44 protein-coding genes (1 of these 44 running past the window's edge) are annotated in these 57671 nt (G+C 73.3%); 31 read left to right on the top strand and 13 right to left on the bottom strand.

What is annotated here, in order from left to right:
* On the top strand, positions 1–287 hold the 3' portion of the coding sequence (locus AB0H83_RS17880) for a VOC family protein (protein WP_360094446.1). The gene continues 88 nt to the left of window position 1, outside the view; only the last 287 of its 375 coding nucleotides appear in the window; its start codon lies beyond the left edge, outside the window; its stop codon occupies positions 285–287.
* A 283-nt stretch (positions 288–570) separates the two neighbouring features.
* Positions 571–1026: a carboxymuconolactone decarboxylase family protein gene (locus AB0H83_RS17875; RefSeq protein ID WP_360094443.1), complete on the top strand. Its 456-nt coding sequence runs from the start codon at positions 571–573 to the stop codon at positions 1024–1026.
* A 50-nt stretch (positions 1027–1076) separates the two neighbouring features.
* Here AB0H83_RS17875 and AB0H83_RS17870 read toward each other — a convergent pair whose 3' ends face one another.
* The 7 genes from AB0H83_RS17870 to AB0H83_RS17840 all read right to left on the bottom strand — a co-directional run bounded on the left by AB0H83_RS17870 (position 1077) and on the right by AB0H83_RS17840 (position 9159).
* Positions 1077–2204, bottom strand: coding sequence for a ScyD/ScyE family protein (locus AB0H83_RS17870; RefSeq protein WP_360094441.1), 1128 nt, complete (start codon positions 2202–2204; stop codon positions 1077–1079).
* An 85-nt stretch (positions 2205–2289) separates the two neighbouring features.
* The gene (locus tag AB0H83_RS17865; protein ID WP_360094438.1) at positions 2290–4245 is read right to left on the bottom strand and encodes an FAD-dependent monooxygenase; all 1956 of its coding nucleotides are present in this window, start codon (positions 4243–4245) and stop codon (positions 2290–2292) included.
* Positions 4246–4264: 19 nt separating this feature from the next.
* On the bottom strand, positions 4265–4627 hold the full coding sequence (locus AB0H83_RS17860; protein WP_360094435.1) for a 4Fe-4S dicluster-binding protein: 363 nt from the start codon (positions 4625–4627) through the stop codon (positions 4265–4267).
* Between the two features lie 345 nt (positions 4628–4972).
* Positions 4973–5578: a response regulator transcription factor gene (locus AB0H83_RS17855; RefSeq protein WP_279327169.1), complete on the bottom strand. Its 606-nt coding sequence runs from the start codon at positions 5576–5578 to the stop codon at positions 4973–4975.
* A gap of 421 nt (positions 5579–5999) precedes the next feature.
* Complete coding sequence (locus AB0H83_RS17850; RefSeq protein ID WP_360094432.1) at positions 6000–6761, bottom strand: gamma-glutamyl-gamma-aminobutyrate hydrolase family protein; 762 nt, start codon at positions 6759–6761, stop codon at positions 6000–6002.
* A 152-nt stretch (positions 6762–6913) separates the two neighbouring features.
* Positions 6914–7609 carry an antibiotic biosynthesis monooxygenase family protein gene (locus AB0H83_RS17845; protein ID WP_360094429.1) on the bottom strand — a complete coding sequence of 232 codons (696 nt, stop codon included), beginning with the start codon at positions 7607–7609 and terminating at the stop codon, positions 6914–6916.
* Between the two features lie 35 nt (positions 7610–7644).
* Positions 7645–9159, bottom strand: coding sequence for an FAD-dependent monooxygenase (locus AB0H83_RS17840; RefSeq protein ID WP_360094426.1), 1515 nt, complete (start codon positions 9157–9159; stop codon positions 7645–7647).
* Between the two features lie 122 nt (positions 9160–9281).
* Here AB0H83_RS17840 and AB0H83_RS17835 point away from each other — a divergent pair, with 122 nt between their 5' ends.
* The gene (locus tag AB0H83_RS17835; RefSeq protein ID WP_360094423.1) at positions 9282–9722 is read left to right on the top strand and encodes a nuclear transport factor 2 family protein; all 441 of its coding nucleotides are present in this window, start codon (positions 9282–9284) and stop codon (positions 9720–9722) included.
* Positions 9723–9788: 66 nt separating this feature from the next.
* Here the strand turns inward: AB0H83_RS17835 and AB0H83_RS17830 are convergent, their stop codons facing one another.
* Entirely contained in the window at positions 9789–10682 is an 894-nt protein-coding gene (locus tag AB0H83_RS17830) for a ParB/RepB/Spo0J family partition protein (RefSeq protein ID WP_360094420.1), read from the bottom strand.
* Positions 10683–11069: 387 nt separating this feature from the next.
* On the opposite strand from AB0H83_RS17830, the gene AB0H83_RS17825 reads away from it, so the two are divergent.
* The 12 genes from AB0H83_RS17825 (at position 11070) to AB0H83_RS17770 (ending at position 24073) form a co-directional block, all read left to right on the top strand.
* Positions 11070–12188 carry a methyltransferase gene (locus AB0H83_RS17825; RefSeq protein ID WP_360094417.1) on the top strand — a complete coding sequence of 373 codons (1119 nt, stop codon included), beginning with the start codon at positions 11070–11072 and terminating at the stop codon, positions 12186–12188.
* On the top strand, positions 12185–13720 hold the full coding sequence (locus AB0H83_RS17820) for an FAD-dependent monooxygenase (RefSeq protein ID WP_360094414.1): 1536 nt from the start codon (positions 12185–12187) through the stop codon (positions 13718–13720). Before AB0H83_RS17825 ends, AB0H83_RS17820 begins: the two co-directional genes overlap by 4 nt.
* Positions 13721–13735: 15 nt before the next feature.
* Positions 13736–14086 carry a TcmI family type II polyketide cyclase gene (locus AB0H83_RS17815; protein ID WP_360094411.1) on the top strand — a complete coding sequence of 117 codons (351 nt, stop codon included), beginning with the start codon at positions 13736–13738 and terminating at the stop codon, positions 14084–14086.
* Positions 14083–15372 carry a beta-ketoacyl-[acyl-carrier-protein] synthase family protein gene (locus tag AB0H83_RS17810; protein WP_360094408.1) on the top strand — a complete coding sequence of 430 codons (1290 nt, stop codon included), beginning with the start codon at positions 14083–14085 and terminating at the stop codon, positions 15370–15372. The genes AB0H83_RS17815 and AB0H83_RS17810 overlap by 4 nt, the downstream gene beginning before the upstream one ends.
* A gap of 296 nt (positions 15373–15668) precedes the next feature.
* Entirely contained in the window at positions 15669–16880 is a 1212-nt protein-coding gene (locus AB0H83_RS17805; protein ID WP_360094405.1) for a ketosynthase chain-length factor, read from the top strand.
* Positions 16881–16920: 40 nt separating this feature from the next.
* Positions 16921–17181, top strand: a complete 261-nt coding sequence (locus AB0H83_RS17800) for an acyl carrier protein (RefSeq protein WP_360094402.1) — start codon at positions 16921–16923, stop codon at positions 17179–17181.
* A 50-nt stretch (positions 17182–17231) separates the two neighbouring features.
* Positions 17232–18863, top strand: a complete 1632-nt coding sequence (locus AB0H83_RS17795; RefSeq protein WP_360094767.1) for an acetyl-CoA carboxylase carboxyltransferase subunit alpha/beta — start codon at positions 17232–17234, stop codon at positions 18861–18863.
* The gene (locus AB0H83_RS17790; RefSeq protein ID WP_360094399.1) at positions 18863–19369 is read left to right on the top strand and encodes a biotin/lipoyl-containing protein; all 507 of its coding nucleotides are present in this window, start codon (positions 18863–18865) and stop codon (positions 19367–19369) included. The genes AB0H83_RS17795 and AB0H83_RS17790 overlap by 1 nt, the downstream gene beginning before the upstream one ends.
* Positions 19370–19378: 9 nt before the next feature.
* Positions 19379–20815, top strand: a complete 1437-nt coding sequence (locus AB0H83_RS17785) for an acetyl-CoA carboxylase biotin carboxylase subunit (RefSeq protein ID WP_360094396.1) — start codon at positions 19379–19381, stop codon at positions 20813–20815.
* Entirely contained in the window at positions 20782–21567 is a 786-nt protein-coding gene (fabG, locus tag AB0H83_RS17780) for a 3-oxoacyl-ACP reductase FabG (protein WP_360094393.1), read from the top strand. The genes AB0H83_RS17785 and fabG overlap by 34 nt, the downstream gene beginning before the upstream one ends.
* Positions 21568–21575: 8 nt before the next feature.
* A complete protein-coding gene (locus AB0H83_RS17775) occupies positions 21576–22517 on the top strand; it encodes an aromatase/cyclase (protein WP_360094390.1) in 942 nt (313 codons plus the stop codon).
* The gene (locus tag AB0H83_RS17770; protein ID WP_360094387.1) at positions 22514–24073 is read left to right on the top strand and encodes an FAD-dependent monooxygenase; all 1560 of its coding nucleotides are present in this window, start codon (positions 22514–22516) and stop codon (positions 24071–24073) included. Before AB0H83_RS17775 ends, AB0H83_RS17770 begins: the two co-directional genes overlap by 4 nt.
* A gap of 129 nt (positions 24074–24202) precedes the next feature.
* On the opposite strand, the gene AB0H83_RS17765 is transcribed toward AB0H83_RS17770, so the two are convergent.
* A complete protein-coding gene (locus AB0H83_RS17765) occupies positions 24203–25240 on the bottom strand; it encodes a sigma-70 family RNA polymerase sigma factor (RefSeq protein ID WP_360094384.1) in 1038 nt (345 codons plus the stop codon).
* A gap of 381 nt (positions 25241–25621) precedes the next feature.
* Here AB0H83_RS17765 and AB0H83_RS17760 point away from each other — a divergent pair, with 381 nt between their 5' ends.
* From AB0H83_RS17760 to AB0H83_RS17735, 6 genes are read left to right on the top strand one after another with little or no spacing between them, the layout of a single operon-like run.
* On the top strand, positions 25622–27514 hold the full coding sequence (locus tag AB0H83_RS17760) for a hypothetical protein (RefSeq protein ID WP_360094381.1): 1893 nt from the start codon (positions 25622–25624) through the stop codon (positions 27512–27514).
* Positions 27511–28938, top strand: coding sequence for an amidase (locus tag AB0H83_RS17755; RefSeq protein ID WP_360094378.1), 1428 nt, complete (start codon positions 27511–27513; stop codon positions 28936–28938). Before AB0H83_RS17760 ends, AB0H83_RS17755 begins: the two co-directional genes overlap by 4 nt.
* A gap of 10 nt (positions 28939–28948) precedes the next feature.
* On the top strand, positions 28949–30433 hold the full coding sequence (locus AB0H83_RS17750; RefSeq protein ID WP_360094375.1) for a glutamine synthetase family protein: 1485 nt from the start codon (positions 28949–28951) through the stop codon (positions 30431–30433).
* Between the two features lie 16 nt (positions 30434–30449).
* A complete protein-coding gene (gene purB / locus AB0H83_RS17745) occupies positions 30450–31742 on the top strand; it encodes an adenylosuccinate lyase (protein WP_360094372.1) in 1293 nt (430 codons plus the stop codon).
* The gene (locus tag AB0H83_RS17740; protein ID WP_360094369.1) at positions 31717–32142 is read left to right on the top strand and encodes a GNAT family N-acetyltransferase; all 426 of its coding nucleotides are present in this window, start codon (positions 31717–31719) and stop codon (positions 32140–32142) included. The genes purB and AB0H83_RS17740 overlap by 26 nt, the downstream gene beginning before the upstream one ends.
* Before the next feature lie 33 nt (positions 32143–32175).
* Complete coding sequence (locus AB0H83_RS17735; RefSeq protein WP_360094366.1) at positions 32176–32967, top strand: DUF3050 domain-containing protein; 792 nt, start codon at positions 32176–32178, stop codon at positions 32965–32967.
* Positions 32968–33041: 74 nt separating this feature from the next.
* Here AB0H83_RS17735 and AB0H83_RS17730 read toward each other — a convergent pair whose 3' ends face one another.
* The 3 genes from AB0H83_RS17730 to AB0H83_RS17720 form a co-directional block, all read right to left on the bottom strand.
* Positions 33042–33560 (bottom strand): zeta toxin family protein, encoded by a 519-nt coding sequence (locus AB0H83_RS17730; RefSeq protein ID WP_360094363.1) that lies wholly within the window; start codon positions 33558–33560, stop codon positions 33042–33044.
* Between the two features lie 243 nt (positions 33561–33803).
* Complete coding sequence (locus AB0H83_RS17725; protein WP_360094360.1) at positions 33804–35069, bottom strand: hypothetical protein; 1266 nt, start codon at positions 35067–35069, stop codon at positions 33804–33806.
* A 321-nt stretch (positions 35070–35390) separates the two neighbouring features.
* Entirely contained in the window at positions 35391–36188 is a 798-nt protein-coding gene (locus AB0H83_RS17720) for an NAD(P)H-binding protein (RefSeq protein ID WP_360094357.1), read from the bottom strand.
* 218 nt (positions 36189–36406) lie between these two features.
* Between AB0H83_RS17720 and AB0H83_RS17715 the strand changes: the two genes are divergently transcribed.
* From AB0H83_RS17715 to AB0H83_RS17675, 9 genes are all read left to right on the top strand, one after another.
* A complete protein-coding gene (locus AB0H83_RS17715; RefSeq protein ID WP_360094354.1) occupies positions 36407–38020 on the top strand; it encodes a hypothetical protein in 1614 nt (537 codons plus the stop codon).
* 10 nt (positions 38021–38030) lie between these two features.
* Positions 38031–38465, top strand: a complete 435-nt coding sequence (locus AB0H83_RS17710) for a hypothetical protein (protein WP_360094351.1) — start codon at positions 38031–38033, stop codon at positions 38463–38465.
* Positions 38462–40633, top strand: a complete 2172-nt coding sequence (locus AB0H83_RS17705) for an FHA domain-containing protein (RefSeq protein ID WP_360094348.1) — start codon at positions 38462–38464, stop codon at positions 40631–40633. Before AB0H83_RS17710 ends, AB0H83_RS17705 begins: the two co-directional genes overlap by 4 nt.
* 31 nt (positions 40634–40664) lie before the next feature.
* Positions 40665–41930: a cation:proton antiporter gene (locus AB0H83_RS17700; protein ID WP_360094345.1), complete on the top strand. Its 1266-nt coding sequence runs from the start codon at positions 40665–40667 to the stop codon at positions 41928–41930.
* Between the two features lie 231 nt (positions 41931–42161).
* On the top strand, positions 42162–43529 hold the full coding sequence (locus AB0H83_RS17695; RefSeq protein WP_360094342.1) for a hypothetical protein: 1368 nt from the start codon (positions 42162–42164) through the stop codon (positions 43527–43529).
* A 181-nt stretch (positions 43530–43710) separates the two neighbouring features.
* Positions 43711–45663, top strand: a complete 1953-nt coding sequence (locus tag AB0H83_RS17690) for an MFS transporter (RefSeq protein ID WP_360094339.1) — start codon at positions 43711–43713, stop codon at positions 45661–45663.
* A 241-nt stretch (positions 45664–45904) separates the two neighbouring features.
* The gene (locus AB0H83_RS17685; RefSeq protein WP_360094336.1) at positions 45905–48532 is read left to right on the top strand and encodes a glucosidase; all 2628 of its coding nucleotides are present in this window, start codon (positions 45905–45907) and stop codon (positions 48530–48532) included.
* Positions 48529–50445: an amylo-alpha-1,6-glucosidase gene (locus AB0H83_RS17680; RefSeq protein WP_360094333.1), complete on the top strand. Its 1917-nt coding sequence runs from the start codon at positions 48529–48531 to the stop codon at positions 50443–50445. The genes AB0H83_RS17685 and AB0H83_RS17680 overlap by 4 nt, the downstream gene beginning before the upstream one ends.
* Before the next feature lie 489 nt (positions 50446–50934).
* The gene (locus AB0H83_RS17675) at positions 50935–54804 is read left to right on the top strand and encodes a ThuA domain-containing protein (RefSeq protein WP_360094330.1); all 3870 of its coding nucleotides are present in this window, start codon (positions 50935–50937) and stop codon (positions 54802–54804) included.
* 176 nt (positions 54805–54980) lie between these two features.
* Here AB0H83_RS17675 and AB0H83_RS17670 read toward each other — a convergent pair whose 3' ends face one another.
* On the bottom strand, positions 54981–56279 hold the full coding sequence (locus AB0H83_RS17670; protein ID WP_360094327.1) for an MFS transporter: 1299 nt from the start codon (positions 56277–56279) through the stop codon (positions 54981–54983).
* A 517-nt stretch (positions 56280–56796) separates the two neighbouring features.
* Here AB0H83_RS17670 and AB0H83_RS17665 point away from each other — a divergent pair.
* A complete protein-coding gene (locus AB0H83_RS17665; RefSeq protein WP_360094324.1) occupies positions 56797–57504 on the top strand; it encodes a DUF2795 domain-containing protein in 708 nt (235 codons plus the stop codon).
* Positions 57505–57671 lie beyond the last annotated feature (167 nt).

Raw genomic sequence — 57671 nt, 5'->3', positions numbered from 1 at the left:
TCAAGCGCGAGGCGAACCAGCTCACGGCCTACGTCAACTGGTTCTGGATCATCTTCCGGGAGCAGGACGCGGAGGAGCGGCCCGGCGGCGAGTCCGAGGCGTACCGCGCCAACCGCGGCTCCGGCACCTACCTGTACATCAAGGTCGAGGACATCCAGGAGTTCTACGAGGGCGTGCAGGCGTTGGGCCTGAAGCCCACCACCGAGCCGACGAAGAAGTCCGGCATGCTGGAGTTCGAGCTGCCGGACCCGGACGGGTACAACCTCGTCTTCTTCTGGAAGAAGTAGCCCTCGTGCCGTGTGGACGCCGCCGGTCCGCCGCGACGACAGTCGTGGCCGGCGGCGTCTCGCGTACCCGGCACCCTGCTGCGGGTCACGCCGCCGGCGACGGCGTCGCCGACCGTGATCCGCCGGGGTGCCGGGCAGCCACCCGGAGCCCCGTGCCGCACACACGGGCCCGGGCCGGGCGCGGCACCGCACAGACCTGGCACCGGGGCGACCGCCGTGCGGCCCGCGTGCCCGGCGGCCGGCGCAGCCGGCCCGCCAACGCAGGACATGGAGGCGACGGTTCATGAATCCCCGTATGCAGCATCCGGCCGCCCTGGTGCCGGGTGCGCTCGACGCGCTGTACGCCCTCGGCGTGGCGACCCGCAACTGCGGCCTGCCCCCGCGGCTGATCGGGCTCGTCCAGCTGCGCGCGAGCCAGATCAACGGCTGCGTCGTGACCATGGACAGCCATCCGAAGCTGCTGCAGGCCAGCGGTGAGGCGCAGGAGCGGCTCGACGCGGTGGCCGGCTGGCGCTCCACGGGGCTGTTCACCCCGGCCGAGCGTTCGGCGCTGGCGCTGACCGAGGCGGTCACCCGGCTCGCCGACACGGACGACCCGGTGCCCGACGAGATCTGGGCCGAGGCGACCCGCCACTACGACCAGGTCAACCTCGCCGGTCTGCTGCTGGCCATCTCCACCATCACGCTGTGGAACCAGCTGAACGTGGCGACCCGGCAGGTCGCCGGCGTCTGGGAGTGAAACCGGCGGTGCCCCGGCCGGCAGGCCGGGGCACCGCGGGTCATCGGTCGTCAGATCCGGAAGCGCCAGACCTGGCCGCTGCTGTCCACGTCGGGCAGGCCGAGGCCGGTCTCCGGCGCGGTGGAGTACGCCGCGACGTAGAGCGTGTCACCGCTGATCGCCAGGCCCGCCGGGAACGGCACGCTGAGGTCGGTGCGGGTGCCGTCGCGGCCGATCTTCGTCACCTTGCCGGCGAAGAGCTGGCTGGCGTAGAGGGCGCCGTGCCGGTCGATCGCGACGCTGGTGACGCCGGTGAGGTCGCCCCAGACCTGCAGGACCTTCCCGGTGCGGCCGTCGAGCTTGTAGATCCGGCCGCTGTTGGGGCTGAAGTTGCCCAGGGCGCTGACGTAGATCGCGCCGGCGCGGTCCACGGTCAGGCCGGTCGGCACCGGGTCGCAGCCGGTGGTGCCGTTGTCGTTGGGCTTGCCGGCGCACAGCCCGTCCTGGATGTTCGGCAGCACCGCGAACGTGCTGAGCCGGCCGTTGCGCCACTGCAGCACATCGTTGGCGGCGGCGTCGGCGATGAGCGTGCGGCCCGGCAGCTCCAGCAGCGCGTACGGGTTGGACTCCGGCAGCTGGCCGTCGGGGTCCTGGGCGTACTCGTAGGCGGCGATGTCGGCGACGATGCGGGGCTTGCCCAGCAGCCGCGACTGCAGCAGGGTGCCGTAGGTCGACTTGTCGATCGACTCGGGCACGGCCACGTGCGGCTCGTCGACGACCGCGACCTGGATGTCGAGCAGGTTGCCGGCGACGGCCTGCGAGCCGGTGGCCGAGGCGCCCTTCGGGTTGGCGCCGGACAGCAGGCCCGTCAGCACGCGGATCGGCGTGCTGCCCTGCTGCACCGCCGGGAACGGCACCCAGCTGACCGAGCCGGTGTAGCCGATGCAGGTCTCGTTGGCGGTCTCGCCGCCGGGCGCGGCCACGCACTGGGCGCCGCCGCGGCCGGCCTCGGCGACGAGCAGGCCGCCGGTGTCGGTGACGGAGATCTGCCGCGGGTTGTTGAGCCCCTTCACCACGACCGTCGGGCCGGCGGTGCCGGTCGTGGTGCCGGTCGCGGCGGCGGGGGCGGCCGGCAGCAGCGCGGCGGCGAGGGCGGTGACGCCGAGGCCGGCGAGGGTGAGCTTGGTGCGTCGTTGCATGTCGTCTCCAAAGGCGTGTCGGGCCGGTCCCGGCGCTGTCCGCCGGGACCGGATGTGCTCGATGTGACGGTCGGACGGGCGGTGGTCAGCGCAGGGCGGGTTCGCGGGACAGGTTCAGCCGCCACGAGACGCCGAAGCGGTCGGTCACCCAGGCGAAGCGGGCGCTGAAGCCGTACGTGCCGGGCGGCATGAGGACCTCGCCGCCCTCGGCCAGGGCGGTGAAGAGCCGGTCGATCTCCGCCTCGCTCTGGCACTGCACGTACATGGCCATCGCCGGGTTGAACGTGAGCTCCGCCCAGTTGGCGTGGTCGTGGCCGCGGGCGCCGGCGGGCGGCATGTTGATGCACATGACCTGCTGGCCGCCGAGGGAGAACAGCGCGTGCTGCAGGGTGCCCTCGGTCCAGCCGGGCTCGCCTTCGCGGGCGCGGATCACCTTGACGACGTGGGAGTCGTCGAACGCGGACAGGTACAGGTTCATGGCCTCCTCGGCGTCGTGCCGGTACGCCAGGAAGGTGGTGATCTTCTGCGGCGGCACGGCGACGGCGGCCGGCTGCGCGGCCTCGGCCGCGGCGGGCGTCTCGACGGCCGTGGCGGCGGATTCGCCGAACCAGCGGCCCAGTGCCGCCTGGACGGGCTGCGTGCTGCGCGAGGTCCACACCACGTGGCCGTCGGGGCGCAGCAGCACCGCGGCGGGCAGGTCGGCGCCGGTGGCGCCCCAGCGGCCGGTGACGACGTCGACCCGGTCGCCCCAGGCGGCGGCGGCCGTGGCCGGCGTCAGGTCGGCGCCGGTGACGACGAGCACGCCCCGGCCGCGGCGCAGCAGCTCGAACACCCGGGTCGGCTGCCCGTCGGCGGTGACCACGGGACTGTCGGCCAGGCGCAGGCCGGCGAGCGGGTCGTCGTCGCCGACGTCGTAGCGCACGTCCAGGCCGCTGACCATGCCGGCGAGCAGCCGCGCCGGCTCGGGCAGGGCGACGATCTCGCCGAGCACCTGGCGCAGCGGGTCCATCTCGGTGGCGGCCAGATAGAGCAGGCCCTGGGCGCGGGTGTTGCGCAGCAGCCGCTGCCCGACCGGGTGCCGCTCGGTGTGGTAGGTGTCCAGCAGCTGCGGCGGCGCCCAGCCGGCGACCGTGGCGGCCAGCTTCCAGCCCAGGTTCACGGCGTCCTGGACGCCGACGCTGAGGCCCTGGGCGCCCGCGGGCAGGTGGATGTGCGCGCTGTCGCCGACGAGCAGCACGCGGCCCTTGCGGTACTGCGCCGCCTGCCGGGCCGAGTCGGTGAAGGAGCTGATCCAGCGGGCCCGGCCGGCGTGGATGGACTCGCCGGTCAGCTTCAGCCAGGTGTCGGCGAGCTCCTCGAACGTCGGGGTGGGGCCATCCGGCGGCGGTGCGATGTCCTCGTGGATGGTGATGCGGTCGACGCCGTCGTCGAGCCGTGCGGCCATCACCATGCCGTTGGTGACCCGCTCGCCGATGTATCGGGGGCGCACGTCGGCGCCGATGATGTCGGCCAGGTACATGCCGCGGGTCGGCGCGGTGCCGGGGAAGTCGATGCCGGCCAGGCGCCGGATGAGGCTCCGGCCGCCGTCGCAGCCGACCAGGTACCGGCTGCGGTGCTGGAACCGGCCGAGCGGGCCGTCGACGGTCACCGTGACGCCCTCGTCGTCCTCGGTGTAGCCCAGCACGCTGTACCCGCGGCGGATCCGGGCGCCGAGCTCGGTCGCCCACTCCTCGAGGCCGCGCTCGACGCGGTACTGGGGCACCGCCCGCACGCCGAAGTGGTTGTCGGCGAGCTTGGTGAAGTCGATGCGCACGCCGCCGAAGTGGCCCTGCTCGCCCGGCTCGATCTTGCCGAAGCGGGTCAGCACGCCGCGCGTGTCGAAGACCTCGGCGGCGCGGGCGGTGAAGCCGATGCCGCGCGACTCGACGGCCGGCGCGGGCCGCTGCTCGAAGATGACCACATCGATGCCGTGCAGCCGCAGCTCCGCGCCGAGCATGAGCCCGACCGGGCCGGCGCCCGCGATGACAATGGCACTGTCCACTGTGTACTCCTGTCGTGGGTCAGGGAACTCGGGGGGTCGGCGCTGACGCGGCGCCGGCGCGGTCGGTCAGCTCGACCAGCGACCACACGTCGTCGGTGGACGGCCGCCAGTCCTCGTCGACGTAGATGCAGTCGACCGGGCAGACCACGACGCACGCCGGGCAGCCCGAGCACAGCTCCGGGACGATGACGACGTCGAGGCCGCGGTCGAAGATGGCGCCGAACTCCGGCGGGCAGTGCCGCAGGCAGGTGTCGCAGGTGATGCACTCGGTCGTCTCGATCCGGCGGGGCGGTTTCCGCCAGGAGGCGAGGCGTGACTGCTGGGCGATGCGCTCGGATCTCGGCGCCTGGTTCCTGGGTGGGATCTCGCTCGGCCAGGGCATGTTCACTCCCGCTCTCACAGCCGGGGCCGGCTGTGGCGTCGTGGTGGCGCCGATGAGTCTGGCAGCGCCCAGGACATGCGGGAAAGCGTTCAAATAGCGGCTATCGAACGCTCAAAAGTCCACTATGGACACAAAAAAATCGGCCGCCGTCACGGTTTTGGCCGGACGGCGGCGCGAAGGGTGGGAGGGGGACCGGGCCGGGCGGCGGGACAGCCTCGACGCCGGGAGCTGCCACGCGTCGGGGCGTGGCGGGCCGTGGCGGAGGGGTGCCGTCGCCGGGACGGGATCCGCATCGACTGCAGCGGTGGGTGGGGGGAGGTGGTGCGCCGCGGGGCAGTGCCCGGGTCAGGGAATCCAGCCTTGCGAGTGGGCGATGCGGGCCGCATCGACGCGGTTGCGGGCGTTGAGCTTGATGACGATGGTGGTGAGGTAGTTGCGCACGGTGCCGACTGACAGGCGCAGCTTCTCGGCGATCTCGTCGGCGCCGGCGCCGTCGGCGATCTGGCGCAGCACCTGGGTCTCCCGCGCCGAGAGCGGGTTCTCGCCCACCTCGTAGGCGGAGATGGCCAGGTGGGGGTCCATGACCCGCACGCCGGCGGCCACTTCGCGGATGGCCTCGGCGAGCCGGGTCGACGGCGCCGCCTTGAGCAGGAAACCCGACACCGCCACTGTGAGCGCCCGCCGCACGGTGGCGGGGCGGTCGTCGGTGGTGAGGATGAGGGTTTTGCACGAAGGCAGTTCCTGGCGCAGCCGCGCGGCGGCGGTTAGTCCGTCCAGGCCGGGCAGGTCGATGTCAATGATGGCGACGTCCGGCCGGCAGATCCTGGCTCGTGGAAGAATGTAATCTCCACGGTCGACTTCGGCCACCACGCACAGATCGGATTCTTGTTCGATCAGCGCCACGAATGCTCCGCGTACCATATGGAGATCCCCGGCGACAAGTACCCTCACGATGTCCACGGGGTGATCCAAGGGGTTGCGGGCCGGACACCGAGGGTCGCCCGTAACCGGCTGAGGGACGCCGGTCGCGGCCGCGCCGCAGGCGCGGTCCCCGGCCGATGGAAGCCCTCACGCGATCGACGGTGATACGTACCCAATCCCTCCATCATTGACCCCTCCATTGAAGATTGACAATGAATCCGCCCATCTGGGCGTCTTATCTGGTTCCGCGGCAACCGCTTCGCGGGGGCCCGTGCCATGAGGAAAGTACCGACCGGTTCGGGATGTCGAACGTGACGAATACTAGTTGATGCCTGTCACTATGGCGAGCACCTGCAATGTGGCTGGCCCGGCAGTTGAGTGCTCCGGGACGGCGCCGCGGGACCGCCCGAATCCGGCTGGATGCGGACCAGTCATGTGCAATTTATCTCGGTCAAAAACGCCCATTAACCCTGCATACGTCGACAAATGCGCCGAACAGTTCCTTACCGGCACCGCCGCGCTCCGCGTGCCACTGCACGCCGACCGCGAAGTCCTGGCCGGCCACCTCGATGGCCTCGATGACGCCGTCCGCGGCCCACGCCGACGGCTCGATGCCGAACCCGACCTTGTCGATGCCCTGGTGGTGGTGGCACGGCACGGTGAGCTCGTCGACGCCCAGCAGCTCGCCCAGCCGGCTGGACGGGTCCAGGACGACCGGCTCGTCGCCGTAGCCGTTGCCGGGCGGCAGGTGCCGGTCGTGGCCGACCAGCTCCGGCAGGTGCTGGTGCAGGGTGCCGCCACGCAGCACGTTGAGCAGCTGGGCGCCCCGGCAGATGCCCAGCACCGGCGTGCCGGCGTTCAGCGCGGCCTCCAGCAGCGCCAGCTCCGCCAGGTCCCGCTCGGGATTGATCCCGCGGGACCTTGGGTGCGGGTCGGCCGCGTAGAGCGCCGGGTCGACGTCCGGGCCGGGCAGCAGGAGCAGCCCGTCGAGGCGCCGTACCACCGACTCGATCCCCGGCAGCGGCGGCAGCAGGACCGGCCGCCCGCCGGCCGCGGCCACGCCGTCGACGAACTGGCTCGCGGCGAACGTGGCGGTGATGTCGAACACCGCGACGTGGATCGGCCCGCTGTGCGCGCTGATGCCGATCACCGGGGCCGATTCGGCGGTGCGGGCCGATGCCGGGCCGGTGCCCGGCTGGTTCAGGACTGCCATGGGAATCCTCTCGGAGGCGCCGCCCGGCGGCGCCGGACGGGACAGGGCGGTGGGACGGGCCGATCCCGGCAGGGTCCGGCCCCGCCACCGCGACCGGCCGGGTGGCCGGACGGGGTGGCGGGGCGGGTGGGATGCGCCGGACGCGGTCCGGTTCAGGCGGCGGCAGACCGGGTGTGGATGACCCGGTAGCCGTTCCAGTCGCTGGCCGTGACCAGCTTCGCCAGGGTGGCGTGGCTGTCGCGGCGGCGCGGGGACTGGTGCTCGGGGTCGGTCCCGCGGAACGTCAGGTACGCCGCGCGGCTGGCCCACTGCGAGTAGCTCAGCACGAACGAGCCGTCCATGCCCTGCGCGCGGTCGCCCTGCAGCGCCGTCTGCGAGCGGAAGCCGGGCGTCTCGACGAGCCAGTCCTGCGCCTCGGCGAGGAGCGCGACGACCTCGTCGCGGTGCTCGGGGGCGACCCGCATGATCTCGATGACGGTGTAGTCGTCGCGGTCGGGCGAGATCTCGGTGACCTCACCCTGCTCCGGGTGGCGCAGCGAGAAGGCGACCTCCGTCTGCAGCAGCCGGATCGAGGTCGTCATCTCGCCGAACAGCGGCAGCGTGCGGTGCTTGAACTCGTCACCGGCGTAGCGGGCCTGCAGGTCGACGCCGCTGCGCCACTGGATGAAGTTCGCCGTGCCGGGCTTCTCGATGCCGGCGTGCACGGTGCTGGAGATCCAGCCCGGGAACGCGGCGGTGTCGACGATCTCGCGCATCGCGCCGATGAGGCGCTCCTGCTTCTCCTCGGTGTCGGTGCCGAACAGGTTGACCACGGTGAGGTAGCCGTTGTCGGGGTTGATCACGGGCATGACAGCTCCTGTCTCGCAACGGGTGACGGGTTGGTTCAGGCGGTACGGGCGGGGATGCGGGCGGCACCGAACCAGCGGCCCAGGACGGCCTTGAGCGACTCGGCGCCGGCGTTGTGCGCGCCGACCCAGCAGACGTAGCCGTCGGGGCGCACCAGGACCGCCGGCAGGCCGGCGAGGCCGCCGTCGGCGTCGGGGTCGGCCGCGGCGGTGACCACGTCGACCCGGTCGGACCAGCCGGCGGCGGCGTCGCGCAGCCAGACGCTGTCGGCGAGGTCGAGCAGGACCGCGCGGGCGCCGTGCAGGTGCTCGAACGTCGTGCTCGAGGTCCCCGCCCGGTGGTGCAGCGGCACGTTCGGCAGGCGGCGGCCCAGCAGCGGGTGCCCGCCCGGGCCGGTGTCGTGGCCGACGTCGTGGCGGATGTCCAGGCCGGTGACCATGCCGGCGAGCGTGCGCTGGGCCTGCTCACTGGTCATCAGCTCGGCGAACACCTCCCGCAGCGGGTCCATCTCCGGGCCGGACAGGTAGAGGGTGCGCTGCGCCAGGGTGTTGGCGATGACCCGCGCCGCGACGGGCCGCCGCTCGGTCTCGTACGTGTCGAGCAGGTCCGCCGGCGCGTGGCCGTGCACGGCGGCGGCGAGCTTCCAGCCGAGGTTCACCGCGTCCTGGATGCCGGCGCTCATGCCCTGCCCGCCGATCGGCAGGTGGATGTGCGCGGCGTCGCCGGCCAGGAAGACCCGGCCCTTGCGGTACTGCGCGGCGAGCCGGCTCGCGTCGGTGAACCAGCTGACCCACGCCGGCCGGCCACCGTGGATGTCCTCGCCGGTGAGGCGCTGCCAGGCGTCGGCGACCTCGGCGAAGGTCGGCGGCTCCGAGCTGCGGCGCAGCCCGGTGGCGCGCTCGTGGACCACGACCCGCTGCAGCTGCGGGCCCAGCGGCAGCACCATGACCATGCCGCCGGGAACCCGCTCGCCGGAGAAGCGGGGGCGCAGCCCGACGCCGGCGACGTCGGCGAGCCACATCTCCAGCGTCGCCTCGTTGCCGGGGAAGTCGATGCCGGCCAGGCGCCGCACCGTGCTGCGGGCGCCGTCGCAGCCGACCACGTACTTCGCCCGGAACTGCACCTGCCGCTCCGGGGTGTCGGCGGTGACGGTCACGCCGTCGTCGTCCTGCTCCACGGCGACCACGGTGTGCTGGCGGCGCAGGTCCGCGCCGAGCCCGGTGGCGTGCCCGGCGAGGATCGTCTCGGTGCGCGACTGCGGGATGCCCCGGGCGCCGTACGAGCCGCCCGGCAGGACCCGGAAGTCCAGCGGCAGGCCGCCGAAGTGGCCGACCGGGATCGTGTCCACCCCGCCGAAACGGGGCAGCAGGCCGCGCTGGTCGAACTCCTCGATGGTGCGGGCGGAGAAGCCGAGCGCGCGTGACTGGCGGGTCGGCTCCGTGTGCTGTTCCAGGACGGTCACCTCGACGTTCGCCAGCCGCAGTTCCGCGGCCAGCATGAGGCCGCTCGGGCCGCCGCCAACAATGACGACCTCCGATTCTGTTGCTTTCATCCCGTGCTCTCCCATCGTTGAGTGGCCACAAATGTAGCGACCGGAAAGTGGTGCACAACGGCGGTCGGCGCTGCAGTTGAACGGGCTGTACGGGCGCCTCGGCCGACGGCGATAGTGGCGGCATGAATCGACGCGAAGCGCAGGCCGCCGTGGCCGAATTGTTCGGCCGTTATCTGATGACACTGGACACCGTCAAACTGGATCCAGAATGGGCGTCGTGGATGTTCACGCCGGATGTCGTCATCGAATTTCCGATGAGCCGGCACGAGGGAATCGAAGGGGTCGCGGAGTATCACGCGCAGTCGCTGGCGCCGTTCGCGGCCACCCAGCACCTGAGCTCGCCGCCGGTCGTCGACCCGGTGGGGGACACCGGCGCGGACTTCTCCGCGCACGTGGTGTCGATCCACGTGCACCGCACCGCCGGGACCTCGGCGCCGGCCAGGTTCAGCGCCGGGACGATCGCCACCGGCGAGGCCCGGCTCACCCCGGCCGGCTGGCGGCTGCGGCGGCTGTCGCTGCAGGTCGTCTGGACCGAGGGGCACCCGCGGAGCGCGGACGCGTAGCCGGTGCCCGGCATGACGGCCGGTGTTCGACTGCGTATCCAGCGTGGTCGAACACGGCCGGGCGGGTCATCCCGCCTCGTCGAGCCGGGTCCGCATCCGCTCCGCCGCGTCGGTGAGCCCCTCGGCGTAGCACTGCGCGAACTCGATCAGGGTGTACCAGCTGTGCGTCGGCGCCTGCGCGATGAGCTGGTCGCGCGTCTCGGTCTCCTGCACCCGGGCCAGGCACCAGCGCAGCAGCGCCCGCCCCGACTCGTTGAACCGCAGCGCAGGGTCGCGGGTCAGTTGCTCCAGCAGCTCCCGCAGCCGGGCCTGGGCCGCCCCGCGCGGGCGCTCCCGCCGCGGTTCGGGCACCACAGTGCGGCGCCGCTGCCGCTCGGGCACCGGGTCGAGCCCGAGCCGCATCCGCTCGCGCACGTCGCGGGCCGTGCCCAGGGAGATGCCCGCGTCCCGGGCGATGGTGCGCAGCGACGCGTCGGGGTTGGCGGCGATGAACACGCTGGCCGAGCGGCGGCCCTCCGCCCCGCTGACCGGGCGCACCCGCCCGTCGCGGCCCAGCCGGCGGGCCGGCTGCATGGTGCCGTCGTCGATGCGCCGCCGGATCGCCGCGACCGCCTTCGCCGACAGCCCGGCCGCCTTCGCGATGGCCCGGTCCGACCAGCCCGGGTGCTCCACCAGGATGCGGGCCGCGGCGTGGTCGCGGTCCGAGCGCGACAGCGGCAGGCCGTGGCGGATGTTCGTCTCCACCGCGAGCACGAAGACCTGCTCGGCCGGGCCGTCGAAGAAGCGCACCGCGATGCGGTCCTCGCCGCGCAGGCTGGCCGCGCGCAGCCGGTGCATGCCGTCGATGACCCGCATGGTGGCCCGGTGCACGAGGATCGGCGGCAGGTTGGCCTCCGACTCCGCCAGCACCTGGGCGTGCGCCTCGCTCTCGCCCGCAAGCCGCGGCGAATCCGCCGGCAACAATTCCTCCAGCCGCACCAGAACCGGCGCAGAACCGTGGTCCACGTCGATGGATTTCGGTGCTGTTACGGGACGCTCACCGGTCGGCAGTGCCGGGACCGCAAATAGTGTTCTGCTTGCTGGCATGAGGACCGGTCTCCTTAGGGAATGGGTCTCGTCAGAATGCGAGGGGCGTCATCGCATTCGCCGCAATGAGTGCAGATGAAGTTTGCTGGACCGCACCTGGTTTGCCAATCGAAGATGTCACCGCTTGGGCGTGAGAATCTCATGAGGATTGCGTGGCGGGATAACTACTGCACTTCCATGAATGCATCGACACTGGGGGCAGCCGCCGCCGTGGCGCGACATCCGCGCCGCTGCGGCGCACACCTTGACGAAGGAGCCCGCATGTCCGTCGAAACGTTGCCGCCCGCCCAGCTCGCCCGCCTCGCCGACGGCGCCAGGACCGACCTGCGCCGCCTGCAGCAGCGGCTGTCGCCCCCGTCGGCGATGCTGCTGGAGCTCATCCACGGCTCCGTGATCACCCAGTCCCTGTACGTCGCCGCCCAGCTGGGCGTGGCCGACGCGCTGCGCGACGGGCCGCTGTCCGCGCAGGAGCTCGCCTCCCGCGTCCAGTGCGACGCCGACGCGCTGCGCCGCGTGCTGCGGCTGCTCGCCAGCAACGAGGTCTTCATCGAGTACCCCGACGGGTCGTTCGGCCTGACCCCGATGGCCCAGGCGCTGCGCTCCGACGTGGCCGACTCGATGCGCGGCATGGCTGTGCTCATGGGCCACCCGATCCACTGGGAGGACTGGTCGCACCTCATCGACACGGTGCGCACCGGCCAGCCCTGCGTGCCCGCCCTGCGCGGCATGGACGCCTTCTCCTACCTGGCGTCCGAGCCCGAGTACGGCGCGGTCTTCTTCCAGGGCATGGCCAACATGTCGGTGGTCGAGACCCAGCCGATCGTGGAGGGCTGCGACTTCAGCGCGTTCCGCACCATCGTCGACGTCGGCGGCGGTGGCGGCGCCCTGCTGGCCGCGGTGCTGCAGCGGGCCACCGGCTCGCGCGGCGTGCTCTTCGACGCCCGGGCCGAGGCGTTCGGCGCCCACGACATCCTGGCCGCGCACGGCGTCGCCGAGCGCTGCACCATCGCCGCCGGCGACCTGTTCGACCCGGTCACCCCGGGCGCCGACGCGTACGTGCTCAAGCACATCATCCACGACTGGCCGGAGGAGCAGGCGCTGACGATCCTGCGCAACGTCCGCGACGCGATCGCCGACGACGGCCGGATCCTGCTCATGGAGTTCGTGCCGGAGGAGGGCAACGCCCCGCACCCCGGCCGGCTCACCGACCTGATGCTGATGCTGCTGGTCGGCGGCCGTGAGCGCACCGCCCGCCAGTACGCGGAGCTGCTGGACAAGGCCGGCTTCGAGCTGGAGGAAGTGGTCGGCACGACCTCCGCGGTCTCCGTCGTGGTGGGCCGCCCCAAGCCGCGGCACCGCGCCACCGGCGCCGCCGCGTGAGCGCCGTGCGGGCCCGCGGCGGCGTCGTCGACTACGACGTGATCGTGGTCGGCGCCGGGCCGGTCGGGCTGATGCTCGCCGCGGAGCTGCGGCTGGGCGGCGCCACCGTCGCCGTCCTGGAGCGGCTGGAGCAGCCCTCCGGCGAGTCGCGCGGCCTCGGGTTCACCGCCCGCGCCGCCGAGATCTTCGACCAGCGTGGCGTGCTGGACCGGCTCGGCGCGGTCGAGACCAGCCCGATGGGGCACTTCGGCGGCGTGCCGATGGACTACACCCTCATCGAGGGCGGCCACTTCGGCGTGCGGGGCGTGCCCCAGCACCGCATCGAGCGGGCCCTCGCCGAGTGGGCCGTCGAGCTCGGCGTCGCGCTGCTGCGCGGCCGCGACGTCGTGGACATCGAACCCGACGACGCCGGCGTCACGGTCGTCACCGACGCCCGCGACCTGGAGGTCTTCACCGCCGGCTATCTGGTCTGCTGCGACGGCGGGCGCAGCACGCTGCGGCGGATGGCCGGGTTCGACTTCCCCGGCACCGACGCCACCCGCGAGATGTACCTCGCCGACGTCGCCGGCGCGAACATCCGCCCCCGCTTCATCGGCGAGCGCACGGACGCCGGCATGGTCATGTCGGCGCCACTCGGTGAGGGCCTGGACCGGATCATCGTCTGCGAGGACGGCCGGCGGCCGACCGGCCGGTCCACGCCGAGCTGGACCGAGGTCGCCGACGCCTGGCAGCGCATCACCGGCGAGTCGCTGCACGGCGCCGACGCCCGCTGGGTGAGCGCCTTCACCGACACGACGCGGCTCGTCAGCCAGTACCGCCGCGGCCGGGTGCTCATCGCCGGCGACGCCGCGCACGTGCACCTGCCCGCCGGCGGCCAGGGCCTCAGCCTCGGCGTGCAGGACGCGGCCAACCTCGGCTGGAAGCTGGCCGCCACGATCCGCGGCTGGGCGCCCGACGGGCTGCTCGACACGTACCACAGCGAGCGGCACCCGGTCGCGGCCCGCGTCCTGCGCAACACGCTCGCCCAGGGCACGCTGTACCTCACCGGCGCGCACATGGAGCCGATGCGCGAGATCATGCGCGAGCTCATCGCGCAGCCGAGCGTCGTGCGCCTGCTGTCGGGCATGGTCAGCGGCCTCGACATCCGCTACGACATGCCCTACGAGACGGGCGGCGACGAGCCGGTCTGGCTCGGCCGGCGGATGCCGCACCGCACGATCGGCCATGCAGACGGCCAGGCCGACGGCCAGGTCCGGGTCCCGGAGCTGCTGCGGCACGGCCGTGGCGTCCTCATCGACACCACCGGCGACGACGCGGTCGCCGCCGCGGCGGCCCGCTGGGCCGGCCGGGTCGACCTGGTCCACGGCGACTGGGCTCCCGCGCCCGACGGTGTCGAGCCCGCCCCGAAGGCGGTCCTGCTGCGCCCGGACGGCTACATCGCGTGGGTTCCGGGCGCCGGTGAACTCTCCCAGGCGCTGACCGCCTGGTTCGGCGCCGACGACGCCGGACGCCCGTCCGGCCGGCACGACTGAACTGGAGCAGAGAACATGTTCAGCACGCTCATCGTGGCGCGGATGGCCCCCGAGTCCGGGCCGTCGGTCGCCCGCCGCTTCGCCGAGTTCGACGCCAGTGACATGCCGCAGCGCATGGGCACCCGTCGCCGGCAGCTGTTCCAGTACCGCGGCCTCTACTTCCACCTGCAGGACTTCACCGCCGACCACGGCCCGGCCGCGATCGACGCGGTGCGCGACGACCCGGCGTTCGTCGGGATCAGCGAGGACCTCAAGGAGTTCATCGCCGCCTACGACCCGGCCACCTGGCGGTCACCGGCGGACGCGATGGCGACCCGGTTCTACCACTGGTCCGCGGACACCACGGCCGAGGTGGGGCAGCGGTGAGCAGGCCCAGCCCGCACCGGCGCCGCCGGGTCGCGGTCACCGGCATCGGTGTCGTCGCGCCCGGCGCGATCGGCGGGGCCGCGTTCTGGGACCTGCTGAGCTCGGGGCGGACCGCGACCCGCACCATCCGCTCCTTCGACGCCTCACGCTTCCGCTCGCGGGTCGCGGCCGAGATCGACTTCGACCCGGCCGAGCACGGGCTGGCGCCGCAGCTGGTGCGGCGCACCGACCGGGCCACGCAGCTGGCCCTGGTGGCGATGCGCGAGGCCACCGCCGAGTCCGGGCTGGACCTGTCCAGCCTGGACCCGGGCCGCATCGGCGTCACCATCGGCACCGCCGTCGGCGCCACGATGGGCCTGGAGGAGGAGTACCGGGTCGTCAGCGACGACGGCCGGCTGCACGTCGTGGACCACCGCTACACCGTGCCGCACCTGTACAACTACCTCGTGCCCAGCTCGTTCGCGAGCGAGATCGCGTGGGCCAGCGGGGCGCAGGGCCCGGTCGCGGTGGTCTCCACCGGCTGCACGTCGGGGCTGGACTCCGTCGGGCACGCGTACGAGCTGATCCGCGAGGGCTCCGCCGACGTCATGATCACCGGCGCGACCGACGCCCCGATCTCGCCCATCACCCTGGCCTGCTTCGACGCGATCAAGGCCACCACCCCGCGCAACGACGACCCGGAGCACGCCTCCCGGCCGTTCGACGCGACCCGCAACGGGTTCGTCCTCGGCGAGGGCGCGGCGGTGTTCGTGCTGGAGGAGTGGGAGCACGCCCGCCGCCGCTCGGCGCAGGTGCTGGGCGAGATCGCCGGCTTCGGGGCGCGCTGCAACGCCTTCCACATGACCGGCCTGCGCCCGGACGGCCGCGAGATGGCCGAGGCGATCACGGTCGCGCTGGCCGACGCCGGCATGACCCCCGACCGCATCGACTACATCAACGCCCACGGCTCGGGCACCCGGCAGAACGACCGGCACGAGACCGCCGCGTTCAAGCACAGCCTCGGCGAGCACGCGTACCGCACCCCGGTCAGCTCGATCAAGTCCATGATCGGGCACTCGCTCGGCGCGATCGGCTCCCTGGAGATCGCCGCGTCGTTGCTGGCCATGCGGCACAACGTAATCCCGCCGACGGCGAACCTCACCACCCCGGACCCGGAGTGCGACCTGGACTTCGTGCCCAGGGTGGCCCGGGAGCGGCGCACCGACGCGGTGCTCACCGTCGGCAGCGGCTTCGGCGGCTTCCAGAGCGCCATGGTCCTGCGCGACGCCGAGGCGGTGCCGGCATGACCGGCCGGGAGCGCAGCGGAGGTGACGTCATGACCGGCCCGCAGCGGAGCGAGGAGCTGGGCATCATGGGCGCAGTTTCGAGGTCAGGGCGGCGCCGGAGCGCAGCGGAGGTGACGTCATGACCGGCCCGCAGCGGAGCGAGGAGCTGGGCATCATGGGCGCAGTTTCGAGGTCAGGGCGGCGCCGGAGCGCAGCGGAGGTGACGTCATGACCGGCCCGCAGCGGAGCGAGGAGCTGGGCATCATGGGCGCAGTTTCGAGGTCAGGGCGGCCCCGGAGCGCAGCGGAGGTGACGTCATGACCGGGCCGCTCGTCACGGGGATGGGAGTCGTGGCGCCGAACGGGGTCGGGGTCGAGGCGTACTGGTCGGCGGTGCTGGCCGGGGTACCGGCGATCGGCCCGGTCCGCCGGTTCGACGCCTCCGGTTACCCCAGCCGCCTCGCCGCCGAGGTCGACCCCGACGCCGCGGCGCACCTGCCGAGCCGGCTGCTGCCGCAGACCGACCACATGACCCGACTGGCGCTGGTGGCGGCGGAGGCGGCACTGGCCGACGCCGCCGTCGCCCCCGGCACGTACGACCCGTTCGACCAGGGCGTCGTCACCGCCAGCTCGGCCGGCGGCTTCGACTTCGGCCACCGCGAGCTGGAGAAGCTGTGGCGCAGCGGCAACGAGTTCGTCAGCGCGTACCAGTCCTTCGCCTGGTTCTACGCGGTCAACACCGGCCAGATCTCGATCCGGCACGGGCTGAAGGGGCCCAGCGGCGTGATCGTCACCGACGCCGCCGGCGGGCTGGACGCCATCGCGCAGGCGCGCCGGCAGCTGCGCCGCGGCAGCCGGCTCATCGTCGGCGGCGGCGTGGACGGGTCGCTGTGCTCGTGGGGCTGGGTCGCCAAGCAGGCCGGCGGCCGGCTCAGCGAGTCCGACGACCCGGCCCGCGCGTACCTGCCGTTCGACGCCCGGGCCGCCGGGCACGTGCCGGGGGAGGGCGGCGCGATCCTCGTCATCGAGGACGCCGACGCCGCCCGCGGCCGCGGCGCGCCGCGCGTGTACGGCGAGATCGCCGGCTACGGGGCGAGCTTCGACCCGGCGCCGGAGTCCGGCCTCGCATCGACGCTGCACCGGGCGGTGACCGCCGCCCTTACCGACGCGGGCATGGAGCCCGGCGACATCGACGTCGTGTTCGCCGACGGCGCCGCGGTGCCGGAGCTGGACTGGCAGGAGGCGACCCAGATCGCCACGGTGTTCGGGCCGCGCACGGTGCCGGTCACCGTGCCGAAGACCATGTTCGGCCGGCTCGACGCGGGCTCGGCGGCCCTGGACGTCGCCACCGCGCTGCTGGCGATCCGCGACGGGGTCATCCCGGCGACGGTGCACGTCGAGCCGTCGGCCGACTACCCGATCGACCTGGTCGTCGGCGAGCCGGTCCGGCGGCGCATCCGCGCGGCGCTGGTCATCGCCCGCGGCCACGGCGGGTTCAACTCCGCCCTGATCGTCCGGTCCGCGGCCTGAGCGGCACCGGGCACGTAACCACACCCTTCTGGAGGACACCATGACCGGCTCCGTGCTCGATCTTGCCGAACTGCGGCGCATCCTGCGGATCGTCGCCGGCACCGAGCAGGGCGTCGACCTCGACGCCGACATCCTCGACACGTCGTTCAGCGACCTCGGCTACGACTCGCTGGCGCTGCTGGAGGCCGCCGCGCAGATCCTGCGCGAGTTCGGGGTGCGCCTGGACGACGACGCGTTGCTCGACGCGAAGAGCCCGCGGCAGCTGCTGGACCTGGTCAGCACCGCGGACAGCCTCTCGTGAGCACGCTCGCCGTCCCCGCCACCGAGCTGGTCACCGACGAGGCCCAGTTCGTGCTGTGCGACAGCTGCCGCACCGCCCTGTACCGGCCGCGGCTGGAACGCGGGCTGAAGGTCTGCCCCGACTGCGGCCACCACCACCGGCTGACCGCCGCCGAGCGGATCGCGCAGCTCATCGACGACCCGGTCGGGCTCGACGTGCCCGTCGAGACCGCCGACGTGCTCGGGTTCGTGGACACGGTGCCCTACGCCGAGCGCCTGGACCGCTCGCGCCGGCGCACCGGTCTCGACGACGCCGTCATCGCGGTGGAGGGCACCGTCGACGGCTACCCGGTGGTCGCCGCCGTCATGGACTTCGGTTTCCTCGGCGGCAGCCTCGGCGCCGCCGTCGGCGAGGCCATCACCGTGGCGGCGGAGGTGGCCCTGCAGCGGCGGGTGCCGCTGCTGCTGGTCACCGCGTCCGGCGGTGCCCGGATGCAGGAGGGCCCGATCTCGCTGATGCAGATGGCCAAGACCAGCCAGGCGCTCGCCCAGCTCGACGAGCAGGGCGTGCTGACCGTCGCGCTGGTCACGGACCCGACGTTCGGCGGTGTCGCGGCGTCGTTCGCGACCCAGTGCGACGTGCTGGTCGCCGAGCCGGGCGCGCGGCTCGGCTTCGCCGGGCGGCGGGTGATCGAGCAGACCATCGGCGACCGGCTGCCGGCCAACTTCCAGACCGCGGAGTTCCTGCGCGACCGCGGCTTCATCGACGTGATTGCGCCCCGCTCGGCGCTGCGCGGGGTGCTGCGCCGGCTGCTCGCGGCCGGCCGCACCGGGCAGTCGCGCCGGCCGCGCCGCATGTACCGGGCCGAGGTCGTGCGCAACCCGGACCGGCTGGACCCGATCGACGCGTGGGAGGCGGTGCAGCAGGCCCGCGGCCTGGACCGCCCGACGACCACGGACTACATCGGGCGGATCTGCGGCGACTTCCAGCAGCTGCACGGCGACCGGGTCGGCGGGGAGTGCTCCGCGATCGTCGGCGGCGTCGCGCAGCTGGCCGGGCGGCCGGTCATGGTGATCGGCCACCAGCGCGGGCACACCGCCGCGCAGCTGAAGGCGCACAACTACGGGATGCCGACGCCGGCGGGGTACCGCAAGGCGATGCGCCTCATGCGGCTGGCCGCGAAGCTGCGCATCCCCGTGGTGACCCTGGTGGACACGCCGGGGGCGTTCCCCGGCGCGGCCGCCGAGGAGCGCGGCCAGGCGATGGCCATCGCCGAGTCGATCCGGCTCATGACGGCGCTGCCCGTGCCGGTCGTCACCGTCATCATCGGCGAGGGCGGCAGCGGCGGTGCGCTGGCGCTCGCGGTCGCCGACCAGGTGCTGATGTTCGAACGGGCCGTGTACTCGGTGATCACCCCGGAGGGCTGCGCGGCGATCCTGTGGGGCGACGCGGCGCAGGCGCCGACAGCGGCCAGGGCGCTGCGCGGCGACGCGGCGAGCCTGCTGCGGCTCGGCGTCGTCGACGGCGTCCTGCGCGAGCCGCCGGGCGGCACCGACCAGGACCCCGTGGCCGCCGCGGAGACCTTGCGCAGCACGGTCGCGGCGGCGTTGCAGATGCTCGACCGGATCCCCCCGGCGGAGCTGGTACGGCGCCGCCGGGCCAAGTTCCGGCGGTTCGGCGCGCCAGGAAGGCGAGTGGACTGATGGACACCACACCAGAGCGGGACCGGCCGGCGGTCGCCGAGCTCAGCGACCTGCGCGACGCGATCGTCGAGGTGCTGACCTCGCTGCCGCGGCCGCCGAGCCGGCTGCGCATCCAGGCCGCCGACGTCGGCATCGACATCCGCTGGGAGGAGGAGCCGGGGCCCGCCCGTCCTGTGCGGGACCCGGCCCCGGCCGCGGCGGTCCCGGCGGCCGGCGCCGCCGCACCGGCACCCCAGCCGGCGCCCGCGGCGGAGCCGGAGCCGGGGCCGGTGCTGGTCGCGCCGAGCGTCGGCGTCTTCTACCAGGCGCCGTCGCCCGGCAGTGAACCGTTCGTCACCGTCGGCACCGTGGTGGAGGCCGGGCAGCAGATCGGCATCGTCGAGGCGATGAAGCTGATGATCCCGATCTTCGCCGACCGGGCCGGCACGATCACCGCCGTGCTCAAGCCCGACGGCACCCCCGTCGAGTACGACGAGCCCCTGTTCGCGCTCGCCGAGCAGGTCTGAGAGGTCAGCGTGTTCGACAAGGTACTCATCGCCAACCGCGGCGAGATCGCCCTGCGCGTCGCCCGGGCCTGCCGGGAGCTCGGCGTGGCGACCGTCGCCGTGTACTCCACCGAGGACCGCGACTCGCCGGTCGTGCGCTACGCCGACGAGGCGGTCCACATCGGGCCGGGCGCGGCGCGGGCCAGCTACCGCAACATCGCCGCCGTGGTCGAGGCGGCCCGGCAGACCGGCGCGCAGGCGATCCACCCCGGCTACGGCTTCCTGTCCGAGGACGCCGACTTCGCCGAGGTGTGCGCGCAGAACGACATCGTGTTCATCGGCCCGCCCGCGCACGTCATCGCCCAGCTCGGCGACAAGTGCGCGGCCCGGCGGGTGATGAGCGAGGTCGGCCTGCCCGTGCTGCCCGGCAGCCACGGGCCGGTCGTGTCCGCCGAGGAGGCCACCGCGCTGCTGGCCGAGATCGGCTACCCGGCGATCTTCAAGGCCGCGGCCGGCGGCGGCGGGCGCGGCATGGCGGTCGTCACCGAGCCGCGCGAGGTGGTGACCGCCTACCAGGGCGTCACCAGCGAGTCGCTGGCGGTCTTCGGCGACGGCCGGATCTACGTCGAGCGGTACGTGGCTGCGGCCCGCCACATCGAGGTGCAGGTCCTGTGCGACGGCCACGGCAACGGCGTACACCTGGGGCTGCGGGACTGCTCGGTGCAGCGGCGGCACCAGAAGCTGCTCGAGGAGAGCCCGGCGCCCGGGCTCAGCGCCCAGACCGCGGACCGGATGGGGCAGGCGGCCGTCGCGGCGGCCCTCGCCGTCGGCTACGTCGGCGCCGGCACGTTCGAGTTCCTGGTCGACGAGGACGAGCGGTTCTACTTCATGGAGGCGAACTGCCGCATCCAGGTGGAGCACCCGGTGACCGAGGCGGTCACCGGCGTCGACCTGGTGCAGCAGCAGCTGCGGGTCGCGGCCGGGGAGCGGCTCGCGCTGCGCCAGGCCGACGTGGTGCCCCGGGGCGCCGCGATCGAGTGCCGGATCAACGTGGAGAACCCCGACCGGGACTTCGCGCCGGCGCCCGGGGTCTTCGACGAGTTCGTGGTGCCCGGCGGCCCGTTCGTGCGGGTCGACACGCACGGCTACCCCGGGTACCGGATGCCGGCGATCTACGACTCGCTGATCGCCAAGATCATCGTTTGGGCGCCGGACCGGGCCGCCGCCATCGCCCGGATGGACCGGGCCCTCGCCGAGTTCCGGGCCACCGGGCGGGCGATCCACACCACCGCCGGGTTCCTGCGCCAGGTGCTCGCCGAGCACACGTTCCGCGACGGCACCCACACCACCACGCTCGTCGGGCACATCCTGCACGACCTCGCCGGCCGTCCGGCGGGACCGGCGGCCACCCGACCCGAGGAAGGAGCCCCACGATGGGCACGAAAGCACCCCGTTCCGCACTCGTGACCGGTGCCACCAGCGGCATCGGCCTGGCCGTCGCGCGGACCCTCGCCGCCGCCGGTGACCACGTGTTCATCTGCGCCCGCGACGCCGACGCGGTCAAGTCGACCGTGGAGGATCTGCGCGCCGAAGGGCTCACCGTCGAGGGGATGCGCTGCGACGTGCGGTACACCGACGAGGTCACCGCGCTCGTCGTCGCCGCCCGCGCCGCGTTCGGGCCGATCGGCGTCCTGGTGAACAACGCCGGGCGCAGCGGCGGCGGGGTCACCGCCGACATCAGCGACGAGCTGTGGCTCGACGTCGTGGACACCAACCTGCACAGCGTCTTCCGCACCACCCGGGCCGTGCTCACCGTCGGCGGGATGACCGAGCTGCCCGCCGGGCGGATCATCAACATCGCCTCGACCGCCGGCAAGCAGGGCGTCGTGCTCGGCGCGCCCTACTCGGCGTCCAAGCACGGCGTCGTCGGCTTCACCAAGGCGCTCGGCAACGAGCTCGCCCCGACCGGCATCACGGTCAACGCGGTCTGCCCCGGCTACGTCGAGACGCCGATGGCGCAGCGGGTCCGGCAGGGCTACGCCAGCGCGTACGGCCGTACCGAGGCGGAGATCCTCGACCAGTTCCAGCGCAAGATCCCGCTCGGCCGCTACTCGACCCCGGAGGAGGTCGCCGGCCTGGTCGGCTACCTCGCCGGCGACGCCGCCGCATCCATCACCGCGCAGGCGATGAACGTCTGCGGCGGACTCGGCAACTTCTAGGAGGCGTGATGACCGTCCGAAACACCGTGCACACGATCACCGTGCAGGCGTCCGCCGCCGACGTGTACACCCTGATCAGCGACGTCACGAACTGGCCGCAGCTGTTCCCGCCGACCGTCCACGCGGTGCGGGTCGAGGGCACCGACGCGCAGGAGCGCATCCGCATCTGGGCGCGGGCCAACGAGGGCGCCAAGACCTGGACGTCGCGGCGCACCCTGCACCCGCAGACCCGCTCGATCACCTTCGAGCAGGAGGTGCCGGCGTGGCCGGTCGCCGCGATGGGCGGCACCTGGGGCATCATCGAGCTCGGCGAGGGCCGGTGCGAGGTGCGCCTCACCCACCACTACCGGGCCGTGGACGACCTGCCCGAGCACCTCGAGTGGATCGACCGCGCGGTCGAGCACAACAGCGTCGCCGAGCTCGCCGCGCTGAAGCAGAACGTCGAGCTGGTCACCGCCGGGCAGGACCGCGGCCTGCTGTCCTTCGCCGACACGGTGCACGTCGACGGCGACCCGCAGGCCGTGTACGACTTCCTCAACGCCGCCGACCTCTGGCCGGACCGGCTGCCGCACGTCGCCCGGGCCCGGCTCACCGAGACCACGCCGGGGCTGCAGGAGCTGGAGATGGACACCCGCACCAAGGACGGCGCCACCCACACCACGGTGTCGATCCGGGTGTGCGTGCCGAACCAGCGCATCGTGTACAAGCAGATCACCCTGCCGGCGCTGATGACCCTGCACACCGGCGCTTGGCACATCACCCCGGCCGACGGCGGCGGCGTGTCCGTCACGTCGCACCACGACGTGCTGGTCAACGAGGCCAACATCGGCGCCGTGCTCGGCCCGCAGGCGACCGCCGCCGACGCCCGCCGCTACGTGCAGCAGGCGCTCAGCGCCAACAGCAAGGCCACCCTGCTGCTGGCCAAACAACACGCGGAGAGCACGACATGAGGCCCGCCTCGGTCGACGTCGACGTGCTGGTCGTCGGCGCCGGCCCGGTCGGGCTGCTGCTCGCCGGCGAGCTGCGCCGCGGCGGCGTCGACGTGCTGGTGGTCGACCGGCTCGCCGAGCCGCGGACCGAGTCGCGGGCCTCGACGCTCAGCGCCCGGACCATGGAGCTGCTCGACGAGCGGGGCCTGGTGCCGAGCCTCGGCGACCCGCCCCGCGAGCCGGCCGGCCACTTCGGCGGGATCCCGCTGGACCTCAGCGCCCAGCCGAGCCGCTACGCCGGGCAGTGGAAGGTGCCGCAGCCGGTCCTGGAGCGCATCCTCGCCGACGCGGCCGAGCGGGCCGGCGCCCGGGTGCAGCGCGGCCACGAACTGGTCGGGCTGACCCAGACCGGCGACACCGTGCACGCGCGGCTGACCGGTGCGTCCGGTGCGGTGACGGTACGGGCGGCGTACGTGGCCGGCTGCGACGGCGAGGACAGCACGGTGCGCCGGCTGGCCGGGATCGCCTTCACCGGGCCCGCCGCCGAGCACCGGATCCTGCGCGCCGACCTGCGCGGGGTGCAGCTGCCCCGGCGCCGCTTCGAGCTGCTGCCGGGCGGGCTGGCGATCTCGGCCCGCAGCCCCGACGGGGTCACCCGGATCATGGTCGCCGAGACCGGCGCCGACGCCGACGTGGCGCGGCCGGCGACGTTCGAGGAGATCGCGCTGGTCTGGAAGCGGGTCACCGGCGAGGACGTCAGCGGCGCCGAGCCGTTGTGGGTCAACGCCTTCGGCGACGCCAGCCGGCAGGCCGAGCGGTACCGCGAGCGCCGGGTCCTGCTCGCCGGCGACGCCGCGCACCAGCAGCTGCCGGCCGGCGGGCAGGCGCTCAACCTCGGCCTGCAGGACGCGGTCAACCTCGGCTGGAAGCTCGCCGCACAGCTGCGCGGGGATGCTCCGGCAGGGCTGCTGGACACGTACCACGCCGAGCGGCACCCCGCCGGGCGGCGGGTCCTGGCCAACGTCCAGGCCCAGGCCCGGCTGCTGTTCGACGGTAACCGCCCCAGCGGCGCCCGGGAGCTGATGGCCGAGCTGATCGAGCAGCCGACGGTGCGGGACCTGCTCGCGGCCGGCATCAGCGGCCTGGACGTGTGCTACGCGCGCGGCCCGCACCCGCTCGTCGGCCGGCGGGCGCCGGAGCTTCCGGCCCGCCAGACCGGTCTGCCCACGACCACGACGCGGATGCTGCGCTCGGGCCGGGGACTGCTGCTCGACCTGGGCGGCGCCGGTGGCTGGCTGCGGGCGGCGTGGCAGGGCTGGGACCACCGGGTCGAGTTCGGCACGGCCGAGCCCACCCCGGCGTACGACGGCGCCGCCGCCGTCCTGGTCCGGCCCGACGGGATCGTGGCGTGGGCCGGCGCGGACAGCGCCGGGCTGCGCGAGGCGCTGGGGACCTGGTTCGGGTCCGCGGTGGAGCACCGACCGGCCGGGAGCAACGGCACGCCGGCCGCGCCGGCGCGGATCCGCACGGCGCCGCCCACGCCGACCCGCCTGCCGGCGACGGCCTGGTCCGGCTGAGCCGGCCACCCGAAAAGCCCGGCCGGGTCGCCGTTGGCGACCCGGCCGGGCGCTGCCGGGCGCCGCTCATGATCCCGAACGGTTCTGGTAGCCAGGGCCACCGGAACCATTCGGGATCATGGAGAGGGGTCAGGCGGTCAGCTCGTCGGTCAGCTCGATGTGCATGGCGGCCAGCCGCTGCGGGTCGGCGACCAGCTCGATGTCGACGATCCGCGAGCCGACGACCGTGAACAGGAACGCCATCGTCGGCCGGCCGCCGGTGACCCACACGGCGCCGGGGGCGCCGTCGATGAGCGCGGGCCGGGCCGAGCGGGCGGGCCCCGCGAGCGCGACGGCGACCTCGACCGCGCCGCGGATCGTGGACATCCCGGCGGCTGCCGCCCGGTCGGAGCGCAGCACCACCTGCGGGTCCAGCACGTCGCCGAACCCGGCGGTGCGAGCCGCGCTCAGGAACGCCTGGATCGCCTCGCTGCGGCGGCTGTGCTCGCCCGGGGCCGGCTCGCCGCGCTGCACGGTGTGCCGGGCCCGCTCGGCCAGCCGCCGCGCCTCGCCCGGCGTCCGGCCGATCGCCGCGGCGACCTCCTCGAAGGGCACGGCGAGCAGGTCGTGCAGCACGAAGGCGAGCCGCTCGGCCGGGGGCAGCCGGTCGAGCGTGACCAGCATCGCCAGCGTCGCGGACTCGGCGATCGCCGCCATCGGCCCGGTGGTCCGGGTCCCGTCGCGCAGGTCGGCCGGCAGCTCGACCGGCGGGTCGGCGGGCGGGTTGCCGGGCAGGGCGACCAGGTCGTCGGGGAGATCCGCCCGCAGCTCCTTGCGGATGTCGTCCCAGCGCTCCTCCCACCGCTGGTCGGAGGTCTCGCGCCAGCCGGCGGGCGGCACCGTGCCCGACGGCTCGCGCCAGGGCTCCGGCCACGGTCCGGCGCCGGTCAGCGCGGCGGACGCCGCGTGCCGGGCGCGCAGGGTGTCCAGGCAGATCCGGGTCACCACGTTGGTCAGCCAGGCGGGGACATTGCCGGCGGCATCGCCGTCACCATGCGTGATGCGCAGCTGGGTCTCGTGGAGGGCGTCCTCGGCGGCGTCGGCCGAGCCGAGGATCCGCAGCGCGACGGCACGCAGGTGGGCCCGATGGGTCTCGAAGTGCTGAGCCAGCATCTCGTGGTCGTTCATCCGTGGAGCCCCTCCGTCGCCTCGCTCTTCTAGGTATGACCACGGTTCGGGCGGGAATGTGACAACCGCCGCGACATGTCCGGCGTATTTCGGGCCAGTTGCCGAGTCCGTTTCCTCCCGCGGCAGGCGGCGGTCCGCGCCCGACCGCGGCGCCGCAGAGCGACCGCCGCTGGTGCCGGCGCAAGCGTTCGACCGGCGCAGGTTCACGGTCGAACAACCCGATCCAGCGACTTCAATGTCGTGGGCGTTCATTGCGCGCCTTGGCCGCCTATCGGGCCGCCCGTATGGTCGCTGCGGGTATTCATCGACTCTGAATCGGGTGACGAACATGCCCATCTCCATGACGGTTCAATCATTACTCTCCGTGTACGGGGTCGCGCGATGACCGCGGTCAGCGCGGGCCGGTCCCGCCGCGAGGCGCTGGACCTGGCGCGGCAGAGCCGCCGCCCCAGCCGCCTCGGCGCGCCCGCCGGCGCCGCGCCCGGCCCGGACCACCACCGCAGCGGCGACGCCGGCTTCGTGACCCTGCTCCGGCAGGTGTGGCGCAGCGCCGCGCAGGCGCCGGACCTGCACCAGGCGGTCGACACGATGCTGACCCTGGACGGGCACGTCCCCGCCGAGGTGCCGCTGCGCGCGCTGGCCACGCCGGCCGCGTGCGCCGTCGCCGCCCTGTGGGGCGCGAGCTGGCAGGGCGAGCACCGGTGCCGGCAGCTGCCGGGCGCAGGCCGGACCGCGTACACCGGCGAGGTCGGCCTCGGCACCGACGGCCGGCTGCTGATCCGCACGCCGGGCGAGCCGCCGCTGGACCCCGCCGCGCTGGTCGGGCGCCCCCGCCGGGTCCCCTGGTCCCGCACGGCGCTGGAGCGCTACCACGCGACGCTCGCCCAGGCCCGGCTGCGCGCCGACGAGGCCGCCGCCGACTGCCGGCGCTGGCTGGTGGAGCAGGGCGAGGAGGGGCGCACCGCGATCCTCGACCGGCTCGAGCAGGCGACCCTGCGCACCGCGCCGTTCATCCTGTACCAGGAGGGCCGGCAGTACACGAACTTCCGCGACCGCAACACGATCGTCGGCAAGACGCTGTGGCCGGGCCATCCCGACTGCGCCTACACGGCGCTGCGCTACCTGCCGCCGGACCTGTGGCCGACCCAGGACGTGCTCATGGTCGTGTGCCTCACCCTGCTGGTGCGCTCCGGCAGCCCCGGGCGCATCGAGGAGGCCAACGGCACCGAGCTCAACCTGGACAACATCGGCGACCTGCTGGAGCGGGTCCGCCGCACGTACGACAGCGTCTGGGCCGGCCGGCCGGTCGCCCCCGCCCCGGACACCCGGGTCGCGTCGCTGGACACGCTCGCCGGCGAACTGGCCGCGCAGCGCGCCGCCGTGGCCGGGCAGGCACAGCTGTACCGGGAGATCCACGGCGCGCTACTGCACAAGGTCGAGCGGGTGGCCGCCGCACCGGGGGCCGCGGCCTGGGAGCGCGAGGCGGCGCTGGTCGAGCGGCTGGGGGAGCGGCTGCCCGTGCACGGCGGCACCCTCGCCCAGCTCGGCGACGCCCTCGAGGCCGACCCGGCCTGGCTGACCCGCCCGCACGGCGGGTTCGGCACCGGGCTGGAGTCGCTGGTCTACGAGACCGTCCGCGCCGCGACCGGCGTCTTCGGCGCCGACTTCGCGATGAGCCGCGGCATGCGCCGCCTCGGCGCCCTCATCGAGGCGATGCGCGGCGAGGAGTGGCAGCGCATCGTGGGCTGGGAGCTGCCGGAGTACTTCTGCTGCGTGGTGCCCGCCCCCGACGCCGACCGGCACTTCCCGGGCGGCCCGGCGAAGGTCGCGGACCTGGCGTGGGCGATGTCGTCGCGGATGCAGTACAACTCGTGGCACTTCGTGCCGGGCAACCTGCCGCCGGAGGCGGCCGCCCTGCGCCGCGACTACTTCGTGCCGCCGACGATGCCCGACCTCGCGCACTTCTCCGACCAGCACCACCACGGGCACGTCACCGCCCGGGTCCGCTTCACCGTGCGCAGCCCGCAACCGGTGGAGATCCTCGGCCGGCAGTTCAAGGGCTTCATCGACCTGCGCCTGCTGCGCTGCGACGGCGCGCCGTTCGAGGAGGCGGACCTGCTCGCCGCGCACCAGGCGTCGCGGTTCATCGCCCGGGCCACCGGACTGGCCGCCGATCTGGCCGCCGCCGGTGACCGGTTCGCGGTCACCGCGTTCGACTCCCGGTGGCACTGGACCACCATCCTGGCGGCCGCCGCGACCGGGAGCCGGCGGTGAGCGCCGGGCTGGGCGCGGCCACCGCGGTGTTGCCGTCCTACGCGCCGATCGCCCACGACGGGCCGGCCGCCCTGCGCGGCCGGGTCGCCGGCACCCGGGCCGCGCTCGCCGCGGGCCGCTCCACCGTCACCGAGCACGTCGGCGCGGTCCTCGAGCGGATCCGCGCCGTCGACGGCGACCTCGGCGCCTACGTCACCGTCGGCGGCGAACCGGCGCTGCGCGCCGCGGCCGAGGCCGACCGGCGCATCCGCCGGCTCGGCCGGGACGCCTGGCGGCACCAGCCGCTGCTCGGCATCACCATCGCGGTCAAGGACCTCATCCAGACCGCGCAGCTGCCGACCGGCCGCGGCTCGCTGCTGCGCAACGGCCGCCCGCAGACCGACCCGCCGCTGGTCGCCCGGCTGCGCTCGGCCGGCGCCATCATCGTCGGCAAGACCACCACGTCGGAGTACGGCTGGAGCGCCAGCACCGCGAGCCGGGTCGCCCCGGCCACCCGTAACCCGTGGTCGCCGCGGCACTCCGCCGGCGGCTCCAGCGGCGGCTCGGCGGCCGCGGTCGCCGCCGGGCTGTGCGACGCCGCGATCGGCACCGACGGCGCCGGCTCCATCCGGATCCCGGCCTCGTTCTGCGGCATCGTCGGCTACAAGCCGTCCCACGGCCTGGTGCCGTACGTGCCGTCGTGCGCCGACCGGCTCGCCCACGCCGGCCCGATGACCGCCCGCGTCGCCGACGCGGCCGAACTGGCCAGGGTGATGGCCGGCGCCGCCACCGGCGACCCGGACTCCGCCCTGCGCCACCCGGGGCGGCGCGTCGCCGGGCGGTCGCTGCGCATCGCCTGGATCGAGTTCCCCGGCACCAGCGACGAGGTCCGGCAGGCCGCCGAACCGGCGATGCTCGCCCTCAGCGGTCTCGGGCACCGCGTCGAGCAGGTCGCGCCGCCGTTCGCCGACCCGTACCTGGCCCTCGTCACCGTGCTCGCGGCGGCCGAGGCGGCCGGGACCGCACCGCACGACGAGGCCGGCGCCGACCCGGGGCGGCTGGCGGTCGCCCGGCACGGCCGCACGCTCGGCGCCGCGGCCCTCGTGCACGCCGAGGAGACCCGGCTGCGCCTGCGGGTCCGGCTCACCGAGCTCATGCAGCGCTACGACGCCCTGGCCATGTGCACGGTGCCGACGGCGCCGTTCGCCGCCGACGCGATCGGCCCGGCGTGGGCCGCCGACCCGGCGGACCTGCTGTGGCTGGCGTGGGCGCCGGGCTGCTACCCGTTCAACCTCACCGGGCAGCCCGCGATCTCGCTGCCGGCCGGTCGTACCGCGGCCGGACTGCCCGTCGGCGTCCAGCTCGTCGGCCCGGTCGGCGGCGACGTGCGGCTGCTGACCCTGGCCGGCCGGCTCGAGGCCGCACTCACCCCCGCAGCCGAGTAAGGAGCCCCCGATGTACGTCCGTTCATGGCCCGCGCCGCTGCCCAACGGGGTCGGCCGGCCCGGGTTCGTCCAGGAGTTCGGCCTGTGGAGCGCCGAGCAGCACGCCGCCGCCGAGCGGCTGGAGGCGTCGCTGGACGACGTCGACCTGGTCCGGCTGGTCTTCTGCGACCCGCACGGGCTGACCCGGTCCAAGACGCTGAGCGTGCCGGCGTTCCGCGCCGCGCTGCGCAACGGCATGGACTTCAGCCCCGGCCCGTTCATCTTCGACACCGGCCACGCCGTCGCCGTGGACTTCCAGACCGACCCGGGCGTCGGCGTGCCCGAGCTGCGCGGCGCCGGCGACTTCGTGCTCGTGCCCGACCCCCTGACGTTCCAGGTGTTGCCGGGCGGCGCCGCCCGCACCGGATGGATCCTCGGCGACGAGTACCTGCGCGACGGCCGGCCGCACCCGCTGTCGACCCGGCACGTCCTGCGCCGGGTGGTCCGGTCGTACGCCGACGCCGGCCTCACCCCGATCGTCGGCATCGAGGTCGAGTGGTACCTGACCCGCCGCCTTGCCGGCCCGCCGGGGCAGGAGACCAACGGCTTCGGCACCCAGGCCGACGCGCCGCGGGTCGAGGCGGTCAACGCCGGCTACCAGTTCAACCTCGACGCCCGGTACGACTCCGTCGCCGGCGTCACCGACCCGCTGGCGCTGCAGCTGGCCGGGCTCGGCCTGCCGCTGCGCTCGATGGAGCACGAGTCCGGCCCCGGCCAGGTCGAGACCACCCTCGACCCGCTCGGGGCGCTCGACGCGGCCGACGCGATGCTGCTGCTGCGCGGCGTGGTCAAGCAGGCGTGCGCGCGGCGCGGGTACCACGCCTCCTTCATGTCGCTGCCCGGCCTGGACGGCTTCGACCCCAGCGGCTGGCACATCCACCAGTCCGTGGCGGACCGCTCCGGGCGCAACCTCTTCGCCGACGCCACCGACCCCGACGCGCTGTCGGAGGCGGGCCGGTCCTACGTCGCCGGGCTGCTCACCCAGGCGCGGGCGCTGTGCCTGCTGTCCGTGCCGACCGTCAACGGGTACCGCCGCCTCGGCAAGGACTTCTCGTTGTCGCCGACGCGGATCGGCTGGAGCTTCGAGGACCGCACCGTGCTCGTGCGCGCCCTCGGCGGCGGCAGCAGCACCCACCTGGAGAACCGGCTCGCCGAGCCGTCGGCGAACCCGTACCTGGCCATCGGTTCGCAGCTGTACGCGGGGCTGACCGGGCTGCAGGGCACCGCCGGCCCGGCACCGGGCGAGGAGGCGACGGTGCCCGCGTCCTTGGCCGAGGCCCTCGCCGCGTTCGGTGACGGCGGCGCCGCCGACCTGCTCGGCGCGCCGCTGGCCGCCTGCCTCACGCGGCTCAAGCAGAGCGAGGCCGCCCGCTTCGCCGCCTGGTCGGCGCAGCAGCCGGCCCTCCCCGCCGGCGTGACGGCGTGGGAGCACCGCGAGTACTTCGAAGTCTTCTGACGGGGTGTGATGACCGATGATCCCGAGATACAGCCGGCCCGAGATGGCCGAGCTCTGGTCGGCGGAGACCCGCCTCGCCACCTGGGTGCGCATCGAGGTGCTCGCCGCCGAGGCGATGGCCGGGCTGGGCATCGTGCCGGCCGCGGCGCTGGAGGACATCCGGCGGGCGCCGGTGCCCACGCAGCAGGAGGTCAGCGCCTGGGAGCAGGTCCGCGACCACGAGATACTGTCGTTCCTCGCCGCGTTCTGCGAGCGGCTGCCCGCCGCCTCGGCCCGCTGGGTGCACCTCGGCATGACCAGCTACGACGTGGTCGACACCGCGCTGGGCCACACCCTGGCCCGCGCGACGGACCTGCTCACCGGCGCCGCCGGGGAGCTCGGGCAGGCGCTCACCGACCTCGCCGTCGCGCACTGGGACACGGTGTGCATCGGCCGTACCCACGGCATGCACGCCGAACCGACCACGTTCGGGCACAAGCTGGCCGGTTTCGCCTTCGCGATCCGGCGCAGCGTCGAGCGGCTCGCCGCGGCCCGCGAGGCGGTCGCCGTCGGCACGATCTCCGGCGCGGTCGGCACGTACGCGCTCGTCGACCCGGCCGTGGAACGGCACGTGTGCGCCGCGCTGGGCCTCGGCATCGAACCCGCGCCGAGCCAGATCGTCGCCCGCGACCGGCACGCGCAGCTCATCCAGGCCGTCGCCCTGCTCGGCGCGTGTGTGGAGCAGCTCGGACTGGAGCTGCGGCTGCTGCAGCGCACCGAGGTCGCCGAGGTCGAGGAGTCGCGCAGCGTCGCGTACCAGGGCTCCAGCGCCATGCCGCACAAGCGCAACCCGACGAAGACCGAGCGGCTGTGCGGCCTGGCCCGGGTCCTGCGCGGCTACGCCACCACGGCGCTGGAGGACGTCGCGGTCTGGCACGAGCGCGACCTGGCGCACCAGTCCGTGGAGCGGATCGTCCTGCCCGACGCGCTGACCCTGGCGCACTACCAGGTGACCCTGGCCACCGACGTGGTACGCACCCTCACCGTGCGCCCGGAGCGGATGCGGGCCGCCGTCGGCCACACCCGCGGACTGGCGTCGAGCTCGGCGGTCCTCGCCGAGCTGCTGCGCTCCGGCATGGAGCGGGAGCAGGCCTACCGCGCCGTGCAGCGCGCGTCGGACCTGGCCGCCGAGACCGGCGGCACCCTGCGCGACGCGTTCGACGCCACCGTCGACCCCGAGGCGTGGGAACCCGAGTGGTACCTGCGCAACCACCACGCAGTGCTCGACCGACTGAAGGAGCTCGATGCAAGCAGTGACGCAGCGCGTTGACGGCGGAAGCCTCGACCTGGACGAGGTGCTGGCCGTGTACCGGGCCTCCGGGCTCGGGCAGCGCCGGCCGATCCACGAGCGTGGTCGCTTCGCCACCATGCTCTTCAACGCCAACCTCGTGATCACCGCCCGGCTGGACGGCGAGCTCATCGGCATCGCCCGCAGCATCTCCGACTTCGCCTACGCCACCTACCTGTCCGACATCGCGGTGGTACAGCGGCACCAGCGGGCCGGGGTCGGTCGCGCGCTCATCGCCGCCACCCAGGCGGAGGCGCCGACCGCGAAGATCATCCTGCTGTCCGCACCGGCGGCCACCCGCTACTACCCGCACATCGGCTTCACGCCGCACGACTCGGCCTGGGTGCTCGACCCGGCCGTGTCCCCGGTACCCACCCGTTAACCGGTCTCAGCCGGACCAGGAAGGAAGGCCCGCATGTCGCGCTACGACTGGGGTAAAGCCAACCCCGCGATCGAGGAGCTGCGCCAGGTCATCGGCAACGCCCGCGCCGCGGTGCTCAAGCACCCGATCTACCACCGGCTGAACACGCTCGAGGACGTCAACGTCTTCACCGAGCACCACGTGTTCGCGGTCTGGGACTTCATGTCGCTGCTGAAGAACCTGCAGCGCAACCTCACCTGCGTCGACGTGCCGTGGGTGCCGCGCGGCTCGAACGAGAGCCGCCGGCTCATCAACGACATCGTGCTGGTCGAGGAGAGCGACGAGCTCGGTGACGGCTTCATCAGCCACTTCGAGCTGTACGTCGCCGGCATGCGTCAGGCCGGCGCCCGGACCGGAGCTATCGACGGGTTCATCGCCAACGTGCGCTCCGGGCTGCCGGTGCGCCAGGCGCTCGTGGCCGCCCCGGTGCCGGCCGCCGCGGCCGACTTCGTGCGCACCACCTGGCGGTACATCGAAGCGGCGCCGCTGCACTGCCAGGCGGCGGCGTTCGCCTTCGGCCGCGAGGACCTCATCCCCGAGATGTTCGAGCAGGTCGTGAAGATCGACGACCAGGAGGGGCGGCTGGCCACCTTCAAGGATTACCTGGCCCGCCACATCGAGGTCGACGGCGAGCAGCACACCCCGATGGCGATGGCGATGCTCGCTGACCTGTGCGGCGACGACCGCACGAAGTGGGACGAGTGCGGCGCGACCGTCATCGAGGCGCTGCGCGCCCGGGTCGGGCTGTGGGACGGCATCGTCGCCGCCCTCGACGCCCGGCTCTGACCCTCACCCGCACCGCAACGGAGGCGTCCACCACCCGGTGGGCGCCTCCCTCGCCTTACGGCGGAGGTGGGGGGCTACGAGGCCCAGTCCGGTGGCAGCGGCAGCGGTCCCCACTGCGCCGGCGGGGTGAACAAGCGCGGCGCAGTGGTGAGCGGAGCTGAGAACCGCGAGCCGAGCGGCAGGCTCCGCGGGTCGGAGCCGTCGGGGAGCGCCCAGTACATGATCTGCGTGCCGGGCGCGAGCCAGGCCACGACCCGTTCGCCGTCGTCGGCGACGACCCGCATCGGGAACGCAGCCTGTGGGACGCCGCTGTCGAGTCCGGCGAAGTCGATCGAGCGGGGATCGCCGACGTCCAGCCGGGGCGTGCCGGTTTCGTCCGGGATCCAGCTTCCGCGGGTGGGGTCGGTGAAGTGGTAGTAGTCGTCCAGGTGCAGGACGGTGACCGCCTCACCTTGGACGGCCAGGGCGTCAGCGAGGGTGTCGGCCAGGGTGGTCTTGCCCGCTCCGGCGCCGCCGGTCATGGTAAGCAGCATCGCCGGTTTCTCAGGGCGGACCGGGGTGCCTGGTGAGGTGACTGCGGTGGGCGTGGTCACGCTGCGTCCCCCTGCGTGCGGCGTTCGACGAGGCGACTGTGAACGCTATCGCGAGGCCGGCTGCGCTGGTGCCCGGGCCGCCGGTGGTCACGCGGGTGCGGTGGCGCAGGTGGCTGCGGCGGTGGGGAGACGACGGCGCCGGGTCGCGGCCGGTGGGGGAACCGGTCGCGGCCCGGCAGGGTCGCGGCACGCGATGGCCGGGGCCCGGCAGGTCGCAGGTCCGCCGGGCCCGAGGTGGTCGGATCAGGCAGGGCTGGGCTGTGGGCGGGTGCTGCGGCGCGCCGCGACCCGGGTCGCGATGCCGCGGGCCAGGGCCCGGCCCCACAGCACCAGGCCGGTGCCGGTGACCGCGATGCTGAGCAGCACGGAGGTGACGAAGTCGAACGACGTCCAGATCGTCGACGGGTTGGTCAGGAAGTCGTAGATGGTGGACAGGTAGTGCCACAGGACCGGGATCGTCACCGACACCAGCAGCAGCAGCGCCATCGCCCGGCCGATGAGCCAGAACAGCGAGAAGCCCCAGACGACGCGGCGCTCCCGGCGCGGCAGGCCGCTCTGGTCCCACAGGGCCTTGCGGCCGGTGACGCGGCGCAGCGCGTTCTCGATGAAGTGCTGGGTGTCGGTCATGAGGTCCTTGCAGCCGAACGCGGTCGCGACCGTGTAGTACAGGTCGGTGCGCACGAACAGGAAGCCCTGCCAGTAGATGCGGCCGATGTACGTGACCGCGACGCCGTTGAGCAGCAGCAGCGTGGTGGGGGAGAAGCTGACCCAGCCGCGGCGCTCGGCCCACAGCACCGCGATGAACAGCGCCAGCGACGCCGAGTCCAGCAGCGCGCCGGCGAGGAACGCCAGGTAGCGGGCGCGCTTCGGGGCGAGCCAGATGCCGGTCATGTCGGTCTCGATGACCGGGATGAACATGCGGTTCGACAGCCGGATCCGTGACGGTACGCCGGCGGCGCGCGCCGCGATGACGTGCGCGAACTCGTGCAGCATCGTGGCGGTGAACCCGATGGCGAAGGTGACCCAGGTGAGCATCGCCAGGTGGTGCGGGTAGATCAGGGCCTGGAAGCCCGGCACCACCCCGGGGTCGGTCGCGACGAGGGCGACCATGCCGGCCAGCAGGGCGAGGGCGAGGATGACGACGGGTGGGCCGACGATGCGCCGGGCGGTCTTGGTGCTGATCCAGCTGAGGTGACCGACGAAGCGGTCCGGCTCGGCGGGGGCCGCCTCGGCGGGCGCGGCGCCCGCCTGCCGGACGAAGCCCTCGGCCTCCAGCGCGCCGACGAAGCCGTCGATGTCGACCTGGCGGCCGGTGCGCTCCTCGTACCGGCGGGTGGTCTCGCCGATCGTGTGCCCGGCGGCGAGGTCCTGCAGGATGCCCAGGCCGCTCTGCGGCAGGGACAGGAAGACGTTGCGGTTGGTGTCGCCGATGGAGACCGTGTCGCCCTCCAGCCGGTGCTGGAACGGGGGCACGTGCAGGACGGTGTCTGGTGCGTACATGGTCGGCATGACTCCTCCTTTCCGAGGGGCCTGAGGTAGAACTGCAACGGGCATGGTGCGACGGGCCCCGGGACGGCCAAGGACCGCCCGGGACCCGTCGAACGCGGCGCTGATGCGGCGATCAGGCCGACACCGAGCAGCCAGCCGTGGTGCTGGTGGTGACCGGCTCCAGCTTGCGAACCTCGATCTTGTCCATGCGGAATCACCTCCTTCTGCGGGCAGCACGAATCACCAGTTGCCTGGTGCTCTGGGCGACCGGATGCCGGCCAGTCTGGAATCACCTCGCGGCGCGGCGGCCGGAGGTGCGGTGGTGGGACGGGGGTGTGCGGGTTACCGCCCGGCGGTCTTGCTCGCCGGGGGCGCGGCGCTGGAGCGGACGAAGTCCTCCCACGAGCGCTTCCCGCGCTGCGGTGGGCCGGCCTCGGTGCGGTCCGGCGCGAGCAGCCCGCCCGCGTTGATCTTCGCCATGCCCGGGAACCACAGCTGGAGGACGGGCCGGCGCTTGCCGGTCACGCGCAGCAGGTCGCGCAGCGTGCCGGCGAACGTGGTGCGGTGCGGTCCGGTGAGGTCCGGCACCCGCCCGGCGGGCGGCGCGAGGGCCAGCTCGACGAGCCGGTCCGCGACGTCGCCTGCGTCGACCGGCTCGACCGGGAACCCGCGCGGCACCGGCACGACCGGCAGCTTCGCGAGCTTGCTGGCGCCGCTGTAGATCATGTCGTAGAACTGGGTGGCCCGCAGGACCGTCCACGGCACGCTCGACGCGCAGACGACCTGCTCGGCGGCGAGCTTCTGCTTGAAGTAGCCGAACGGCACCCGGTCGACGCCGACGATCGACATGAAGATCAGGTGCCTGGTGCCGGCCTGCTCGGCCGCGCGGACCAGGGTCGCCGTCGTCGCGGCGTCACCCTTCTGCGCGCTGGCCAGGTGCACGATCGTCGGCGCGCCGGCCACGGCCTCGGCGACGCCGGCACCGGTGGACAGGTCACCGACGACGAACTCGGCACCGCCGGAGGGCTCCCGCGGAGTGCGGCTCAGCACGCGCACCGGTACCCCTGCCGCGGTCAGCCGCTCGACGACGCGCCGTCCGAGTGTGCCGGTGCCGCCGGTCACGAGCACTGGTGCTGTCATGCCGGACCACCTCCTCAATGCTCAGCGGACCGTTGCGGACCGGGTGTCACTCATATGACCGGCCCCGCCCGAGGAATGTGACGGCCGCGACGGGAAATCCTTCCGCGTCTTGTAATCAGCGTCGTTCAACTGCTCCCGGCGCCGCTGGACCCTCCGATCGCCTCCGCTCTACCTTCCAGACGGCATATGCCCGTCGCGAAACCTTGGGAGGCGCCGCTATGCCCGATCCTCACGCTTTCGACCAACCCGGCCGCACGGACACGGTGCACGACGCTGCCGTGCCCGTGCCGGCCGGCCCGTCCGGCCCGGTCGGGCCACCCGCCCCGCCCGACGAACTCACCACGCTGCTGCGCGACACGGACTTCTGGTCCGACGGGATGGTCCGCGCCGCCGGCATCCCGATCGTGGACGTGCCGTTCGTGACCGTCGGCGGTGGCCTCGGCTCGTTCGTCACCGTCGACTACCTGCGCATCGCCGGCGTGCCGGCGGACGAGATCCGGGTGCTGTCCAACCTGGACTACCCGTGGCAGACATATGAGTATCTCACCCGGGTCTCGCAGATCCCCGGCCCGGAACGCATCCGCTCGGACTCCTCGTCGCGCCCCGACAACATCTGGGGGTTTCCCTCGTACGCGGTGGGCGAGGCGTGGCGGGAGCGCACACTGAAGCCACTGGCCGAGGTGTTCACCGAGCCGCTCATCGCCGACTACTGGACGCCGCGGGTCGGCGCCGTGTTCCGCGGCCTCGAGCGCGAGGCCAAGCGCATCGGATACGCCGACATGCTCACCCGCGGCCTGGTCCGCACGGTGCGTCGCCGGATGGACGGCGGCTACTTCACCATCCTCACGCCCCGCCCGGGGGACACCACGACCCAGCCGACCGCGTTCCGGTCCCAGTTCGTGCACATCGCCGTCGGGTACCCGGGGCTGCGGTTCCTGCCGGACCTGCAGGCGCTGCGGCTCGGCGCCGGCGACTACCACCACGTCGTCAACGCCTACGAGCCGCACGAGCACGTGTACCAGCACCTGATGACCGCGCCCGGCACGGTCGTCGTGCGCGGCGGCGGCATCGTGGCGTCCCGGGTGCTGCAGCGCATCATGGACGACCGCGAGCGCAACGGGGCGCAGACCAACGTGGTGCACGTGTTCCGCACGTTCGTCCGCGGCGCGCAGGGCCCGCACCCGTGGCTGCGCCAGCCCGGCGGCGACGGCTGGGCGTACCAGGGCTTCAACTACCCGAAGTCGGTGTGGGGCGGCCAGCTCAAGGCCGAAATCCGCAAGCTGGACGGTGAGGCCCGGGCCCGTAAGTACCACCAGATGGGCGGCACGTCCACGCCCAGCCGGCGCACCTGGAAGCGGCAGCTGGCGGCGGGCCGCGCCGGCGGTTACTACACGGCGCTGCAAGGAGCGATCGAGCACGTCGCCGTCGACCCGGCCGGCGGGCTGCGCTGCCGGATCGTCGGGGAGAACGGCGCCCGGGAGATCCACGCCGAGTACATCATCGACTGCACCGGCCTGCAGCCCGACATCAACCACCACCGGGTCCTCAAGGACCTGCTCGACCACGGCGGCGCCGGCCGCAACCCGCTCGGCGGCCTCGAGGTCGAGCGGCACTTCGAGGTCAAGGGCACGGCGAGCGGCAACGGCGCCCTCTACGCGTCCGGGGTCGCCACCCGCGGCGGGTACTTCCCGGGCGTCGACACGTTCCTCGGCCTGCAGATCGCCGCGCAGGAGATCGCCGAGGACCTGGCGCGCCGCGGCTTCGCCCAGCCGCTGACCGTGGCCCGCTCGACGCGGCAGTGGTTCAACTGGCTGCTCAACCGGCCGGTCTGAGGAGACACACATGGTTCCCACCCTGACGGGCCGCATCCAGACCCGTATCGCGCTGCTGGCCACGGTCGGCGCGCTGGTCACTGCCCTGCTCACCCCGTTCCTGCCGGGCGGCGGCCCGCTGCAGCCCCGGTACGGCACGACGTACCTGCTGCTGGCCGCCGTCACCGTGCTCGGGGTCGGCTGGGAGTTCGTCTACCACGTCCTCATGCAGTTCCGCTGGGAGAAGGACTGGCCGACGCTGTTCGGGCTGCTGACCTTCGCCCCGGAGGGCGCGCTGGTGTGGTTCCTGGCCCAGCGGGGGTCGGTGCCGGGGCTGCACGCCCCGTCGTTCGCGGCCTTCAGCATCCACTTCCTCGTGGTGTGGCTGTGCGTGTGGCTGATCGCGAACGGGCCGATGCGGGTTCCCTTTCCACGCTGGAGATTTCATGGAGGTCGGCTGCTATGACGATGCCTACGGTGACCGGCGGCGCCGCGACCGGACCGGCCGGCGAGGGCTCGTCCCCGCCGCCCCGCCCTGCCCGGCGCCGGCGCGCCACGACCCCCGAGCCGCAGCCACCGTCCCCGGCGGCGCAGCCGGAGTCTGAGGCGCCTGAGCCCGCACCGGCGACCCGGAAACGTGCCGCCGCCGGGACACGGGCGGCGAAGCCGGCAGTAGCGAAGCCAGCAGTGGCGAAGGCGACGGCAGGCAAGTCCCGGACCGCGGGCGCCGATGCGACCGAGGCGCCGCCCGCGAAGGCGGCGAAGGCGGTCAAGGCGGTGACCGTGGCGGCGGCGAAGACCAAGCCGCGCCGCACCGCCACCGCGAACGTGGCGCCGCACACCGCTGCGCCGCAGGCGCCCGCCGCCGCACCGCATCCGGTCCCGCCGCGTCCTGTGGCGCCGCATCCGGTGGCACCGCACGTCGTGGCGGCCGCGCCGGTCAGGACCGTGACGACGCGGGTGACGACGATGCGGACGGCCACGGGGCGCGCGGCGGCGGCCCGGGCGGCCGCCGCCCGGGCCGCGGCGAGCCGGGCGGCCTCGGTCCTCACCGTTGCCGCGCCCACCCCGGCCGTGACCGATGCCCCCGGGATGACCGAGGCCGAGGAACTGCCCGACGCCATGCCCGACGCCATGCACGACGCCATGCACGACGCTATGCACGACGCTATGCACGACGCCATGGGCGACGTGATGGGCGGCGTGATGGATGACGGCATGCGGGGCGGTGCCGTCGATGCGATGGCCGCGGACCCGATGAGTGGTGCCGCCGGCGGCATGGCGGACACGATGTCCGGGATGACCGTGCGGCCGTTGCCGGGCAACGGGCTGGTGATGCGCCAGGGTGATCTGGTCCTCGCCGGGGCGGAGGCCGGCATCGGAGCGGTGGTCAAGGCGTTCGCCGAGGTCGTCGCGGCCGGCGGGGACGGGGTGCTGCTGGTGCGCCGCATCGCCGCGGTCCTCGCCGCCGACTACGCCGGTGCGGTCGCCGCGTGCGCCGCCTGCGGGCCGACGCGCGACGGTCGCCTCGCCGTGCTGGTGTACGCCGGTGCCCGCGCCCACATCGACGCGGCCGGGCAGTCGACGACCCTGTCGGGAGAGCACGACATCGCCGCGGTGGCCCGGGTCCTGCCGGCACCGGTCGACGCCGTCCGCCTGGAGCTGCCCGGCGCGGCGGACGCCGACCCGCGGACCCGCCTCGACGTCGGCGTGGTCGTGGCGGCCGGGGTGAGCATCGCGTTCGCCGGCGGCATACCCAGGCTGGCACCCACCGCCCCGGCACCCGCCGCAGCCCCAGCGCCGGCCACGGCACCGGCACCGGCACCGGCACCGGCCCCGATGATGGAACCCACCCCGGCACCCGCCCCGGTGGCGGCGCCCGCGACCCACTCGATGGCGGTGGCCGCCCCTGCACCGGCGCTGACACCGGCACCCATGCCCACCGCGCCCCCGCACGCCGCCACACCCGCGCAGGCACCCGCACCCGCGTCGGCATCCGTAGCCCCGCCCGCGCCGGCGCTGCACGACACCGCGTCGCACGTGGCGGTGGGGCAGCGGCCGCAGGTCGAGCACCGCGCCACCGTGGCGGTCCCCGTCGTGGCGCCGGGCCGCCGGGACCCCGGCGACGGGCACCCGGAGCCGCCGCCGGCCGTGCAGCCGCACGCCCCGCTGGTGAGCGGGCTGCACTGCCCGGAGGGGCACTTCAACGACCCGCGGCTCAAGTACTGCGGCGTCTGCGGCATGTCGATGACCCAGGCGACCTCCGTCGAGCAGGACGGCCTGCGCCCCCCGCTCGGCGTGCTGGTGCTGGACCGGGGCGGCACGTTCGTCCTGAACGGCGACCTCGTGGTCGGCCGGGAGCCGCAGGCCGACCGGGACGTGGTCGCCGGGATCGCGCAGCCGCTCGTGCTGGACGAGCCGGCGCTGACCGTGTCCCGGCAGCACGCGCGGATCAGCCTCATCGACTGGGACGTCTACGTCGAGGACCTCGACTCGAAGAACGGCACCCGGCTGCAGCGACCGGGTGTCCAGCCCACCCACATCGCGGCGAACACGTTGACCCCGATCGGGCCCGGCACGGTGATCTGGATGGGCGACCGCTGGCTGCGGTACGAGTCCAACCGTCACCTCTGAGCCCGCCACCCGGCACCGAGAAAGGCCTTTCGTGACCACGTACCAGCTCGCACAGCTGTTCTTGACCCTGGCCATCATCATCGTCCTCGCCAGAGTGTTCGGCGCCGTGGCCCGCCGGCTCGGGCAGCCCGCGGTCCTGGGGGAGCTCACCGCCGGCATCCTCGCCGGTCCGACGCTGCTCAGCGCCGACATCCGCGGCATGCTCTTCCCGGCGTCGATCGGCACCGCCCTGGCGGCCCTGGCGAACGTGGCCCTGGTGCTGTTCATGTTCTGCGTCGGCCTCGAGCTCGACCAGACGCTGCTGAAGGGCAGGGGCCGGGTCGCGGTGGCGGTGTCGGTCGGCTCGATCGCTGTGCCCTTCGCGCTCGCCGTCGGTCCCGCGCTGTGGATGGCCGGCAACCACGGCGTGTCGGACCGGTTGCCGTTCGTGCTGTTCATCGGGGCGGCAATGTCGGTGACCGCATTCCCCGTGCTGGCCCGGATCCTGACCGACCGGAAGATGAACCGCCTGGAGATCGGCGGGCTGGCGCTGGCCAGCGCCGCGGTCGACGACGTCGTCGCGTGGGGGATGCTGGCGTTCGTGACGGCCATCGGCGGGTACGCCGCCGGCGGGCAGTGGGAGGTCACCCTCGTGGTGCCCTACGTGCTGCTGATGGTGCTGGTCGTGCGGCCGCTGCTGCGCAAGGCCTGCACCGTGGACGGCCGGCCGCGGCCGCTCACCCCGGGGCTGCTGTCGCTGGTGCTCGCCGGGCTGCTGGTGTCCAGCTACGCCACCGAGCGGATCGGCATCCACTTCATCTTCGGCGCGTTCCTGTACGGGGCGATGATGCCCAAGCAGGGCTTCGCCGAGTTCCGCCGGGTGCTCGTGGAGCGCATCGAACCGGTGAGCGGCACGATCCTGCTGCCGGTCTTCTTCGTCATCTCCGGCATGCGGGTCGACCTGTCCACCGTCGGTACCCGCGGCCTGGTCGAGCTGGCGGTGATCCTCGCGGTCGCGGTCGGCGGGAAGTTCGGCGGCGCGTACCTCTGCGCCCGCTCCGCGGGCCTCGGCGGGCGGCAGTCGGGCACGCTCGCGTCGCTGATGAACACCCGCGGTCTGACCGAGATCGTGTTCCTGACCGTCGGCCTGCAGCACTCGATCATCGACCGGGACCTGTTCTCCCTCATGGTCGTGATGGCGATCGTGACGACGGCGATGGCCGGCCCGCTGCTGCACCGGTTCTACCCGCGCCGGATGGTCGAGCGGGACCTGGCGGCGGTCACGCCGGAACCGGTCCTGACCACCGCGGCCAAGTGACCGGCGCGCACCGGAGCGCGGCAGGACCGTGCGGCGTTCGACTGTGCCCGCGCCGCGGTCGCACACCTGAACTGTCCACTGTGGACGCGGTGGTCGCGCGGCAACGCTGAACGCATCGACGGCGGTCCGCGTACCCCGTAGGTTGAGCCCATCCCCGCCAGGCCCAGTGCCCGGCCCGCACCCAACGGCATCGACATCGATAAATGAGTACAAACGTGGAGGGAAACAGTCATGAAAACTCGGCACTGGGTCAGCGCGGCGATCGCCGTCATGGCGGTGCCCGCGGTGCTGGTCGGTGGGCCGGCGGCACTCGGCGGGTTCCTCGGCGCCGGACCGGCGGTCAGCGTGGCGGACAACGACGAGATCGTCCCGTCCGGCGGGCCGATCGCCGGCACCACCGGCTGGGTGTACGTGATGAGCAACCAGGAGTCCGGCAACTCGATCGTCATCTTCCAGCGCGACGCCTACGGCGGCCTGGTCCGCAAGGGCATCGTCCCCACCGGCGGCCTCGGCGCCGGCCGCGGCCACGACCTGGAGGACGCCAGCGACGCGCTGGTCTCCCAGGGCGCGCTGATCGCCAGCCCCGACCGCAAGTTCCTGTTCGCCGTGGACGCCGGCAGCAACGAGGTGTCCTCGCTGTCCGTCGACGGCGGCAAGGTCGAGCTGGTCAGCCGGGTGCCGTCCGGGGGCAGCCGGCCCGTCTCCGTCGCGCTGCACGAGGACCTGCTCTACGTCGCCAACGCCGGCGGCCTCGCCCCGAACACCAACGGCCCGTCGGCGTCGGTCGCCGGCTTCAAGGTCGACGGCGAGGGCAAGCTGACCGCCATCGAGGGCGCGGTGACGAACCTGCCGGGCGGCCCGACCGCGGCGCCGTCGCAGGTGTCGTTCAACCCCGCCGGCACCAAGCTCGTGGTCACCGAGCGGCAGGCGAACAAGATCGACGTGTTCCCGATCGGTGAGGACGGCAAGCTCGGCACCGGCGTGTCCAACAAGTCCAGCGGCCCGGGCCCGTTCACCGCGACGTTCCGCGGCAAGGACACCCTGGTCTCCAGCGAGGTCGTCGGGGCTGAGTACAAGTACGGCGCGCTGTCGACGTACAAGCTCAAGGACGACAACACCCTCGAGGTCATGACCGCGTCGCTGAGCACGGTGGAGATCGCCGCGTGCTGGACGGTCGACAGCCTGCTGGACCCGAACGTGCTCTACCTCGGCAACGCGCAGAGCGGCACCATCTCCGGCATCCGCTTCGACAAGGACGGCAAGGCGTCGGTCTTCCCGGACGACGGCCACCTCGCCGTGACCCGTGACCAGCGGGCGACGCAGGACATGGCCCTGAGCGCCGACGGCCGCTTCCTGTACGTGCTGACGGTCGGCTTCGACGAGAAGCTCGCCGACCCGCGGCTGTCCACCCACGTCGAGGGCGCGCAGTTCTCCAACAAGATGTCGATCAGCGCCTGGCGGGTCGAGAAGAGCGGCGCCCTCACCCCGCTGCCCGGCTACGGCGTCGCCGACGACGTGCCGACCGTCGTCACGCCCGGCGTGATCACCGAGAGCAAGGGCGGCCTGCCGCCGGGTAGCGAAGGCATCGTCGCCTTCTGACGCCCGGCCGCCACACAGCCGCGCGTCACCGAGCCGCCCGTCACCCCCTGACGCCCCCTGACACCCCGGCCCACCGGCTGAGCCCGACTCGCCGGTGGGCCGGGATTCCAAGCGGTCCAGCGAGGCCCCCCACGCAGCCCATCACCCGCCCGTGCCGGTCACCGCAGCAGAGCGAGGAGCCATGTCCGACCAGAACCCGCCCGGCAACCCGGGCACCAACGTCACCGTGGCCCTGAGCGGGCTGCTGACGGGCATGTTCGTCGCCGCGATCTCCTCCACGGTCGTGGTGACCTCGCTGCCGGTGATCGTCCCCGAGCTCGGCGGCGGCCAGGCCTCCTACACCTGGATCGCCACCGCCACGCTGCTCGCCATGACGGTCTCGACCCCGATCTGGGGCAAGCTCGCCGACCTCTTCGACCGCCGGCAGCTCTTCGAGGCCGGCATCGCGCTGCTGGTCATCGCGTCGCTCGTGGCCGGGCTCGCCGACAACCTCAACCTGCTCATCGCGATGCGGGTCGTGCAGGGCGTCGGCGCCGGCGGCCTGGCCGCGCTCAGCCAGATCATCCTGGCCGACATCATCAGCCCCCGCGAGCGCGGCCGCTACGCCGGTCGCATCGGCGCCGCCCTGACCAGCGCCAACATCCTCGGCCCGCTGGTCGGCGGGCTGATCACCGACACCGCCGGCTGGCGCTGGAACTTCTATCTCGTGCTGCCGGTCGCCGTGGCCGCGCTGATCATGGTCCGCCGCTCGCTGCACCTGCCGGCCCGGGAGCGCAAGGCGGTCACCGTCGACTACGCCGGCGCCACCCTGATCAGCGCCGGCATCGGCCTGTTCCTCATCTGGCTCACCGCCGGCGGCGCCGAGTTCGGCCGCACGTCCACCGTCGGCTGGCTGCTGCTCGCCGCCGCCGGTGCCTGCCTCGGCTGGGCGGTCCGGGTGGAGCTGCGCGCACCGTTCCCGCTCATCCCGCCGGCGATCTTCCGCGACACGACGGTGAGCCTGTCCGTCGTCGCGAGCCTCGCCACCGGCGCGGTCATGTTCAGCTCGCTGGTGTACCTGCCGCAGTACTTCCAGTTCGCCCGCGGCGCCTCCGCCGTCATGTCCGGGCTGATGACGATCCCGGTGATGCTCGGGCTGATGGTGTCCACGACCGTGGTCGGGCGGCTGATCACCCGGTCCGGCACCTGGAAGCCGTACCTCATCGGCGGTGGCGTGCTGCTCGTCGTCGGCGTCGGGTGGCTCGCCCAGCTGCGCGCCGACACCCCGTACGCCACGGTCGCCGCCGGCATGCTCCTGCTCGGCGCGGGCGTCGGGGCACTGCTGCAGAACCTCGTCGTCATCACCCAGAACGCGGTGTCACCCGCGAACATCGGCGCCGCGACCGCGGCCGTCACGTTCTTCCGCAGTCTCGGCGGGGCGATCGGCATCGCGGCGCTCGGCGCGTTCATCCAGACCGGGGTGGCCGAGCGGGTCCGCCACGACGCGGCCACGCTGCCGTCGGCGCAGCGGCTCGTCCTCAACGCGCGGCTGGACCAGGGCGGCATCCTGGACCCGGGCCAGCTGCCGGACCGGCTGGGCCAGATCGCCGCCGGCGCGTACGGCACCGGCGTCGGCGCGCTGTTCCTCATCCTCGTCGCGGCCGCGTTCGTGGTCCTCGCCGCCGTGGTCGCGCTGCCGCCGGCCGCGCTGAGCCGGGCGACCGCGGTGCAGGCGTCGGCGGGCCAGCCCGTGGCCGCGGACAGCCGCGGCGGCCGCCGCTGGCACGGCGACACGTTCCTCTGGACCGGCGACACCATCCTGCTGCCCGTGGTCGCTCCCAGCCCCACCAGTTCGCCCGCCGGCGCGCCCGGTGAGCGGCGGCCCGACCGCGGGGTGGCCACCGTCGGCGACGGCTGGCACCGTGCGACCCGGCGCCAGGCCGCCCCCTCCTGGGCGGCAGAGACCGCCGAGTGGCCCCTGGTGCAGATTCCCGGATCCGACCCGTACGAGGGATACCAGCCCCCTGAACCCGCCCACCAGTACGCGATCCGGCACGGTGGCGTCAGCCTCGGTCCGCGGGCCGTCGAGTCCCGGGGCGCCGCGCCGACCATCGCCGTCCCGCGCGTGTTCCGGGCCAGCGCCCGGGTCGAGTGACCGCGGCCGAGTCATGCGGGGCAGGTGACGCCCCGGCACACCGGCAGATGATGCGCTGGCGGCATGAGCGGGCCGGAGCGGAGCGGAGGGCTGCGAGTCATGGGTGCAGGGTGGGGCTCAGGCCGGCGCCGGAGCGCAGCGGAGGGGACGGCATGAGCGGGCCGGAGCGGAGCGGAGGGCTGCGAGTCATGGGTGCAGGGTGGGGCTCAGGCCGGCGCCGGAGCGCAGCGGAGGGGACGGCATGAGTAATCCGGAGCGGGAGCGGGTGGCGGCGTTCGGGCGGCCCGAGGACGGGCTCGCCGACGCCAGCCCCTGGTACCGGTGGGGCCCGTACCTCAGCGAGCGGGCCTGGGGCACCGTCCGCGAGGACTACAGCGGCGCCGGCACGGCCTGGGAGGCGTTCCCGCACGAGCACGCGCGGTCCAGGGCGTACCGGTGGAGCGAGGACGGCCTGGGCGGCATCTGCGACGCCGAGCAGCGCCTCTGCTTCGCCCTCGGCCTGTGGAACGGGCAGGACCCGATCCTCAAGGAACGCATCTTCGGGCTGACCGGCAACGAGGGCAACCACGGCGAGGACGCCAAGGAGTACTGGTGGTACCTCGACGCCGTGCCCAGCCACGCGTGGCTGCGCTGGCGGTACCACTACCCGCAGCAGGCGTTCCCCTACGAGCACCTGGTGAACGAGAACCGCCGCCGCTCCCGCGAGGAGCCGGAGTTCGAGCTGCTGGACACCGGCGTGTTCGACGGCGACCGGTACTGGATCGTCGAGGCCGACTACGCCAAGGCCGACCCCGACGACCTGCGCATCCGGGTACGACTGACCAACCCCGGCCCGGACGCGGCGACGCTGCACGTGCTGCCGACCGTCTGGTTCCGCAACACGTGGTCGTGGGAGGCGGGCCGGCCCAAGCCCCGCCTGGCCGCCGCCGGCGACGCCGCGATCGCCGTGGAGCACGAAAGCCTCGGACCGATGGTGCTGCAGGCCGCGCCCGGCCCCGACGGCGCGATGCCGCGGCAGGTGTACTGCGAGAACGAGACCAACGCGCCGCGGCTGTTCGGCAGCCAGCCGGCCACGCCGTTTCCGAAGGACGGCATCAACGACCACGTGGTGCACGGCGCCGCCACCGTCAACCCGGAGCGGGAGGGCACGAAGGCCGCGTTCTGGTACGAGGTCACGGTCCAGCCCGGCGAGACGGCCGAGCTGTCGCTGCGCCTCGCGCCGCAGGCCGACCCGAAGGCGTTCGGCCCGTCGTTCGAGCGGGTGCTGCGCAAGCGGCGCACCGAGGCCGACGCCTTCTACGCGGCGCTGACCCCGGCGGGGACCAGCGCCGAGGACGCCATGATCATGCGGCAGGGGTTCGCCGGCATGATCTGGGGCAAGCAGTTCTACAACTACGACGTCGCCCGCTGGCTCAACGGCGACCCGGCGCAGCCCCCGCCGCCGCCCGGCCGGCAGCAGGGCCGGAACGCCCGCTGGCGGCACCTGGACGCCTCCGACATCATGTCGATGCCGGACCCGTGGGAGTACCCGTGGTTCGCCGCGTGGGACTCCGCGTTCCACGCCGTCGCCCTGGCCCACCTCGACCCCGCGTTCGCGAAATACCAGCTGGTGCTGCTGTGCCGGGAATGGTTCCAGCATCCCAACGGCGCGATCCCCGCCTACGAGTGGGCGTTCGAGGACCTCAACCCGCCGGTGCAGGCGTGGGCGGCCATGCAGGTGTACCAGATCGACGGCCGGCGCGACACGGCGTTCCTGATGCGGGTGTTCTCCAAGCTGGTCCTGAACTTCACCTGGTGGGTCAACCGGGAGGACGCCGAAGGCCGCAACCTGTTCCAGGGCGGCTTCCTCGGCCTGGACAACATCGGCCCGATCGACCGGTCGCACCTGCCGCCGGGGTACCGGCTGGAGCAGTCCGACGCGACGGCCTGGATGGCGTTCTACTGCCTGAACCTGCTGGAGATGGCGCGGGAGCTGGCGAAGCACGACCCGGCGCTGGACGACCTCGTGGTGAAGTTCCTGGAGCACTTCGCGCTCATCTCCGAGGCGATGCGCACCAACGACCTGTGGGACGAGCAGGACGGCTTCTACTACGACGTGCTGCGCGCCGCCGACGGCTCCAGCATGCCGCTGCGGGTCCGTTCGATGGTCGGCGTCATCCCGCTGTTCGCCACCAAGGCGCTGCGCCAGGAGGAGTTCGCACGGGTACGCCGGCTGTCCAAGGGCTTCGCCGAGATGCCCGAGCATCACGTGCTGGGCGGCGCCGGCGGCGAGGAGGACCTGGTCGCCGTGGGCGTCGCCGCGCACGGCCGGGCCCGGCGGATCCTGCCGCACCTGTTCGACGAGGACAGTTTCCTGTCGCCGTACGGGCTGCGGGCCCTGTCCCGCTGGCACGCCGAGCACCCGTTCAGCGTCGAGCTGCCCGGCTGGACGGCGACCGTCAGCTACGAGCCGGCGGAGTCCAGCACCGGCATGTTCGGCGGCAACTCCAACTGGCGCGGCCCGCTGTGGATGCCGCTGAACTACCTGGTGCTGCGCACCCTCGAGGACTACCACGCCAACATCGGCGACTCGGTGAAGATCGAGTACCCGACCGGTTCGGGGCGGCAGTACACCGCGGGCGAGATCGCCGAGGATCTCCGGCAGCGGATGCTGTCGCTGTACCGGCGCGGCCCCGACGGTCGCCGGCCCGCCTTCGGCTGGGTGGACCGCCTGCAGCACGACCCGAACTGGCGCGACAACCTGCTGTTCTACGAGTACTTCCACGCCGACAACGGCGCCGGCCTCGGCGCGATGCACCAGACCGGCTGGACGGGGCTGCTCGCCGAGCTCGTCGCGCGCCCGTCGGCGCTGCCGGGGGCACGGCGATGATCAGCTTCGGCCGCCAGCTGTGCGGCGACCTCGAGGCGGCCTCCACCCGCGAGTGGCTGGTCACCGACGGGCTGGGCGGCTACGCGATGGGCACCGTCGCCGGCCTGCGCACCCGCCGGTACCACGGCCTGCTCGTCGTCGCGGCGCCCGGCGGGGCCTCCCGGATGCTCGGCCTGGCCGCCGTCGACCCGGTGGTCCGCGCCGGGGATCGGGTGTTCCGGCTCGCGGCCGACGAGTGGGCCGGCGGCGCCGTCGACCCCGCCGGGCACGTCCACCTCGCGGAGTTCCGGCTCGAGGACGGCGTACCGTCGTGGCGCTGGGACCTCGGCGACGTGGTGCTGCAGCGGGAGCTCGCGATGGCGCACGGCCGGCCCGCGGTCGGCGTCGTGTTCCGCGTCCTGCGCGCCCCGCGCCCGGTCATCCTGGAGCTGACCCCGCTGTGCACGTGGCGCGACGCGCACGGCGAACGCCATGGCGACGGCGAGCCGCGGGTGACCCCGGTCGCCGACGGGTTCGAGTTCGAGGGGGCGTACCGGGTGAGCGGGCCGGACTGGCGGCCCGGCGGCGAGTGGTACCGCGGCGTGCACACCCGGCAGGAGGCCGCCCGCGGCCTGAACGCCGTCGAGGACCTGTGGGCCGCCGGCTGGTTCACCGCCGAGCTGGCGCCCGGCGAGAGTGCCTCGATCACCGCGGCCGCCGCCGGCGGGACGCACCCCGGCGGTGACCTCGGCGGTGTGCTGCCGGGCGCGACCGGGATCGTTGCCGCTGCCCGGGACCGGGCCCGCGCGCTCGCCCGGCTCGCCGGCGCCACCGACGACACCGGCCGGCAGTTGGCCGTCGCCGCCGACCAGTTCATCGTCGACACGCCCACGGGCCCGTCCGCGATGGCCGGCTATCCGTGGTTCGGCGAGTGGTCCCGCGACCTGATGACGTCCTTCGAGGGGCTGCTGCTCACCACCAACCGGCACGACGACGCGCGGCAGGTCCTGCTGCGCGCCGGCGCGACCGTGTCGGAGGGGATGCTCGCCAACACCGCCGACACCGGCACCCTGGAGTACAACACCGCCGACGCCGCGCTGTGGTTCCTGCGCGCGATCGACCGGTACGCCGCCGCGACCGACGACCTGGACACCGTCGCCGGGCTGGCCGGTGCGATGGCCGACATCCTGCGCTGCCACCAGCGTGGCACCCGGTACGGCATCGCCGCGGACCCGGCCGACGGCCTGCTCACCCAGGGCAAGCCCGGCTACGCGCTGACCTGGATGGACGCGCGGGTCGGCGGGGAGCCGGTCACCGAGCGGCAGGGCAAGGCCGTCGAGATCAACGCTCTGTGGATCGAGGGTCTGGCCACGACCGGGGCCCTGTTCGACCGGATCGGCCGGCGCAACGACTGGGCCGCCGCAGCCGCCCGCGCCGCCACCTCGTTCGAGCGGCGCTTCCCCCGCCCCGACGGCGGCGGCCTGTACGACGTCGTGGACGGCCCGGGCGGCGACGACCCGTCCGTGCGCCCGAACCAGCTCCTGGCTGTGGCGTTGCCGCATGTACCGGCGGCGGACCGGCGCACCGTCGAGGCCTGCCGGGCGGCGCTGCTGACCTCGGTCGGCCCGCGCTCCCTCGCACCCGGCTCGCCCGGGTACCAGGGCACGCACCGGGGCGGGCCGGCCGAGCGTGACCGCGCCTACCATCAGGGCACCGTCTGGCCGTGGCTGATCGGCCCGTTCGTCGACGCGGCCCGGCGGGTGGGCGCCGACACCGACGGCGTGCTGGACGGCCTGGAGCTGCACCTGTCGGAGTGGGGCCTGGGCTCGGTGTCCGAGACGCTGGACGGCGACGCCCCGCACGCCGCCACCGGCTGCCCGTTCCAGGCATGGTCGGTCGCCGAGCTGCTGCGCGCCCGCGCCGTACTGCGTTGATCCCGGGCCGCCTGTGCCGCCGCCCCGGGGGCGGTGCAGGCGGCCTCCGCCGCCGCCGTACCCATCGAGATGTGCACGGAAGTCGATGAACCGTTGCCAGGTGGTGGGGAGTCTGCTTAACTGGTCGGCACCTCGATGAGAGAGCGCTCTCTGACGAGGTGGAAGGAGTAAACCCCCGCCCCGGTCCGGCCGCCGCCGCCAACGGCACCGGGCCCGTCACCAACCCCCGACAGCGGCACCCAGCGGCACCCGCGGCCTTCGGCGAGGCGGCGTGGCCTGCCGCGACCTCGGCGTGCCGTCCACCCGCGTGGCAGCGACGCCCGCGCGACATCACCGACACATCCCCATCCACCCGCCGGCGCGGGCGGCGGCGACGCCGTGCCCGCACGCCGGGGCCCGACCGCGGGGTCACCCGACCGCGGCCCAGAGATCTGACGTGATCGGCGCACGTCGTTCGCTGCTTTCTGCGTTAGAGAGGTGCAACCGATCATGTTCCGCAGAGTGCTGCTCTGCGTCGCCCTCGTGCTGGCCGGAGCGGGCTTCAACATCGCTCCGGCGTTCGCGGCCGACTTCTCGGTGCTGATCTTCAGCAAGACCGCGGGGTTCCGGCACGACGCGATCCCGGCGGGCATCGCCGCGATCCAGCAACTGGGCGCGCAGAACAACTTCACGGTCGAGGCGACCGAGGACGCCGGCCAGTTCACCGACACCAACCTCGCCAGGTTCAAGGCGGTCATCTGGCTGTCCACCACCGCCGACGTCCTCGACGCCAACCAGCAGGCCGCGTTCGAGCGGTACATCCGCGCCGGCGGCGGCTACGTCGGCGTGCACGCCGCCGCGGACACCGAGTACGACTGGCCGTGGTACGGCAACCTCGTCGGCGCCTACTTCGCCAGCCACCCCGCGATCCAGCCGGTCACGGTGCGCATCGAGGACACCGCCCACCCGTCCAACGCCGGCATCCCGGCGAACTGGAACCGCACCGACGAGCTGTACAACTACCGCACCAACCCCCGCTCGCAGGTGCACGTGCTGGCCAACCTCAACGAGGCCACCTACAGCGGCGGCACCATGAACGGCGACCACCCGATCTCCTGGTGCCGCCCCTACGACGGCGGTCGCTCCTGGTACACCGGCCTGGGCCACACCATCGAGAGCTACAGCGAGGCGAACTTCCGCACCCACCTGCTCGGCGGCATCAGGTACGCCGCGCAGAACCTCGGCAACTGCACGGTGCCGGCCGCCGCGGGCACGTTCAGCCAGGTGAACCTCGCCAAGGGGGCGGCGGAGACCGGCGAGCCGATGGGCCTCACCGTCCTGCCCAACCGCGGCGTGCTGCACACCTCCCGCGACGGCGTCGTGCGGTACACCGACGTCAACGGCAACACCAAGGTCGCCATGACCCTGCCGGTGTACAGCCACGACGAGGAGGGCATGCAGAGCATCAAGGCGGACCCGAACTTCGCGTCGAACAAGTGGGTCTACATCTACTACGCGCCGCCGCTGTCCACGCCCGGCGGCGACGCCCCGACGACCGGCACCGCGGCCCAGTTCGCGCCGTTCAACGGGGTCAACAAGCTGGGCCGGTTCACCGTCCGGGACGACTACACCATCGACCCGAACTCGCTGGTGACCATCCTTGACGTGCCGACCAGCCGGGGCATGTGCTGCCACGTCGGCGGCGACATCGACTTCGACGCCGCCGGGAACCTGTACCTGTCCACCGGCGACGACACCAACCCGTTCGACTCGGCCGGCTACGCGCCGCTGGACGAGCGGGCCGACCGCAACCCCGCCTACGACGCGCAGCGCACCGCGGGCAACAGCAACGACCTGCGTGGCAAGGTGCTGCGCATCAAGCCGGGCGCGACCGGCGGCTACACCATCCCGGCCGGCAACATGTTCGCCCCGGGCACCGCGAAGACCCGGCCCGAGATCTACGCCATGGGCTTCCGCAACCCGTTCCGGATGAGCGTGGACAAGGCCACCGGGGTCGTGTACCTCGGTGACTACGGCCCCGACGCCGGCACCGCCGACCCGAACCGCGGCCCCGCCGGCACCGTCTCGTTCGAGCGGATCGCCCAGCCGGGCTTCTACGGCTGGCCGTACTGCTCCAACTACAACACCCCGTACAACGAGTACGTCTTCCCGACCGGTCCGTCGCTCGGCCTGTACAACTGCGCGGGCGGCCCGACGAACAACTCGCCGAACAACACGGGCATCACCAACCTCCCGCCGTCGCAGGCCGCCTGGCTGCCGTACGGTGGCGCGGGACCCTGGCGACCCGAGCTCGGCGGCGGCGGGCCGATGGGTGGCCCGGTCTACAACTTCAACCCCTCGCTGGTCTCCGACGTGAAGTTCCCGGCCTCGTACAACGGCAAGGCCTTCCTCGGCGAGTTCACCAGCCGCTGGATCAAGGCGGCCACGCTGAACACCAACGGCACGGCCGGCGCGATCGAGCAGATCCCGTGGTCCGGGACCGCGATCATGGACATGGAGTTCGGGCCGGACGGCGCCCTGTACGTGCTGGACTACGGCACCGGCTGGTTCGGCGGCGACGCCAACTCGGCCCTGTACCGCATCGAGTACAACAGCGGCGGCAACCGGGCCCCGGTCGCCCAGGCCTCGGCCACCCCGAGCGCCGGCGCGGCACCGCTGACCGTGCAGTTCAGCTCGGCCGGCAGCAACGACCCGGACGGCGACGCCATCACGTACGCGTGGGACTTCACCACCAACGGCAGCACCGACTCGACCGCGGCCAACCCGACGTTCACGTACACCGCGAACGGCGAATACACCGCGACCCTGACGGTGCGCGACAGCACCGGCCGGACCTCCACCGCCAGCGTCGTCGTCGGCGTCGGCAGACCCAGCGTCACGCTGGTCACCCCGGCGGACGGGACGTTGTTCAAGTTCGGCGACGCGATCCCGTTCCAGGTGCAGGTGACCGACCCCAACGCGGGCACCGTCGACTGCGGCCGGGTCACGGTCAGCTACATCCTCGGCCACGACAGCCACGGCCACCCGATCACCAGCAAGACCGGGTGCACCGGCACGCTGCAGACCACGGTCGACGGCGAGCACGACGCGGCCGCGAACATCTTCGGCGTGATCAACGCGCAGTACACCCCGGTCAGCGGGGCGGCGGTGCAGGACCAGCACGTGCTGCAGCCGCGGACCCGCCAGGCGGAGCACTACCAGACGATGAACGGCGTGCAGATCGCCGCGAAGGCGACCGCGCACGGCGGCAACGCCGTCGGCTACATCGAGAACAACGACTGGATCTCGTTCCCGACCTACAACCTGGCCGGCGCCACCACCTTCACCGCGCGGGTCGCCTCCGCCGGCGTCGGCGGCACCATCAGCGTGCGGACCGACTCGCCGACCGGCCCGGTGGCCGGCACGGTGCAGGTCACGCCGACCGGCGGCTGGGAGACGTTCGTCGACGTCACCGGCACCATCTCCCCGCCGTCCGGCACGCACCAGCTGTACCTGGTGTTCACCGGCGGCGCGGGCGCCCTGTTCGACATCGACGACTTCACGTTCACCGCCGGCACCACCCAGCCGCCGTCGGCGAACCTGGCGCTGAACAAGCCGGCGACCGCGTCGAGCACCGAGAACGCGTCCTACCCGGCCTCGGCGGCCGTCGACGGTTCGCTGACCACCCGGTGGGCGAGCGCGTTCGCCGATCCGCAGTGGATCCGGGTCGACCTCGGCCAGTCCTACGCCATCGACCGGGTCAAACTGTCGTGGGAGGCGGCGTACGGTTCGGCGTACCAGATCCAGACGTCGGCGGACGGCACCACCTGGACGACGGTGCGTTCGGTGACCGGCGGCGACGGCGGCGTGGACGACAACACCGCGCTCAACGCATCAGGGCGTTATGTGCGGATCAACGGCACCACGCGCGCCACGGCGTGGGGCTACTCGCTGCTGGAGTTCGAGGTGTACGGCGGCAGCACGCCCCCGGTCAGCGGCAACCTGGCGCTGAACAAGCCGGCCACCGCATCCAGCACCGAGGCGGCCGTCTACCCGGCGTCGGCGGCCGTGGACGGTTCGCTGACCACCCGGTGGGCGAGCGCGTTCGCGGATCCGCAGTGGATCCGGGTCGACCTCGGCCAGTCCTACGCCATCGGCCGGGTCAAGCTGACCTGGGAGGCGGCGTACGGTTCGGCGTACCAGATCCAGACGTCGGCGGACGGTAATACCTGGACGACGGTGCGTTCGGTGACCGGCGGCGACGGCGGCGTGGACGACAACACGGCGCTGAACGCCACCGGCCGTTATGTGCGGATCAACGGCACCACGCGCGCCACGGCGTGGGGCTACTCGCTGCTGGAGTTCGAGGTGTACAGCTGATGTGAAGGCCGGGCGCGGGGACCGTCGGCGGTCCCCGCGCCCTGGCCACGTTCCGCCGGGGCGGCGTTCGTGGAGTACGGGAACGGCTGCCGCACTCCGAACGCCGGGGTGTACCGCGCTCGTCAGCGATGCCCGTCTGGCGGCCGCTCGACACGACTGGTGACGGTCTGGAGCGCTCAGGGGGTCACCGGCACCGGCTCGGGGTGGACAGGTGGGGACCACCGGCGCCGTGCACCGCCCAGGGCCATGCCTGCGGCAACGCACGCCGCCGCGGTCAGCGTGCCGGCCAGGACGAGGGTCTGGCGCGGTCCGACCCACTCGGAGAGCCAGCCCAGCAGTGGTGCACCGACGGCTCCGGCGAGCGAGCCGGTCATCGACATGGCGGCCAGCATCCGGCCGCGCATCTCGGTGTGCGTGTCCAACTGCACGCGAGCCGACACTGTCGTGTCGATCAGTACGGCGCCGGCGCCGATCAGCAGCATGACGGTGGCGAAGCTCCACAGTCCGATCGACAGCCCGGAGAAGAGTTGCAGCAGGCTGGTGATCAGCCCGGCGCCGATCAGCGTCTGATAGCCCAGGTTCGATTGGCAGGCCGCGATGAGTGAGCCGATCACCGTGCCGGCCGCGAAGAACATGGACAACAGACCGTAGCCGGACGGCCCGATGTCCAGCGGGCCGTTGCTCATCGCCGCCATGGTCACCTGGTAGTTGCGTCCCAGGCTGCCGAGCACCGTGGCGAGTCCGAGGGTGATCAGGATGACGGGTTGCCGGAGCAGGTACCGCAGACCGGCCCTGACCCCGTGCGCGATCGTCTCGACGTCGTGGGCGGGTGACGGCGGCGATTCGCCGTGCGGCCGTGCGGCCGTCGTCGCAGCGGCACCGTGGCGGGGCCGGATGGCCAGCAGCGCTATGACGACCCCGAGGAAGCTTGCCGCGTTTGCGGCGAAGAGGAGCGCTGGAGCCATCATCGCGGCCGCGATGCCACCCAGCGCCATGCCCAGAATCCGGCCGCACGAGTTGACCAGCGAGCCGAGCGACAGCGCGTTGGTCAGCGCGGCCGGTTTGACGAGCGTGGAGCCGAACCGGCCCATCGCGGGGCCTTCGATGGCGCTGACCACACCGCCCATGGCGCAGATGGCGTACACCGTTGCGAGGCCACCCAGCTGGCTCCAGGTGATGACGGCCAGGAAGACCGCCAATAAGGCATGGAGCAGCTGGGTGCACAGCAGTAGCGGCCGGCCGGGCAGGCGGTCGGCGAGCGCACCGGCCCAGGAGCTGAGCAGCAGCACCGGCAGCGACTGCAGCAGCACGGTCAGGCCCATCAAGCCTGCGGATCCCGTGGTCTGCAGCACGTACCAGTTGACGGCGAGCGACTGCATCCAGGTGCCGCTGACCGACACGAAGCCGGCGCCCATCCAGATCCGGAAGTCGCGCTCGTGCAGCGCTATGAAGACCTTGCGCACGCTGTCGTCCACTTCTGCTCGGTTGGACGACAGCAGCCACCCTGCTCGCGACGTCCGTATGGGCCACCGGCCTTCGGCGACACGTCAAGGCGAGACAGGGCGGCGTTTGCCCGAAACACGCCTTCGGTCCGGATATGTTGCATGTGCCGGAGCGTGCGGGGCACGTCGCAGGGTGGTTTGGTGAAGCAATTCACGTCGCCGCCGGCCGGCAGGAGAGGGCGGTGCCCCGGCCCTGTTGAGGCCGCTGCCTGCAGCGCCGGGTGGGGTGTCGCCGGGCTCGGAGGTGTCGCCGTGCCACATGGCCACCCAACTGGGCGGCGGCCGGCGGGTGGTTTCCTGCGCGGCCAGGGTGCCGGCGAGGTCGCACTCGGCCCACGGCACGCCGTCGGCCGGCATCGCCACTCCATGTGCGTACGGACGGGATGAACGCGGTCCGATACCGCCTGTTGAGCGGCTTGGACGACGCACCGGTGGGTAGCACCCCGCCATGACTGCTAGCGCGATCGAGGTCCAGCGCTACCTCGGCGACGTGGACTATCCGACGGACAAACAGCACCTCGTCGAGCAGGCTCGCGACCACGGTGCCGACGACAACGTCATGCGGACCCTGCGGGAACTTCCCCGTGACCGGTTCGCCTCGCCGAACGATGTCACGCAGGCCATCGGCGAACCGTCGAAGCAGCGCGACATCGTGGAGATCCTGCTCGCCCGGCACAACGAGATCAAGCAGATGTTCACCCGCGTCAGCTCCGCTCAGGGAAAGCAGAAGGAGGAGCTGTTCCACGATCTGGTCAGGATGCTGGCGGTGCACGAGAACGCCGAGGAAGTCGTCGTGCATCCGGCGGCGCGCGACATGATTCCCAACGGCGACACGATCGTCGGCGAACGGCTTCAAGAGGAGTCGGATGCCAAGCGGGCGCTCGCCGACCTCTACGACATGGGGATCGACCACCCGGAGTTCGACCAGCACCTGAGCGTCCTGGCCGAATCAGTGGTGACCCATGCCACGGAGGAGGAGCAGCAAGAGTTCTCGCAACTGCGCACGCATGCCGACCGTGACCGGCTGCGCCGGATGGCGAGCACGTTCGAGGCGGCCGAGGCGGTCGTGCCGACGCGTCCACATCCGGCGGCTGGGGAATCCGGAGCCGTCAACGTGATGGTCGGCCCGCCGATCGCGGTGTTCGACAAGATCCGCGACGCGATGCGCGACTGGCGCAAGCGCAGCGGCGAGGAATGAACGATTCAGCCGGACGTGGTACGTGCGGCATACCGTCCATGCTGGCGCACCTCGTCACTGCCGTACAGCCGCCGTGCCGGACCCGGGCGCTGATCTCGGCCGCCCCGATTCCGGATCCCCGGATCCAGCGCAGCCGTGAGCGGATCATCCTGCAGGGCGAGCTACCC

Origin of the sequence: Dactylosporangium sp. NPDC050688 (assembly GCF_040654515.1) — a bacterium.
Classification (GTDB): Bacteria; Actinomycetota; Actinomycetes; order Mycobacteriales; family Micromonosporaceae; genus Dactylosporangium.
Note: the sequence above shows the minus strand (reverse complement) of the source record. Positions and strands in the feature narration are given on the sequence as shown.

Excerpts from the sequence above, each read along its gene's own strand:
- AB0H83_RS17800 (WP_360094402.1), top strand. The coding sequence starts at position 16,921 with ATGACCGGCTCCGTGCTCGATCTTGCCGAACTGCGGCGCATCCTGCGG.
- AB0H83_RS17725 (WP_360094360.1), bottom strand. The coding sequence starts at position 35,069 with ATGCCGACCATGTACGCACCAGACACCGTCCTGCACGTGCCCCCGTTC.
- fabG (WP_360094393.1), top strand. The coding sequence starts at position 20,782 with ATGGGCACGAAAGCACCCCGTTCCGCACTCGTGACCGGTGCCACCAGC.
- AB0H83_RS17720 (WP_360094357.1), bottom strand. The coding sequence starts at position 36,188 with ATGACAGCACCAGTGCTCGTGACCGGCGGCACCGGCACACTCGGACGG.
- AB0H83_RS17770 (WP_360094387.1), top strand. The coding sequence starts at position 22,514 with ATGAGGCCCGCCTCGGTCGACGTCGACGTGCTGGTCGTCGGCGCCGGC.
- AB0H83_RS17835 (WP_360094423.1), top strand. The coding sequence starts at position 9,282 with ATGAATCGACGCGAAGCGCAGGCCGCCGTGGCCGAATTGTTCGGCCGT.
- AB0H83_RS17760 (WP_360094381.1), top strand. The coding sequence starts at position 25,622 with ATGACCGCGGTCAGCGCGGGCCGGTCCCGCCGCGAGGCGCTGGACCTG.
- AB0H83_RS17815 (WP_360094411.1), top strand. The coding sequence starts at position 13,736 with ATGTTCAGCACGCTCATCGTGGCGCGGATGGCCCCCGAGTCCGGGCCG.
- AB0H83_RS17805 (WP_360094405.1), top strand. The coding sequence starts at position 15,669 with ATGACCGGGCCGCTCGTCACGGGGATGGGAGTCGTGGCGCCGAACGGG.
- AB0H83_RS17840 (WP_360094426.1), bottom strand. The coding sequence starts at position 9,159 with ATGAAAGCAACAGAATCGGAGGTCGTCATTGTTGGCGGCGGCCCGAGC.
- AB0H83_RS17750 (WP_360094375.1), top strand. The coding sequence starts at position 28,949 with ATGTACGTCCGTTCATGGCCCGCGCCGCTGCCCAACGGGGTCGGCCGG.
- AB0H83_RS17740 (WP_360094369.1), top strand. The coding sequence starts at position 31,717 with ATGCAAGCAGTGACGCAGCGCGTTGACGGCGGAAGCCTCGACCTGGAC.
- AB0H83_RS17680 (WP_360094333.1), top strand. The coding sequence starts at position 48,529 with ATGATCAGCTTCGGCCGCCAGCTGTGCGGCGACCTCGAGGCGGCCTCC.
- AB0H83_RS17790 (WP_360094399.1), top strand. The coding sequence starts at position 18,863 with ATGGACACCACACCAGAGCGGGACCGGCCGGCGGTCGCCGAGCTCAGC.
- AB0H83_RS17860 (WP_360094435.1), bottom strand. The coding sequence starts at position 4,627 with ATGCCCTGGCCGAGCGAGATCCCACCCAGGAACCAGGCGCCGAGATCC.
- AB0H83_RS17710 (WP_360094351.1), top strand. The coding sequence starts at position 38,031 with ATGGTTCCCACCCTGACGGGCCGCATCCAGACCCGTATCGCGCTGCTG.
- AB0H83_RS17825 (WP_360094417.1), top strand. The coding sequence starts at position 11,070 with ATGTCCGTCGAAACGTTGCCGCCCGCCCAGCTCGCCCGCCTCGCCGAC.
- AB0H83_RS17870 (WP_360094441.1), bottom strand. The coding sequence starts at position 2,204 with ATGCAACGACGCACCAAGCTCACCCTCGCCGGCCTCGGCGTCACCGCC.
- AB0H83_RS17850 (WP_360094432.1), bottom strand. The coding sequence starts at position 6,761 with ATGGCAGTCCTGAACCAGCCGGGCACCGGCCCGGCATCGGCCCGCACC.
- AB0H83_RS17765 (WP_360094384.1), bottom strand. The coding sequence starts at position 25,240 with ATGAACGACCACGAGATGCTGGCTCAGCACTTCGAGACCCATCGGGCC.
- AB0H83_RS17715 (WP_360094354.1), top strand. The coding sequence starts at position 36,407 with ATGCCCGATCCTCACGCTTTCGACCAACCCGGCCGCACGGACACGGTG.
- AB0H83_RS17690 (WP_360094339.1), top strand. The coding sequence starts at position 43,711 with ATGTCCGACCAGAACCCGCCCGGCAACCCGGGCACCAACGTCACCGTG.
- AB0H83_RS17685 (WP_360094336.1), top strand. The coding sequence starts at position 45,905 with ATGAGTAATCCGGAGCGGGAGCGGGTGGCGGCGTTCGGGCGGCCCGAG.
- AB0H83_RS17875 (WP_360094443.1), top strand. The coding sequence starts at position 571 with ATGAATCCCCGTATGCAGCATCCGGCCGCCCTGGTGCCGGGTGCGCTC.
- AB0H83_RS17705 (WP_360094348.1), top strand. The coding sequence starts at position 38,462 with ATGACGATGCCTACGGTGACCGGCGGCGCCGCGACCGGACCGGCCGGC.
- AB0H83_RS17695 (WP_360094342.1), top strand. The coding sequence starts at position 42,162 with ATGAAAACTCGGCACTGGGTCAGCGCGGCGATCGCCGTCATGGCGGTG.
- AB0H83_RS17775 (WP_360094390.1), top strand. The coding sequence starts at position 21,576 with ATGACCGTCCGAAACACCGTGCACACGATCACCGTGCAGGCGTCCGCC.
- AB0H83_RS17735 (WP_360094366.1), top strand. The coding sequence starts at position 32,176 with ATGTCGCGCTACGACTGGGGTAAAGCCAACCCCGCGATCGAGGAGCTG.
- AB0H83_RS17675 (WP_360094330.1), top strand. The coding sequence starts at position 50,935 with ATGTTCCGCAGAGTGCTGCTCTGCGTCGCCCTCGTGCTGGCCGGAGCG.
- AB0H83_RS17845 (WP_360094429.1), bottom strand. The coding sequence starts at position 7,609 with ATGCCCGTGATCAACCCCGACAACGGCTACCTCACCGTGGTCAACCTG.
- purB (WP_360094372.1), top strand. The coding sequence starts at position 30,450 with ATGATCCCGAGATACAGCCGGCCCGAGATGGCCGAGCTCTGGTCGGCG.